Source organism: Mammaliicoccus sciuri, from assembly GCF_025561425.1.
Taxonomy (GTDB): Bacteria; Bacillota; Bacilli; order Staphylococcales; family Staphylococcaceae; genus Mammaliicoccus; species Mammaliicoccus sciuri_A.
Map to the genome: position 1 here is coordinate 692,056 of NZ_CP094824.1, position 57,671 is coordinate 749,726.

Below are 57,671 nucleotides of genomic sequence, written 5' to 3' on the forward strand. Positions count from 1 at the left end.
TTACACATTTCTTATTTGTATTTTAGGTTTTTAGTTGAAATTTCTTGTAAAATAGTATAAATTATAATACTGTACATTAAATATTACAAGAATATTACAACTTTCAATAATATGTAATGAAATAATAATGAAAATTGATATGAGTTGAGATACGGAGGAACAGTATGAAAACTAAAAATAGGAAGATAGGCGTCTTTACTTTCTTCTTGCTAACGATTTTAGCAATTTCACTAAAGACTTATTTTGCCTATTATGTAGATTTGTCACTCGGGGTTAAGGGACTCGTACAGAATTTCATTTTATTAATGAACCCATACAGCTTGATTGCGTTAATATTGAGCGTATTCTTATTCTTTAAGGGAAGAAAGTCGTTCTGGTTTATTTTTATCGCTGGATTTGTATTAACGTTCTTACTATATGCGAACGTCGTGTACTTTAGATTCTTTTCAGATTTCTTAACATTTAGTACTTTGAATCAAGTAAGTAACGTAGAATCAATGTCTGGTGCAGTATATAGTTCATTCTCTTGGTACGATTTTATCTATTTCACAGATACGATTATTTTCTTATTTGTGTTGATCTTTAAGAGAAATAATTTATCAGTTAAAGCATTTCCTAAGAAATTTGTCCCAGTTGTTATGGGTGTAGCTGTCGCACTATTTTTCTTAAACTTAGCGTTTGCTGAGTCAGATAGACCAGAATTATTAACACGTACATTTGACCATAAATATTTAGTTAAATATTTAGGACCTTATAACTTTACGGTTTACGACGGGGTTAAAACGATTCAAAATAATTCACAAAAAGCATTAGCTAGTGAAGATGATTTAACACAAGTTAAAAATTATACAAAACAGAAGTATCAAGAACCTAATAAAGAAACATTCGGTATTGCTAAAGGCAAGAACGTTATTAAAATTCACTTAGAAAGTTTCCAATCTTTCTTAATTAACTTCAAAGTTAATGGTGAAGAAGTAACCCCTTATTTAAACTCTTTAGCTAAAGGTGATAAAGGTTACAAATACTATCCAAACTTCTTCCATCAAACAGGACAAGGTAAAACAGCCGATTCAGAATTAACGATGGATAATAGTATTTTCGGTTTACCACAAGGTTCAGCATTCTCATTAAAAGGTGACAACACTTATCAATCACTACCAGCAATTTTAAGTCAACAAGGCGGCTATGAAACATCAGTTATGCATGGTGATTACAAAACATTCTGGAACAGAGATCAAGTGTACAAGCATTTTGGTGTAGATAAGTTCTATGATGCAACTTATTATGATATGCAACAAAAAAATCTTGAAAACTTAGGCTTAAAAGATGAAGTATTCTTTGATGAATCTATTGCACATCTAAAAGAACAAAAACAACCATTCTATTCTCATTTAATTACGTTGACTAACCATTACCCATTCACATTGAGTGAAGAAGACGCAACGATAGAGAAACCAGATACAGGTAGTGCAACATTAGATGGATACATTCAAACAGCTCGTTATTTAGATGAATCATTAGAAAAATTCATGACAGAACTTAAAAAAGAAGGTTTATATGATGATTCAGTAATCATCATTTACGGAGACCACTATGGTATTTCTGAGAACCATAATAAAGCAATGGCTAATTTACTTGGTGAAGATGAAATCACACCAGCTAAATTCATGGACTTAAACAGAACACCATTCTTTATGAAAGTACCAGGTCTTAAAGGTGGCGTCGATGAAACATACGGTGGCCAAACAGATGTAATGCCTACACTATTAGACGTATTAGGTATTAAATCAAACAACTACATTATGTTTGGTACAGACTTATTAGCTAAAGGACACGATCAAACAGTTGTATTTAGAAATGGTGACTTTATAACGCCAGAATATAAATCAATCGGTAGCACAGTGTACGACAATAAGACTAATAAACCTATGAAGACGAAACCTAAAGATTTAGAAGAGAAGAAAAATAACGTCGAAAAAGAACTCGAATTATCAGACCGGTTATTACATGGAGACTTATTCAGATTCTATGATAACCCTGACTTCAAGAAAGTTAAGCCATCAAACTATGAATACAAATCCGGTAACGGCTATCAAGAAAAATAATTATGAGTAGATGAGTACCACAAAATCATATGATTTTGTGGTACTTTTTTGTGTTGAAATGGGGGTTGTGAGGTGGTTACTATGAGATGTATGTGATATAGGCGAGAAAGTATGATATAGGGTGGAGAAGTATGATTTAGTAGGAGATGTGAGTTAAAGAGGTGGTAAACTCACATCTTTTCAAAAATTATATGATTATTTAGGAATGAACACTTTTGATTAATTAAAAAACATCCAAGTCGTAGCTTAACTTCCTAATAAAGCCAAGAGTGATGTGAACCCAAATATTTGAACTAAACAAATCAAAATATTGGGGTGCATTCTAATGAGGAAAAAATATGAATTTAAATTCAAACTAAAACTTGTAAAAGAATATTTAGAAGGACATCAAAGTTATAGAACAATTGCTTTAAAATATGGTATTTCAAGTTGGTCTGTCCTTCGGATTTGGGTCAATCAATATAAAGAGTTTGGAGAAGAAGGTTTAGAAATAAAAAGTAGAAATACTGTTTATACTAGCGAATTTAAATTATCTGTTTTAAAATTTAGACAAGAAAATATGTTGTCTTATCAAGATACTGCGAATCACTTTAGAATTATTAATCCTATTATCATTGCCAATTGGCAACATCAATTTGATGAAAAGTGTCGTCTTGATATAGATAATAAACAAAAGGGACGATCTCACACTATGACTAAAAAACGATCTGAATCAGATAATAAAAATTTACCTTTAAATGAAAATGAACGTGAAGAACTTGAAAGACTTAGAAATGAAAATGAGACGTTAAAGGCAGGTATAGCTTATCAAAAAAAGTTACAAGCCTTGACCGACATTTACGGAAGCAAAAATCAGAAATAGTAAAGGTCATTAAGGAACTAAATGAAACATATAATATACGATTAAGTATCTTATTTAAAGTCGCTCAAATAGCTAAATCTGTATACTATTATTGGATAAATAAATTTAGTAAAGCTGATAAAGATGAAACATTGATTCAAGTAATAAAAGAAATATGTGAAGAATCAAACCATACCTATGGTTATCGTCGTGTTACACAAGCACTAAGAAATAGAGGTCTTATCGTAAATCATAAAAAAGTACTAAGAATTATGAAAGAACATAATCTAACTTGTACAAAGTTCACACATAGAGGTCGTAAGTATCGTTCCTTTAAAGGTAAAGTTGGTAAAGTAGCTCAAAATATATTAAATCGTAGATTTAAAACAAGTCTCCCATTTCAAAAAGTCGTAACAGATATTACAGAGTTCAAATTAATGAATGGTCAGAAATTATATTTATCACCTTTTATGGACTTATATAGTTCAGAGATTATCAGCTTTAAAATCTCAAGTCGTCCTACATTAGATATAGTCATCAATCCATTAAAAGAAATGATAAAGCGTCGTCCAAACCTAGATCATCGTTTAACGATTCATTCAGATCAAGGCTGGCATTATCAACATTCACAATACACTAGATTATTAAAAGACCATAAAATATTTCAGAGTATGTCTAGAAAAGGTAATTGTCTAGATAATTCAGTTATGGAAAACTTTTTTGGGTTACTTAAACAAGAAATGTATTATGGCCAAGAATTTAAAGATTTTCAGGACCTTGAACAAGCTATTCATCGATATATCGATTTTTATAATAACGAAAGAATCAAATCAAAATTAAAAGGCTTATCTCCCAAAAATTACAGGAGACAAACCTTTGAAATAATATACTAATTAAGGTTTAGATTTTTGGGTTCAGTACAGAGATGGTCCAAGTCGTAGCTTAACTTTCTAATAAAGCCAAGAGATAGCGCAAGTCGTAGCTTAACTCTAACTTAAGCCAAGACATTCCCGACATCGACATCCCCAAAATCTCCCAACATCAATATCCCGAATTCCCACATTCTACACATATCCCTCAACCACCAAATACTAACACATTAAACAATGAAAAAATCCCAATCGTCTGCACGATTGGGATTTTTATTCTATCTAACCTAAGGCGACGTCTAGTATCATCATTATTGTAAAGCCACCCATTAATCCTAATGTTGCTAAGTCAGTGTTGTTACCTGACTGTGATTCGGGGATGAGTTCTTCTACAACGACAAATATCATTGCGCCGGCTGCGAATGCTAATGCATATGGTAAAACTGGTGTCGCGATGACAACTAGTAATGCACCTAACATTGCAAATACAGGTTCAACTAAAGCTGAAGCTTGACCATAGTTAAATGACTTCCATCTTGATAAACCTGATGCACGGATTGGCATCGAGAGTGCTGCGCCTTCTGGAATATTTTGTATACCGATACCGATTGCTAAGCCGAGTGCGCCTAATAATGTTGCGCCTTCATTTCCAGTTGCAACACCACCGAAAGCAACACCGATAGCCATACCTTCAGGAATATTATGCAATGTAATCGCTAAAAATAGCAAAGTGTTTTTGCCTAATTTAGTATCTGGCCCTTCTACTTTTTGACTTTTATCAACTGCGTTTTGGTGTGCATGTGGTATGACAAAGTCTAAAAGTCTGATAAATAATCCACCTAGAAGAAAGCCGATTGCTGCTGGTAACCAAGGCATTGCTAAATGTGAACTTTGTTCTATAGAAGGTTGTAATAAAGACCAAAAACTAGCTGCAATCATGACGCCTGCAGCGAATCCTTGCATTGTATTGATAACTTTTGTGTCTATATTTTTGAACAAGTAAACGAACGATGCACCGAATGCTGTTAGCAGCCATGTGATGATACCTGCGAATAATGCTTGCAAGTATGGTGGAAGTTCTGTAAAAATCTGTTGCATAGTTTTTGCTCCTTCATATCTTTTGTGTGAAAAAAAGTGTATAATATATTAATTGAAAACTGAGAATACTAAAGGATGTTAATTCATGGAATCATATAAAATTGAAAAACTTAATAAGCAATATGGTGACAAAATTATATTTGATGATTTAGATTTATCCATTTCTTACAAAGAACGCATTGGTTTAGTTGGAATCAATGGAACAGGGAAAAGTACTTTGCTTAAAGTTATTGCAAATATTGATGATGATTATGATGCAAAGACATCTTATCCTAACCAATATCAAATTGCATATGCAAGCCAAAAGCCTGAACTTGATGAATCTTTAACAGTAATCGATGAAGTATTAAATAACGAAACTGAAATGACGAAAGTGATTTCTAAATACGAAAATGCTTTAAATCAATATCAACAGACTGGTGAATCTAAAGATTTAGATCTTATGATGAAATATCAATCTGATATGGATCGATTAAATGCATGGGATTACAGTGCAGACGTTAAAACTATTCTATCAAAACTAGGTATAAATGACTATCTTAAAAAAATGGCTACATTAAGCGGTGGACAGAAAAAAAGAGTTGCACTAGCAAAAGAATTAATACGTAAACCAGATTTATTATTATTAGATGAACCGACAAACCATTTAGACATTGAAGGAATTGAATGGCTTGTTAACTATATTAAACAATACCCCCACACAATCATGTTTGCTACACATGATCGTCATTTCTTAAATCAAGTTTCTACAAGAATTGTTGAACTTTCAAATGGTAAACTCACAAGTTATCCAGGTAATTATGAAGCGTATATTGAAGCAAGAGCTGAAAAAGAAGAAATTGAAGCACAACAACATGTTAAAAAGAAAGCGCTGTATAAACAAGAATTGCATTGGATGAGACAAGGTGCTAAAGCTAGATCAACAAAACAACAAGCGAGAATCCAAAGATTTAATACGTTAGAAGAAGATTTATCAAACAGAAAAACACAAGGTGAAGCAAGTTTGAATTTAGCGCATTCACGCCTTGGTAAACAAGTATTTGAGTTAGACGATATTTCTAAATCTGTCGGAGATAGAAAGTTATTTGAACACTTTACAACAATTATTCAAAAAGGCGATAGAATTGGTATTGTTGGAGAAAATGGTGCAGGTAAAACAACATTACTCAATATTATTAGTGGATTAGATCAAACTTTTGAAGGTAATCTCATTACTGGTCAAACTGTAAAAATTGCTTATTTTAAACAGCAAGATGAAAGTTTAACTTCAGATAAGAGAATGATTGATTATCTAAGAGAAGAAAGTGAAGTTGCTAAAGAAAAAGATGGCACAGTTGTATCTGTTACGCAGTTGTTAGAAAGATTTCTATTCCCAAGTCAGACGCATGGCACTCAAATTAATAAATTATCAGGTGGAGAACAAAAACGTTTATATTTATTAAAACTATTAGTTCACGAACCGAATGTATTAATTCTTGATGAGCCTACAAACGATTTAGATACTGAAACTTTAACAATATTAGAAGCTTATATTAATGAGTTCGGTGGAACGGTTATAACGGTAAGTCATGATAGATACTTCTTAAATAAAGTGGCCAATAAATACTGGTATATCCATGATCAACAAATTGAACCTATGTTAGGTACATTTGAAGATTATTTAGAATATAAAAGAGCGCTTGAGAAAAAAGCAACACAACAACATAAAGAAGTTCAAAAAACAGAAACGAAGCCTAAGACTTCTGCAAGATTATCGTTCAAAGAAAAGCGTGAACTAGAACAACTCGAGAAAAATATCGAATATATAGAAACAAGATTAGAAGAAATTGACCAAGAAATGGTTGAACATGCAACAAATTATGAAAAATTAAATGAACTCGCAAATGAAAAGACATCAATTGAAACGCAATATGAAGAAGATTATATGCGTTGGTCATCCTTATCAGACAGATTATAAGCGTATAGAGGTGTATATATAGATGCAAAATATTTTAAAAGAGTATTTCGGATATCAACAATTTAGAGATGGACAGAAAGAAATTATTGATAAAGTTATTGATCATCGTCCCACTTTAGGTGTTATGCCAACAGGTGGCGGTAAATCGATTTGTTATCAAGTACCAGGTCTATATTTAGATGGATTAACGATTGTAATTAGTCCATTGATTTCATTAATGAAAGACCAAGTTGATAGCTTGAGATCGATGGGAATCAAAGCTGAATTTTTAAACAGTACTTTAACAGCCAAAGAGAAAAAAAGAGTAGAGAATGAACTTGTCTCAGGACAGTTGAAATTTCTATATATTGCACCTGAAAGATTTAATCAACCGCAGTTTATACAAATGTTGAACAAATGTAATGTACAGCTCATCGCATTTGATGAAGCACATTGTATTTCGAAGTGGGGACATGATTTTAGACCAAGTTATCAAGAAGTGATTACACATGTTATGAGCTTGCCTCATCATTTTAGATTGGTGGCATTAACAGCAACAGCTACTAAGGAAGTACAAGAAGATATCTCTCAAAAATTAGGAATTGCTGAAAGTGATATTGTTGAAACGTCTATTAAACGTGAAAACTTAACATTTAAAGTGAACAATACATATCAGAGACTTAATTTTGTTAAAGATTATGTGAAGAAAAATATTCATCAATCAGGGATTATTTATTGTTCTACTAGAAAACAAGTCGAACAATTAAGTGAAACATTTGATGATTTAGAAATTAAGAATGTGATGTATCATGCAGGCTTACCAAAAGATGAAAGAGAACGTGCGCAACGTAAATTTATTGAAGATGATATCAAATTAGCAATCGCAACAAATGCTTTTGGTATGGGTATTGATAAATCAAATGTTAGATTCGTGATTCATTATAATATGCCGCAAGATATCGAATCATATTATCAAGAGGCTGGTCGTGCTGGTCGTGATCAGTTAGACAGTGAATGTATCTTATTATTCTCAGACCGTGATATAGACCTTCAAAAATTCTTCATTTCTTCAAGTTCTGCAGATGATGAATATAAAGAAAAGCAAGGCGAAAAGCTTCGACAAATGATTCAATATACGAAGACGACTAAATGTTTAGAAGCGATGATGATTCATTACTTTAATCCTGATGAAAAATTAGAAGAGTGTGGCAGATGCTCTAGTTGTTTACAATCAGAAAAATCCTATAACATGACAACTGAAGCACAAAAAATATTAAGTTGTATCGCAAGGTTAAAACAAAAAGAAAAACGTAATATGATCATACAAGTATTAAGAGGCGAACAAACACCTCAAATAACAGCTTTAGGATATGATGAACTCAGTACTTATGGCATTTTAAAAGATTATACGACGAATGAATGTCATCATTTACTAGATGAATTACGTTATAAAGGCTATTTAAATGAACATAAAGAAATATTAAGTGTTGATCAAGAAGCTATGGATGTATTGCGTGGAAAAGTTGAAATTATGACAACACCATTTAAATCTAAGCCGAAAGAAATCGTTGATATCCAAACAATTACAGATGTTGATAGATCTTTATTTGATCGATTAATAGAAGTTAGAAAAGATTTAAGTAAAGAATTAGAAGTTTCACCACTTTCTATTTTCTCTGACCAAATTTTAGAGCAATTTGCTAAAAGATTACCTGAATCTAAAAAAGAAATGATTTTAATAGATGGTATTGGTAGTTATAAATTGAAACACTATTGTCCGATATTTATTGAAACTATTAAAAATTATAAACAACCCATTTAAGAAGAATAGGCATTTTATTGTGAAATTAGGGTAAATAATATAGAAGAAATTCTAGCACTGATAAAAAAGAGGAATGTGGTGTCTATTAATGATTAAGTTTGAAGCTGTTTCAAAGATATACGGGGATAAGAAAGCAGTAGATAATGTAAGTTTTAATATTAATGAAGGTGAATTTTTTGTACTGATAGGACCTTCTGGATGTGGGAAGACTACAACACTTAAAATGATTAACAGGCTAATACCTTTATCAGAAGGATTTATATATTTTAACGATAAACCAATAAGTGATTATGATGTTGCGGAGATGCGATGGGATATTGGATATGTACTCCAACAAATTGCACTATTCCCGCATATGACGATTAAAGAAAATATCGCGCAAGTACCAGAGATGAAGAAATGGAAAAAGAAAGATATTACTAATAGAGTAGATGAATTGCTCACTATGGTTGGTTTAGATCCTGAAACATATCGAGATAGATATCCAAGTGAGTTATCTGGTGGCCAACAACAACGTATTGGCGTTATTCGAGCACTTGCTTCCGATCCGCCTGTTGTTTTAATGGATGAACCATTTAGTGCACTAGATCCCATTAGTAGAAAGAATCTACAAGATGATTTACTTGAACTTCAATCGCAAATTAAAAAAACAATCGTCTTTGTAACGCATGATATTGAAGAAGCGATGAAAATGGGAGACCGTATTTGTTTATTGAATCAAGGATATGTGGAGCAAATTGGAACGACAGAAGACTTTATTCATCGACCTAAGAATGATTTCGTAAAATCATTTATTGGTAATGTGGATGCGCATGTATTGAAGCAAGTGAAGCTCGGTGATATTGCGCAACCAATTTCAGACGTAAATACACAATCTATTGATCAATATCCTAAAGTATCACCAGATCAAACAATTGACGATATATATGGATTATTAGCAGAACACGAAGCAATTGTGATGGATTCAGAAAATGCAGCACCAAGTCATATTGTGACTAGACAATATGTGTTTAGTTATTTAGCTGAAAAGAATAGAGGTGTTTCTTCATGAATGCCTTAATCGAAACACTTTCAAGCCGTAAAGGGCAACTTTTAGAAACGTTAATTGAACATATTCAATTATCATTTATTGCACTTTTAATCGCAGTCGTTATCGCAGTTCCGTTAGGTATATTACTGACGAAGACTAAAAAGCTAGCCGAAGTTATTATTAACATCACAGCTGTATTGCAAACAATACCATCTCTTGCTTTACTAGGTTTAATGATTCCGCTATTTGGTATAGGGCGTATACCGGCAATTATTGCACTTGTTATATACGCGTTATTACCGATATTAAGGAATACATATACCGGTATTAAAGAAGTAGACCCTTCATTGATTGAAGCGGCACGTGGTATAGGTATGAAGACTGGTAGAAGATTGTCTAAAGTTGAGTTACCACTTGCAATGCCAGTTATGATGGCTGGTATTCGAACAGCTATGGTATTAATTATTGGTACAGCAACATTAGCAGCTTTAATAGGTGCTGGTGGTCTAGGGGATTTAATATTATTAGGTATTGATCGAAATAATACATCTCTTATATTACTAGGTGCGATTCCTGCAGCTATTTTAGCGATTTTCTTTGATGTATTTTTAAGAATTTTAGAAAGAATTTCATACAAAAAATCTTTAATTATTCTTGGAACAATATTAGTTATATTCTTATTATCTGTGACGATTCCTTTATTTGCTCAAAAAGGTGATAAAATGACTTTAGCAGGTAAGTTAGGATCTGAACCAGAAGTTATCACAAATATGTATAAGATTTTAATTGAAGAAGAAACAGACAACACTGTTGAAGTTAAAGCAGGTATGGGTAAGACTTCCTTCCTATTTAATGCATTAAAGTCTGACGAAATAGATGGATATTTAGAATTCACAGGTACAGTCCTTGGTGAATTAACGAAAGAAACACCTAAATCAACAACTGAGAAAGAAGTGTATAATCAAGCTAATAATAGTCTTGATAAAAAGTTTGATATGCAATTGCTCGAACCGATGAAATATAATAATACGTATGCTTTAGCAGTTAAAAAAGAATATGCTGAAAAACATAATATTAAAACTATTTCAGATTTAAGAAAAGTTGAAGATGAGATTCGACCTGGATTCACTTTAGAGTTTAATGACCGCGAAGATGGTTACAAAGGTATTCAAAAGAAATATGATTTAAACTTTAAAGATGTTAAAACAATGGAACCTAAATTAAGATATCAAGCGCTTGAAAGTAATGATATTGATTTAATTGATGCATATTCAACAGATGCTGAGCTTAAAGAATATGACATGGTTGTCTTAGAAGACGACAAAAAATTATTCCCACCATACCAAGGTGCACCACTTATGAAAAAAGAAACAATTAAAAAGCATCCAGATGTGGTGAAAGCTATGAATAAATTAAAAGGCAAAATATCTGATGAAGAAATGCAAGAAATGAATTATAGAGTTACAATCAAGGATGAAGATGCTTATCAAGTCGCGAAAGAATATTTACAGAAGAATGACTTGATTGATTAAATACCATTGATTTATGAAAATGATTAGGTCTATAATACTAATAAATTAACAAACGGTAAATTTCGGTTTACCGTTTTTATATTTCAACTTGGAGGTCTAAAAATGAAGCAACAATTAAGTGAATTACAAGCATACCAACCGGGGTTATCTCCGAGACAATTAAAAGAAAAGTACGGCATAGATGGAGACATGGTCAAACTTGCTTCAAATGAGAATTTATATGGTCCTTCACCAAATGTTAAAGAAGCAATCAAAGCTAATTTAGATGAATTATTCTTCTATCCAGAAGTGAAACAATTTGAAGTGAAAGAAACTTTAAGTACATTTCTCAATGTGAAGAAAGAACAAATATTCTTTGGTTCAGGTTTAGATGAAGTGATTATGATTATTTCAAGAGCAGTTCTTGAAAAAGATGATGAAATCTTAACGAGTGACATGACATTTGGACAGTATAGACATCATGCTATTATTGAAAGTGCCCAAGTTAAAACAACACCAATTAAAGATGGATATTTTGATTTAGATGCAATGTATGAACAAATTACAGATAAAACGAAACTGATTTGGATTTGTAATCCGAATAACCCAACAGGCACATATTTGTCTCATGATGCAATAGAAGCATTTATTCAAAAAGTACCAGATGATATTATCGTTTTAATAGATGAAGCATATATTGAATTTGCTGTTGCTGAAGATATGCCAAATAGCTTAGAATTGCTTTCAAAATATAATCAAGTCGTTGTCTTACGTACACTTTCTAAAGCGTATGGATTAGCAGCACAACGTATTGGTTATGCAATCGCGAATGAATCATTATTAGACCAATTAGATATTGTCAGATTACCATTCAATGTAACGTCACTTTCAGCTGTTGCAGCAGATGCTGCGATTAAAGATCAAGCTTACTTAAAAGACATTACAACAAAGAATCGTCATGAAATCCAAAAATTCTTAAATGCATCATTTAAAGAACATATTTACGATAGCCAAACGAACTTTATATACGTTAATACAGACGAACCTCAAGTATTATATGATTATTTAATTAAAGAAGGCTTTATTACAAGACCATTCCCAAATGGTGTGCGTATTACGATGGGCTTTAGTGAACATAACGATAAGATGATACAAGTATTAGAAGAATTCTTTAAAACACACAGTTCGTAATAAAGGAAAGACAATACGTTCTTTGGTATACTAGTAGACATTGATATATAAAGGAGAAGGTATAATGACGAAGCAAACAATTGGTATCGATATGGATGAAGTGCTAGCTGACACAATAAAAAAACTTTTAAGACGTTACAATGAAGAAACTTCTTCTAATGTTACTATAGAAGAACTTAAAGGTACTAAAATCCGTAATATGATGCCTGAACATCAAGGTATTTTGACAAGTATTTTAAGAGAAGATGGATTTTTTAGAGACTTAGAAGTATTTCCAAACGCTGTAGAAGTTGTACAGAAGTTAAATGAATACTATGACGTTTATATTGTTACAGCAGCGATGGACGTACCAACATCATTTGCTGATAAGTATGCTTGGCTAAGAGAACATATGCCATTCTTAGACCCTCAACACTTTGTATTTTGTGGAGATAAAGGTATCGTCAATACAGATTATTTAATTGATGATAATCCTAAACAACTAGAAAGCTTCAATAATCATTCTATTATGTATGCAGCAGATCATAATATTAATATTGATAAATGGCCAAAAGTTCAAAACTGGAAAGAAGTAGAAGCATATTTCTTAGGTGAAAACGGGGAATATAACAAACAAAAAGAATCTTTATCTGAATCATATAAATAAAGTAAAAGACTGGGACATAATGTAATGTCTCAGTCTTTTTTAATATCTTGGCAGTAGATGACTGAATTGAAATGCGCTTGTACCAAGCTTTTTCAACTCTAGTCATCCTTGCCGGGGCGGGACTACGAAATCTTTTTTTACAAATTAGATTTCTGTCCTGCTCCCTTCTTAATGTATGCCTTGCATAATTTTTTTAATTTTTGGTGTCATTGATAATACAATAAGCGAAACGACAATAGCGATTGCGCCGATTAAACCAAAGTAGTTCTGTTGACCTAATGGCTCAATCAATTTAACTAATTGTCCATTAATACCTTGTGCTGTTGCGTTCGTTAAGAACCAAAGACTAAGCATTTGTGCTGAAAAGGCTTTTGGTGCAAGTTTAACTGAAACACTTGATCCAGTAGGTGATAAACATAATTCCCCTATAACACAAAGGAAGAAGCTAAGTACTAACCAAATTGGATTCATCAGTTCTGCTTGTTGCATCATCATTGCAATCATCATAGCAATAAATGAAATACCAGCAAACGCTAATCCAATTACAAATTTAAGTGGTGTAGAAGGATTGTATTTACCTAATTTTTGCCACAAGAATGAAATAACTGGTGCAAATAGAACGATGAAGATAGGGTTAATAGATTGGAACCAACCTGCTGGTATCACGAAATTAATACCATATGCATTTAAATCTAATTGTGTATGTTCTTGTGCGAATACACCAAGTACGTTTGATCCTTGTTCTTGAATGCTCCAGAATAAAACAGAAGCTAAAAACAATGGTACATACGCAAGTAATCTTGATTTTTCTGTTTGATCTATATCAGGGCTTCTATACATAATTGTCCAGTAAACAAATGGTATAACGATACCGATAATTAAAACAATTAAACTGATTGAATTAAATGTAAGATGACCTGTTAAATATAAAATAGCTAAAAGAATAACAATACCGATTGCACTATATGTAAACATTTTAGCGTATTTAACTTTTTCTTTATGATTGAGTGGGTTAGAAGGATGATTTTCAACTTCCCCAAGACTTCTTTTTTGGAATAGAATGTATGCTACTAAAGCTAAAAGCATACCGAAAGCTGCGATTGAGAATCCTTGGTGGAAACCAACGCTTACACGTACTTTGTCGATAATAAGTGGTGATAATAAAGCACCCATATTAACTGACATATAAAAGATAACAAAACCTGCGTCTAATCTATTATCATTCTTAGGATATAAACCACCCACAACATTTGAAATGTTAGGTTTCATAAGTCCTGAACCTACAATGATTAATATCATAGAAATAAGAAATGCACCTAAACCAAACGGTAATGATAACACTAAATGACCTAGCATAATAAGTACTGCACCATACATTAATGATCTACGAGAGCCGAGTAATCTATCAGCTACCCAACCACCTAATATACCTGTCATAAATATTAATGAACCATACATGGCCATAATTTGTTGTGCTGTAATTTTATCTAAACCTAGTCCGCCTTGGCTGACAGTAAAGTATAAATAATACAGTAAAATTGCACGCATTCCATAATAACTAAAACGTTCCCAGAATTCTACAAAGAACAATATACCTAAGCCGCGAGGATGTCCAAAAAATCCATGTTGAGGGACAGTTTCAACCATTTCCTCTCGCGTCATTTTGCCCATAAAAAATCGCTTCCTTTCTAAACTTCCCCCGATTGTCAGGTAAGTTTAAAGAACATTTTAACCCTATATGTTAGTTAATTCAATAAAATTTTAATAAGTTCTAATATTGCGAATATTCTAAAATAATTAATATATCAATTATAAGTATTTTTACACATATTAGTTAATTGTGTAATAGGTATAGGGAGGGAGAGGATTTTTGTATGGGATCTTGGTGGTGTCGTTAGGGACAGAATTCCGAGAAATGTCTCTAAGCGAGCGCCTACCTAATTACCAGAATTCAGAATAATGGAAGATACAGCGTTCTAACTACCACTTAACTCCCACCAATCAAAACTTTCCTCATACTAAAAAAAGGCAAGGACAACTTTTGTTGTCCTTGCCTCGTAATTGGCTAGGTCTTATTTTACGCCGGCCATTAATGTTTTAATTTTTGGACTTGCTACAAGTAAGATGATTGAAATGATGATTGCGAATATACCTGAGTATAAGAAATAATCATTAGAACTAATACTTGTATAAATTTTTACCATTTGAGCATTCAAACCTTGAGCCATAGCGTTTGATAAGAACCAAACACTCATCATTTGAGCTGTGAATGCTTTTGGTGCTAATTTAGTCGTTGTTGATAATGCGATTGGTGATATACAAAGCTCACCTAATGTTACTAATAAGAAACTTAAGAATAACCAAACTGGGTTAATTAATGTTGATGCGTCTGATAATGGAACGACCATAATAATATATGAAAGTCCTGCTAAGAATACACCTATAGCAAATTTATAAACAGTAGGTGGGTTGAATTTACCTAATTTAACCCATAACACTGAGAACAATGGTGCTAAAATAATAATGAAGAATGGGTTAAGTGATTGGAACCAAGCTGCTGGTATATTAAAATCAATTGCGCCACCTGTTAATTTAGCCATGCTTAATTGTGTCTTAGTATCTGCAAATTGTGCTAATACTGTAGAACCTTGCTCTTGAATCATCCAGAATGCTACTGCTGCAATGAATAATGGTATATATGCATATACACGTGTACGTTCATAATCTTCAGTCTTTTTACTTAATGAAATTTTTACGAAATAGTAAATTGGTAGAGCAACACCAAGTATTGAAATAAAGTTTGCGAAATTAGGCAATGTTAATTGTCCGAATAGACTAAGGATGAAACAAACAATTGCGATAATTACAACAGTGATACCAACAATTTTGACCATTTTTTTCTTTTCAGAAGATGATAATGGATCGGGTACTTCGATACCTGCTAAACCTAAATATTTCTTGTTTGTGATGAAATAAATGATTAAACCTATGAACATACCAACTGCTGCTACTGCAAAACCAGCATGGAAGCCTACGTTTACTTGTAACCAACCGATTAATAATGGTGAAATTAAAGCACCTAAGTTGATTGACATGTAGAAAATAGTAAATGCTGAATCAATTCTTGGGTCATTCTTTTCATATAATAAACCTACTGTAGAAGAAATGTTTGGTTTCAATAATCCTGTACCAATAATTAAGAATAATAGTGCAATTAATAGCAATGTAAAATTATTTGGTAGTGATAATAAGATGTGACCAATCATGATGAGTATTCCACCGTAGAATAATGCATGACGTGTACCAGTAATTCTATCAGCAATCCATCCACCGATAACACCACTCATATAAATAAGTGCACCGTAGATAGAGACGATTTGTAGTGCTAAACCTTGATCAATACCAAAGCCGCCTTTTGCTACTGAATAGTAAATGTAGTAGGCAAGAATAGCCTTCATTCCATAATAACTAAATCTTTCCCAGAATTCGGTAAAGAATAATGTAGCCAAGCCTTTAGGATGACCAAAGAAACCTGTACGTGGTGTACTTTGGATAATTTCCTCGTTAGTATAATGTTTGTTACCCATTTTTTACTTCCCCTCATAATAAACTGTATTCAATTTTAGATATACTTAAAATTGGCACATGTTAAATTGTAAAGCTTTCGCAAAATAAACACAAGGTAAAGATTAACAATATTCATACAATAATGACTATTAAAAATAATAGCGTCAATAGTGGCAAGGCTTAAGATAAATGTGAATAAATTTTTAAAATTGTAAGCGTTTTCTGAATTGGTGAGTAATATGTTTTGAAATGTGAAATTTATGTATATTAAAAGCCGAGTCATGTTGAATATGACTCGGCTAAATACTGTATTCTTATCTGTTGTCGATATTTTCAGGGTATAAATCGTGGTTCATCATACGATACTCTGCCATTTTTTCGTATTTAGAATCTGGTCTTCCGTAATTTGTATAAGGGTCTATAGAAATGCCTCCGCGTGGCGTGAATTTGCCTAAAACTTCTATATAATGGGGGTCCATTAATTCTATTAAATCATTCATAATAACGTTCATACAATCTTCATGAAAATCACCATGGTTTCTAAAACTGAATAAATATAATTTTAATGATTTAGATTCTACCATTTTAACGTTTGGTATATAAGAAATATAAATTGTCGCAAAATCAGGTTGTCCAGTGATTGGACATAAAGAAGTAAATTCTGGACAATTGAATTTTACAAAGTAATCTCTACCTTGATGTTTATTGTCAAACACTTCTAATACTTCAGGTTTGTATTGATCATGATATTGATTGTTTTGATTCCCTAGTAACGTAATATCTTTTAATTCGTCTTTGTTTCTTCCCTCTGACATTATGATTCTCCTTTATTAATTGCTTCTTTAGGTTTAGGATTTCTTTGGGCTTTCTTGAACATATAATAGCCTGCTAAGAATATAATAATGTATCCTAAATAACTGAGTAAATCTGGTACTTCTTTAAATAAGATGAAACCGAGTATTGCACTGAATATGACAGATGCGTATACAAATATTGAAATATCTTTTGCTGCTGCGAAACTATAGGCAATTGTTATACCGAATTGACCAACTGTTGCAAAAACACCTGATAACAATAATATGATGACTTGTGAAAGTGTCATTGGTTCAAATGTAAAGATGACAAATGGAATTAATGCAACCGTAGAAAAGAATGAAAAGTAAAATACTGTTGTATATGATTTTTCACGTTGTCCTAAAGGTCGTAGGGCAGTATAAGCACCTGCAGCAAAAATTCCAGATAATAAACCGATAATTGCTGGCATCATATCTGAATCAAATGTAGGCTTAATTATAAACAATGCACCAAGAATCGCTACAATCATTGCAATTACTTGATATTTGCGTGCTTTTTCATTTAAAAATATCGCACAAAGTAGTATAGTCCAAAATGGGTTTAACTTCATTAACATATCCGCATCACTTAAAACCATGTGATCAATCGCATAAATATTGAGTAATACACCAATAAGTCCAAGTGTAGAGCGTAAAATAAGTAACGGTTGATTTTCTAATTTACCGAAAAATGGTGCTCTATACTTCATGACAAAGTAAATCGGTACAATCATTGCGATGAGGTTTCTGAAAAGTGATTTTTGAAAAACTGGTAAGTCACCAGATAATCTGAAGAATACTGCCATTAAACTAAAACCAATCGAAGAAATGAGTATTGCAATTATTCCTTTTACTGTGGAATTCATGTAAACACCTTCTATTTTTTATCAATGAACATATATTATCATAATTCACTTTAAAAAGTATATGACTTGTTCTGTGATTGTTTTCGACAAATAAATTTTTATGAAAGCAATTTTCAAATGTTGATATAGCAACGCTTAGTCGAAACAAGAAGAAAGTCAACCCTATTTTTTTAAAAAATATAAGGTATTATAAGTGTTATGAATCATTTAAAGTGCTATAATGAATCACATAATATAGTATGTGCTTATAAAACGTAACACTATATCTTGTGTTTTGTGCATTTGAAATAAAAATGAATAAAGTGTTCAATTTTTGTATTTTTTATTTCATTTATACAGTTGAATAAGCATTTACATGTGGTAGGTGAAAGTTTATGAAGATAATTTATTACTCTTTAACTGGTAATGTACGACGGTTCATACAGAGAGCAGGATTGTCTGACACAATGGCTCTCACTGAGGCAAACAAGACAAATGAAATAAATGAACCATTTATAATGGTTACAGGTACAATTGGATTTGGCCAAGTACCTGATACTGTACAAGATTTTTTGAAAGTGAATCATCATAATCTTAAAGCAGTAGCAGGTAGTGGAAATAGAAATTGGGGACAGAATTTCGCGAAAGCTAGTGAAGAAATCGCGAATCAATATCATGTCCCTTTATTGATGAAATTTGAGTTACACGGTAACCAAGCTATAGCAGATGAATTTAAGGAAAAGGTGGTTAATCTCTATGAAAATGATAAACAAGCAAAAGAAAAATCATATTGAATTAAACAATAAAGTAACAAAGAGAAGAGAAGACGGCTTTTTCGATATTGAAAAAGATCAAGAAGCATTAGAAGTATATTTAGAAGAAATTGCAGAAAAAACAATTCAATTCAATGATCCTATTGAACGTTTACACTTTTTAGTTGAACAAGACTTTTATTATGACTTATTTAAAGAATATAGTGAGGCATCATTAAAAGAGATTAACCAGTTTGCAGATTCAATTCCTTTTCAATTTGCAAGTTACATGTCAGCTAGTAAGTTCTTCAAAGATTACGCTTTGAAGACTAATGATAAATCAGAATACCTTGAAACATATAAAGAACACGTTATTATTGTTTCTCTATATTTAGCTAAAGGTAATGTTGAACAAGCTAAACAATTTGTTGAAGGTATGATTGAACAACGTATTCAACCTGCAACACCAACATTCTTAAATGCTGGTAGAGCTAGACGTGGTGAGTTAGTAAGTTGTTTCCTAATAGAAGTAGATGATAGCTTAAATTCAATTAACTTTATTGATTCAACAGCTAAACAATTGAGTAAAATTGGTGGCGGTGTAGCAATCAACTTATCTAAATTGCGTGCACGTGGTGAAGCTATTAAAGGTATTAAAGGTGTTGCTAAAGGGGTATTACCAGTTGCTAAATCACTTGAAGGTGGCTTTAGTTATGCTGATCAACTTGGTCAAAGACCTGGTGCGGGTGCAGTATACTTAAACATCTTCCATTATGATGTATTAGAATTCTTAGATACTAAAAAAGTGAACGCAGATGAAGATATTAGATTATCTACTATTTCTACTGGTTTAATCGTGCCATCTAAATTCTTTGATTTGGCTAAAGAAGGTAAAGATTTCTATATGTTCGCACCACATACTGTTGAACGTGAATATGGTGTGACACTTGATGATATTAATCTTGATGAATACTATGATGAACTTGTAGCAAATCCTAATATCATTAAAAAAGCTAAAGATGCTCGTGATATGTTAAATACAATTGCTCAAACGCAATTACAATCAGGTTATCCTTATTTGATGTTTAAAGATAATGCGAATAAAGTACATCCTAACTCTAATATCGGACAAATCAAAATGAGTAACTTATGTACAGAAATATTCCAATTACAAGAAACGTCAATTATTAACGATTATGGTACTGAAGATGAAATCAAACGTGATATTTCTTGTAACTTAGGTTCATTAAATATTGTAAACGTGATGGAATCTAAGAAATTCCGTGATTCTGTACATATTGGTATGGATGCTTTAACAGTTGTATCTGATGATACAGATATTAAAAATGCACCAGGTGTAAGAAAAGCAAACAATGAGCTACATTCTGTAGGTTTAGGTGTTATGAACTTACACGGTTTCTTAGCTAAAAACAAAATTGGTTATGAATCAGAGCAAGCTAAAGACTTCGCAAATGTTTTCTTCATGATGATGAACTACTATTCTATTGAACGTTCAATGGAAATTGCGAAAGAAAGACAAGAAACATATGTAGATTTCGATAAATCTGATTACGCTTCAGGTAAATACTTTGAAAAATATATCCAACAAGATATTAAACCTGAATACGATAATGTTGCGGCATTATTTGAAGGTTTCGATATTCCAACTGCAGAAGATTGGAAAGCATTAGCAGAAGCTGTTAAAGAACATGGTTTATACCATGCATATAGACTTGCTATTGCACCAACACAAAGTATTTCATATGTACAAAATGCGACAAGTTCTGTTATGCCAATTGTTGACCAAATTGAAAGAAGAACATATGGTAATGCAGAAACGTTTTACCCAATGCCATTCTTATCACCTGAAACAATGTGGTATTACAAATCAGCATTTAATACAGATCAAATGAAATTAATTGATTTAATTGCAACGATTCAAGAGCATGTAGACCAAGGTATTTCTACAATCTTATATGTAAATTCAGAGATTTCAACACGTGAACTTTCAAGATTATACGTATATGCTCACCATAAAGGCTTAAAATCACTTTACTATACACGAAATAAATTATTAAGCGTTGAAGAATGTACAAGTTGCGCAATCTAATCAATTTAATTAAGATAGGAGATCTAACATGAAGGCAGTAAACTGGAATACACAAGAAGATATGACGAATATGTTTTGGCGTCAAAACATCTCACAAATGTGGGTTGAGTCAGAATTTAAAGTATCTAAAGATATAGCAAGTTGGGAAACATTAACAGAACCTGAAAAGAATGCTTTTAAAAAGGCATTAGCTGGTCTTACTGGATTAGATACACATCAAGCTGATGATGGCATGCCTCTAATCATGATGCATACGAAAGACTTACGTAAAAAAGCAGTGTATTCATTTATGGGTATGATGGAACAAATACATGCGAAAAGTTATTCACATATATTTACGACATTATTACCATCTAGTGAAACAAATGAATTATTAGATAAGTGGGTTGTTGAAGAACCACATTTGAAATATAAATCAGAAATGATTGTAGGTAATTATCATAAATTATGGGGTAAAGAAGCTTCAATTTATGATCAATACATGGCTAGAGTATCAAGTGTGTTCTTAGAAACATTCTTATTCTACTCAGGTTTCTACTATCCATTATATTTAGCTGGGCAAGGCCGTATGACAACTTCAGGAGAAATCATCCGTAAAATTTTACTAGATGAATCTATCCACGGTGCATTTACTGGTCTAGATGCACAAAGTTTAAAAAATGAATTGTCACAAGACGAACAAATTAAAGCGGATAGAGAAATGTATCGTATGCTTGATTTACTTTATAAGAATGAATACGAATATACAAAAACATTATATGATGAAATAGGATTGACAAATGATGTTATGAACTACGTAACATATAATGCGAATAAAGCATTAGCTAATTTAGGATTTGAACCATATTACGAAGAAAAAGCGTTCAACCCAATCATTGAGAATGCATTAAATACAAGTACTAAAAACCATGACTTCTTTAGTGTTAAAGGTGACGGTTATGTACTAGCATTAAATGTAGAAGCACTTAAAGATGAAGACTTCATCTTTGATGAAAAGTAAAATAATAAATAGTAGCCTAGGACATGTATTTTGTACTAGGCTATTTTTTTTATGGAAAATAAAAAGTTAACATATTTTTCAATATTTATTGGAATTTATGTGATATTTATTGTTTATAATGAAGATAATAAATTGAAAGGTGGGTTATATTCATGAAAAGAATATTACTAGGGGTATTAACTGTATTAGTTATTTCTGTACTAGCAGCATGTGGAAATGATAAGAAAGAGGATGAGCATCATCATTCAGAACATAAGTCTTCTGATAAACCTCAAGCTTTGGAAGTCGCTTTAGATGTGCCTAAAGAAGCTAAAAGTGGTGAAGAAGTAGAGCTTTCTGCAAAAGTGACACTTGGAGATGAAAAAGTAAAAGATGCAGATGAAGTGATGTTTGAAATCGTTAAAGATGGGGACAAAAAATCTTCAGAAATGAAGAAAGTTAAAGAAAACAAAGATGGCGTGTATACCTTAAAATACAAATTTAAAGAAGCGGGTCAATACAATGTAACAAGTCATGTTACTGCTAGAGATCAACACACAATGCCAAATAAAGATATTAATATAAAATAATTAAAAAAGAGTGTTGGAATTTAATTCCATCACTCTTTTTTATAAATAGCATTGCATTTGGTCATATTCTTCATTACAATAGAGATAATGATAATCGTTATCAACTAAAGAGAAGTAGGGTGTGACATGGGAAAGTTTTTAATGCGTTTAGATGTTTTAATCATATTATTAGTAATTGCAACGTTCTTCTCTATTTTTATAGGTGTTTCAGAAGTAAAACCTTCACATATATTAAATTTAACTGACGAACAGAAGAATATTTTAGTGTCGAGTAGAATTCCGAGAACAGTCAGTATTATTATTTCAGGGAGTTCATTAGCTATTTGTGGACTGATTATGCAACAGTTAACAAGAAATAAATTCGTTTCTCCAACAACTGCAGGGACAATGGATTGGGCGAGATTAGGTATATTAATTTCTCTTATCGTGTTTCCAGAAGCCAATATACTACTTAAATTATTATTTGCTACATTATTAAGCTTATTTGGAACAATTCTATTTATGCAAATTCTCCGGAGAATTCAATTTAAAGATGTTATTTTTATACCGTTAGTTGGTATCATGCTTGGAAACATTGTGTCGAGTTTTTCTTCTTTTGTTGCATTACGTACAAATGCTGTACAAAGTATTGGTAATTTTATGCAAGGTAATTTCTCAATTATTACAAGTGGTAGATATGAAATTCTTTACATTAGTATTCCGTTATTGATTTTAGCGTTTATATTTGCGAATCAATTTACGATTGCTGGTATGGGTAAAGATTTCAGTGTGAATTTAGGACTTAATTATCAAAAAGTCGTCAATATCGGGCTTATCATTGCATCAATTATTACAGCACTTGTTGTTGTAACAGTTGGTATGATGCCATTCTTAGGATTAATTATTCCTAACTTAGTTTCAATATTTAGAGGAGATCATTTGAAAAATGCATTGCCGCATACAGCAGTATTTGGTGCATTGTTTGTGATGATTTGTGATGTCATTGGAAGATTAATTATATTCCCTTATGAAATTACTATTGGTTTAACAATTGGTGTAATTGGTAGTTTCATATTTATAGTATTGCTGATGAAAGGACGTTCTAGAAATGCTCAATAAATTAACCCCCCTACATAAATTAATCCTTTTATCTGTGTTAACGCTATTAATTGCAGCACTTTATTTACTTTATAACATTAATCCTAATATATTGGAGTACCAATTAACCGGACGTGTTAGAAAAGTTATCGCAATGTTATTAGTAGGTGGCAGTATTGCAGTTTCAACAGTAATTTTCCAAACAATCACGAATAATAGAATTTTAACACCATCCATAATTGGTTTAGATGCAGTCTATATGTTTATTAAAACGTCTTTAATATTTTTATTTGGTTCAACATCGACTGTCGTACTCAACAATCATCTTAACTTTTTAATTACATTGGTAGGTATGATTCTATTTAGTTTATTATTATTCCAAATATTGTTTAGGTCTAAAGACCAAAATGTATTCTTCATATTATTACTAGGTATTGTTTTTGGAACATTCTTCTCTAGTTTATCTAGTTTTATTGAAATGATGATAGATCCTGAAGAATTCTTATCAATACAAAGTGCAATGTTCGCAAGCTTTAGTGCAATAAATGAAGGTTTACTTACGATATCAGGCATTGTTTTATTAATTATGATAGTCATTGCTTTTAAGATAAAGAACTACTTAGATGTATTGTCATTAGGGCGAGATCAAGCTATTAACCTTGGTGTTAATTATACAAATGTGACGAGATGGTTGATGGTTATGGTTGCACTACTTGTTACTATTTCAACAGCACTCGTTGGACCCATTACATTTTTAGGTCTACTTGTCGTGAATTTAGCACATGAATTCATCAAAGAATTCGAACATAAATACATATTACCGGCTTCAATACTCATTAGTTGGATCAGCTTATTCTTAGGTCAATGGGTCGTGGAGCACTTGTTTGAAGGTAATACAGAAATTAGCATCATGATTAACTTTATAGGTGGCTTTTACTTTATATTCTTAATTTTAAAGGAGCGTAATGTAGCATGATTAAAGTCGAAGGATTAACAAAAGCTTATCATCAGCATAAAGTTGTTGATGAAGTAGATATAGAAATTGAAAAAGGGAAAATCACATCATTCATTGGACCAAACGGGGCAGGTAAAAGTACGGTCTTAGCGATTGTCAGCCGCTTAATTGATAAAGATAACGGTAAAATTACGATAGATGATCAAGATATCGCTTCAATGAAAAGTAATGAACTTGCTAAGAAACTAGCAATTTTAAAACAAGCTAATCATACAGAACTTAAGATTTCAGTAAGACAACTTGTGAGTTTCGGAAGATTTCCATATTCAAAAGGTAAATTAAAAAAAGAAGATCAAGCTATGATTGATAAAGCGCTAGATTATTTAGGACTCACTGAAATTCAAGATAAATATTTAAGTGAACTATCTGGCGGTCAAAGACAAAGAGCTTACATCGCGATGACGATAGCTCAAGATACAGAATACATTCTATTAGATGAACCATTAAACAACTTAGATATGAAACATTCTGTACAAATTATGAAAATCTTAAGAAGACTTGTGAAAGAAATGAACAAGACAATCGTAATTGTTATACATGATATTAATTTTGCTTCATGCTATTCAGATAGAATTATCGCGATCAAAGAGGGGAAAGTTGAAATCGCTGGTATTAAAAACGATGTTATTTGTGAAGATGTCTTACGTGACATTTATGACTTAGAAATTAAAATTCAAGAAATTAATGGTCAACGTATTTGTGTCTATTTTGATGATGAATACATCGAAGAAAAAGAAATTAAAACATTAGCTATGTAGCAAAATGAAAACACATTGAAAGGAGTGATGTTCGTAGTTTGTTGGGCAATAGGGTTTTGGACGCATAACTTATCATAATATTTGAAGGAGAGACATCGATAATGAAAAAAGTTTTCAGTTTTATTTTAATTGCAGTATTATCAGTTGTACTTGTAGCATGTGGAAGTAATTCAAGTAGTAAAGAAAAATCATCAAAAGGTGATACGAAGAGTGAGTCTAAAACAGTAGAAATCCAATCGAAATATCAAATTCGTGGTGAAAAGAAAGATGGTAGTGATTCAAAAACTGTAGAAGATAAAGTTAAAGTACCTGTTAATCCTAAAAAAGTTGTAGTATTAGACTACGGTGCTTTAGATACTATTGAAGCTTTAGGTGCTAAAGACGCAGTTAAAGGTGTACCTAAAGGTGAAGGTGGCGCATCATTACCAAAATTCTTAGATGCATTTAAAGGTGACGACATTGTAAACACAGGTTCAGTTAAAGAAGTAAACTATGACAAAGTAGCAGAAATTCAACCAGACTTAATCTTATTCTCTGGTCGTACAGCTGGAACTGAAGTACAAGATGAATTGAAAAAAGCAGCACCAGATGCAGCACGTTTATACATTGGCGCAGATGATAGCAATTACTTAGAATCAGTAGAAGAAAACACAACTAACTTAGGTAAAATCTTCGACAAAGAAAGTAAAGCAAAAGAATTAAATGCTGATTTAGATAAAAAAGTAAAATCTGCTAAAGATAAAGCTAAAAAATCAGACGACAAAGCAATGTACTTATTAGTGAACGAAGGTGAATTATCTACATACGGTCCAGGAGCTAGATTTGGTAGCTTAATCTTTGATGTATTAGGTGTTACACCAGTAGATAAAGATATTAAAGCAAGCGGTCACGGACAACCAGTAAGCTATGAATATATCACTGAGAAAAACCCTGGAATCATTTATGCTATGGACAGAGGTCAAGCAATCGGTGGTAAATCAACTGCTAAGAAAGCATTATCAAACGACGTAATTAAAGATGTAGACGCAGTTAAGAACAATAAAGTTGTTAACGTAGATGCACAATTATGGTACTTAGCATCAGGTGGCGTAAGAACAACTGAAAAACAAGTAGACGAAGTTATTAAAGGTTTAGAATAATAACATAAGAAAAGCATGGGACGCGTTGTCCCATGCTCTTTTACTTATTCTAAAGGTTCTCCGATGATTCGAACTTCTCTTTTAAGTTCTACACCAAATTTTTCTTTAACGACTTTTTGAACGTGTTTAATGATGTTCTCATAGTCTGTAGCAGTTCCGTTATCAACATTAACGATAAATCCAGCATGTTTGGTAGAAACTTCTACACCACCTATTCTATGGCCTTGTAAGTCAGCGTCTTGAATAAGTTTTCCTGCAAAGTGGTTTGGTGGTCTTTGGAACACGCTTCCGCATGAAGGGTATTCTAAAGGCTGTTTATCTTCACGACGTTGTGTAAGATCATCCATAGTCGCTTGAATGGAATGAATATCACCATCTTGCAATTTAAAAGTTGCTTCTAGTACGACTAGGTGTTTACGTTGAACAATACTTGTACGATAGTCCAATTCTAAGTCTTCATCTTTAATGATATGCAACTGACCAGTATCATCTACTGCTTTAATATGGTCGATACAATCTTTGACTTCACCGCCATATGCACCAGCGTTCATATATACTGCGCCACCGACAGATCCAGGTATACCACAGGCAAATTCTAAACCAGTTAAATGGTGATCTCTAGCACGTCTTGAAACATCAATAATTGCGGCACCGCTTCCACATGTAATAGATTGATTTTTCACCGTTATTTGATCGAATTGTAATAAGCTTATAACAATTCCTCTTATACCACCATCACGGATGATAATATTAGAACCATTCCCCAAAAATGTAAGTGGAATTTGATTGTTATAAGCAAATTCTATTATCTTTTGTACTTCTGTATAAGAAGTAGGTGATAAGTAGAAATCTGCATTGCCACCAGTTTTTGTGAAAGTATATTTTTTAAGTGGCTCATTTACTTTTATAAGGGATTTTGGGAGAAATTTAGAAAGCTCCTCCAAAATTGTATGATTCTCCAACGCACGACGTCCTTTCTGTATTATGCTCTCACATTATTATATCAAGATTTATCATCTTAAGCGAATGGGTTATTTTTTATGTTTTTGAACAAGTTGTTGAAACCATTTTTGTTTTTGAGCTTCGTAATCTTTTATACTATTTGCTTCAAGTAAAGCAGCTTTCTTAAATGATTCAAATGTTTGTATGACATCTGTATCATTTGTTAAAAGTGACTCTACAGTTAAATAATCATATAACATTTGATTGTTTTGTTCAACAATATGTAAACGTGCTGTTTGCTTCAAGCTTATCATGTCTTGGAATTAAGCCATCATGACTTTTTTATTGTAACCATTATGTAATCGATATATGCGGTGATAATTGAGTCTTTTTTCATCAAGGCTTGTTATATCATGAAGAGACTTAACTGTAACAAGTACATCTACAATAGGTTCTGTAACATATTGTGTTTGTTTCGTACCACCGATATGGAATACATCTATCACTGGCGTATCTAGTAAATGTATTAATAATTGTTGAATACTTTCAAAATTTAGTTTAAAATCATCTGATGATTGTAGTTGAATAAAGGGTTGTGGAAGTTTAAGCATAATAGCTCCTTTCTAAAATCCGTGCATGAATATACTATATAACATTTTGGTGGATTTTATAATCAACTTAGCCACCTTTAGACAAAAAAACGCCACGTGAATTTCATGTTATTATTGAGGCTACCAGACCAAATCAATAAAGGAATGAATTCACATGACGCATACTTATTCTAACATGACAAACCATAAAGGAACACACTTAAGTTATGAAGAACGTGTTCAAATAGAAACACTTAAAAATTTAGGTTTTTCAAATCGTGCAATCGCGCGTGAATTAGGACGTGCACCTCAAACAATCAATAACAAAATTCATCGAGGAACAACACGTCAAATTAAACGACAAAAACAACAACAAAAACAACAACAAAAACAACAACATAAAGTCTATGAATATGAGACGCAAATTTATTTTTCTTCACTAGGTCAACAACGTTATCGACAAAACAGACAACAATGTGGTGCTCAGCCCTTATGGAAGAAGAACCCATTATTTATTCCATGGGCAGATTACCTCATGAAAAAGAAACGCTGGTCACCTGAAGCAGTCGTGGCATATGCTCACAAGGAACAATGTTTTGAAAGAAAAAAATCCCTTCAACAACGACAATATATGCTTGGATAGATCAACAAATCATGGAAACTAAGAATATTGATCTACTAGAAAAATTAAAAAGACGTCACTCTACTCAGAATAGCTACCATAATCATCCACACAGTCGAGTGCTCGGTCCAAGTATTGAGACACGTCCTAGTGAAATTGAATCACGTCAGTCTTTTGGTCACTGGGAAATAGATACCGTAATAGGAACTAAAGACAAGTCAAAGCCAGTTATCTTAACACTTGTTGAGAGACAAACGCGTTTTGAAATACTAGAAATAATAGAGAGTAAAAGTGCTGATGCGGTGTCTCACGCATTGAAAAACTTATTTGACTCCTTAGGCGAAAAAGCACCAAAAATCTTCAAATCTATCACATCTGACAATGGTTCAGAATTTGCATCGCTGTATGAAGAATTTGGCCATATGATAGAAATATACTTCACACATCCATTCTCATCATATGAACGTGGGACAAGTGAAAACCAACATAAAATGATTCGTCGTTTTATTCCAAAAGCACATGATTTATCCAATGTTCAAAAACGCTTCATAAAAGCCATACAACAATATATGAATCTTTCCAAAGCTAAAGTCTTAGCTTTGGTTACCTGTTGAGTATTAATTGATTAAAACCAATCAATCCTCAACAGGTTCGAATACGGTTAACCCTTGTGTACACCTCAGTCATTATAGGTGGCTAACTTAAACTTGAAATCCTCGATATAATCATATTTATAAAATGATAAAAGAAATATTGAAAGATTCAAAAGTAACATTAATATTGAATGATTACGATAAATACTTAGCTAATCGAATGACACATATATTAGATGGAAATAAACAAATTGCATGCAAAGTTTACCATGAATTAGTCTCCGATAAAGAAATAACTACTATATTAAAGAATAATTCTTCGTTAAATATCTTATATCAACCGACAACCCCTAACCGAATCGAATCACTTATTGAAACATTTAAATGGTGTTTAGAGTATAAGCAAAGAATTTCAATTATTATAGATGATACTTGGATTGATAGTATGATACCTTCACAGAGCAGTCACCTTATGATTAAAGAATTACAATTAAATAAAGAAAGTCAGTATCAGTTATTTGAATTAATATTAACTTTAAAAAGATTAAGAGGAAATATCGTGTTCTTTAATGGCAATATTCTAATCACGCATTATTTAAATGAATATCAACTATTAATCTTTCCAAATAATAAACTGTTTAATAAGCTGCATCAAAAACTAAATATTACTGGATTGAACATTGAGGAAATAGAGTATAGAATTCACGATATTTGTATTAAACGTAATAAGCCAATTAATCAGCAATTTAATGAAGAAACTGGTAATAAGATAAATACAATTGATTTTGAGAAAGAAACAGGAAAATTAAAAATAGATCATGATTTTTCAGCGGAAGTCATTAAGCATATCTATATAAAACAAAAAATTAAATAAGGTGGTATTGAACTATGACTGAATATAAGAACGAATTATTGAAATTAAATTATTTAAACTTTCAAGTGAAGAAAATACTAAAGAATAATTACGCATTAAATATTTATCATTTAAAAATTTTGAAATTTATTAACGATAATCAAAAGAGAAAGAAATTTACAGCTTTAGATTTTAAAGAAGTACTTCGTATTAATCAAACGATGTTAACACATGTCATATCCTATTTATGATGTGAACCCAAATATTTGAACTAAACAAATCAAAATATTGGGGTGCATTCTAATGAGGAAAAAATATGAATTTAAATTCAAACTAAAACTTGTAAAAGAATATTTAGAAGGACATCAAAGTTATAGAACAATTGCTTTAAAATATGGTATTTCAAGTTGGTCTGTCCTTCGGATTTGGGTCAATCAATATAAAGAGTTTGGAGAAGAAGGTTTAGAAATAAAAAGTAGAAATACTGTTTATACTAGCGAATTTAAATTATCTGTTTTAAAATTTAGACAAGAAAATATGTTGTCTTATCAAGATACTGCGAATCACTTTAGAATTATTAATCCTATTATCATTGCCAATTGGCAACATCAATTTGATGAAAAGTGTCGTCTTGATATAGATAATAAACAAAAGGGACGATCTCACACTATGACTAAAAAACGATCTAAATCAGATAATAAAAATTTACCTTTAAATGAAAATGAACGTGAAGAACTTGAAAGACTTAGAAATGAAAATGAGACGTTAAAGGCAGGTATAGCTTATCAAAAAAAGTTACAAGCCTTGACCGACATTTACGGAAGCAAAAATCAGAAATAGTAAAGGTCATTAAGGAACTAAATGAAACATATAATATACGATTAAGTATCTTATTTAAAGTCGCTCAAATAGCTAAATCTGTATACTATTATTGGATAAATAAATTTAGTAAAGCTGATAAAGATGAAACATTGATTCAAGTAATAAAAGAAATATGTGAAGAATCAAACCATACCTATGGTTATCGTCGTGTTACACAAGCACTAAGAAATAGATAGAGGTCTTATCGTAAATCATAAAAAAGTACTAAGAATTATGAAAGAACATAATCTAACTTGTACAAAGTTCACACATAGAGGTCGTAAGTATCGTTCCTTTAAAGGTAAAGTTGGTAAAGTAGCTCAAAATATATTAAATCGTAGATTTAAAACAAGTCTCCCATTTCAAAAAGTCGTAACAGATATTACAGAGTTCAAATTAATGAATGGTCAGAAATTATATTTATCACCTTTTATGGACTTATATAGTTCAGAGATTATCAGCTTTAAAATCTCAAGTCGTCCTACATTAGATATAGTCATCAATCCATTAAAAGAAATGATAAAGCGTCGTCCAAACCTAGATCATCGTTTAACGATTCATTCAGATCAAGGCTGGCATTATCAACATTCACAATACACTAGATTATTAAAAGACCATAAAATATTTCAGAGTATGTCTAGAAAAGGTAATTGTCTAGATAATTCAGTTATGGAAAACTTTTTTGGGTTACTTAAACAAGAAATGTATTATGGCCAAGAATTTAAAGATTTTCAGGACCTTGAACAAGCTATTCATCGATATATCGATTTTTATAATAACGAAAGAATCAAATCAAAATTAAAAGGCTTATCTCCCAAAAATTACAGGAGACAAACCTTTGAAATAATATACTAATTAAGGTTTAGATTTTTGGGTTCAGTACATTTACATGATTTAAATTATTATAAAAAAGAACGATTAAAGCAAGATGAGAGAAAAATCATTATAATTGTAGATACTCGTCACAAAAATAAAATTTCACAATTAATTAATCAAATAGAAATGGATCTTCAACATAATTTAAATGAGATTTATCCAGACTTAAATATGGATTGTTTCGTTGATTATGCTATAGAAGTTAATCGTGTGATGAGTGATATACATTTTAATATCAATCATCAATATAAAATAAACATCGATTAATTTATGATTTTATTATTTATAGAGATGTCACATAAAGGATGTCGAACACTAAAAGATATTAAAGATCAGTTTGGATGGGATTTAGTAAAAATCAATAAATCCATAAAGGCACTTGTAAAGTTAAACTATCTTGATAAAGAAAGATCTAACACCGATGAAAGAATTGTATTAGTTTCTATTAAGAAGGATAAAGAAAAGTTGATTAAATTAATGATAAGAAATGTACTGAAATTACAAAATATTAAAGATGGTGAACAAAATTTGAATATGTCCATATAATTGTGTAATAAAAAAAGAGCCACATATAGCTCACTTTGGTATAATGTAATCGACTAAGAAAAAATTGTAGAGGTGACTATATATGACTCAATTAAATGTTAACTTAGATTATGAAGAATTGGCAAGTGCTATTTTTGGAAGTGATATGAATGCGTCTATGAAAACAATAGCTATGACTGTCATAAATGCATACATGGAAATGGAAAGAGACAAGTATGTTAATGCTGGATATAAACAAAAGAATTCAGGAAGAAACGCACAACTTAATGGCTATTATGAGCGTGATTTCCTGATGCCTATTGGCAATCTGACATTAAAAGTTCCAAGAACACGTGACGGTGAATTTACAACTGAAGTATTTAATCAATATTCGCGTTCTGACCAATCGCTTATTTTAGCGATGACAGAAGCATACATTAATGGTGTTTCAACTAGAAATGTTAATAAAATTGTGGAATCCCTAACGGGAAAATCTGTGTCTAAATCAACTGTTTCAGGCGTAATAAAAAACCTAGATCCTGAAATTAAAGAATGGGCTGGTAGACCTATTGTTAGTCATCAGTATAAGTATGTATTTGTTGATGCTATGCACATTAAGGTAAGAGAGAATAATAAAATTGTTTCTAAAGGTGTTTATATCGCTATGGGTATCAACGAAAATAGAAAACGCGACATTATTGGCTTTAAAATTTCTAATCAAGAGTCAGAATTAGCTTGGTCAGAGTTTTTTGAAGACTTAAGAATGCGTGGTTTAACAACACCTGAACTTATTATCTCTGATGCGCATTCTGGACTTATTAAATCTATTAAGTCACAGTTTATTGATTCATCTTGGCAACGTTGTACATTCCATTTTCTTAAAAATATTGTAGAGAGATTTCCTAAAAAGAACTCTAAAGAAGCTAGAATGTTACTTAAATCAATATTCCAAGCACCAACATATCGTCACGCTGTTCAGCTCAAAGATGAATTCATTGCACAATATGAAAGTAATCCTAAGTATGTGGAAGCTATTAAAATATTGGATGAAGGCTTCGAAGATGCCTCACAATTCTATAGATTTCCTGCTCAACATCATAAAAATCTAAGAACTACTAATTCAGTTGAAAATATTAATATGCAACTCAGAAAACGAGAAAAAATAGTTAAAACATTCCCTAATCTAGATTCAGCTTTTAGATTAATTGGCGCAGTACTTATGGATATTCAAGAAAGATTTGATAAGTCTAACAGACCATTTATCGCTTAATTAAGCTACTTATTTTTTAAAAAATAAGTAGTGATCAAACAACTATATCTGTTTAAACTTCAAAACATATATAGTTGTTCGATTCATTAAAAAACCAAAGGTTGATTACATTCTAAAGATATTACACAAACATATGGACTTGACTCAAAATTTAGCTATGGTAGAATGAGCATAATAACAGCTCATTCAGGAGGTTAATATGTCACATTATCATTTCAAAGAAAATTTTTTCGGTGCATCAACAAAACCAATCGAAGTCTATGATGAACACAATAATCCTGCATTTATACTAAGCTTATATTATACATCCACTAGACAAGAAACATTTGCGTTATTAGGGAGAAAAAAACATAATTTTATAATCGAATTTGAAGGTGGATCTTTTAAAGTGATACAAGAAAGATCGATAGAAGGAAAGTTAAAGACACCTTTTAAAACTGTTTGGGAAGTATTTAAGAACGATACTAAAATAGGCACATTCGAAACAAAAATTGGATTCAAACCAAGAATAATATTTAATGGTGAAAAAAACGATACTTTATTATTTGAATCCGGATTTATCTCTAGATCTGTTAAAGTCACAGACGAATCAAATAACTTAGTCATGGAGACAAAGTCTGAAAGATTTAAAATTGCATCCAATCATGATATTGAAATTATTAATTCACAATATCATCCTGCAATGTTAATCATGTTATTCCAAGTATTTTTTGAGTATCAGGAATATCAAAGAAGTAAATCTAATTAAAATGATAAATGAAGGGGTTCGTTTACGTTGTTTAAATTTTTTAAGAGAGAACAACTGAATCAAGATATTACACATGAAATATCTCAAATAGATGGTATGACTATCGTTGATGCGTATTATATACAAGATGATCAAGTTGAATTATATAAACAAGACCGCGAAAGATATAGTGATGCATTAATTTATATTTTGAGTCAATATTTTTCAGATGTTGATAGAATGTTTGAAGGTAGTGAAGATGGAGAAGCAATTGTTGCATTTGAAAATGGCGAACCTAAAAAGTGTATTTATTTAAATCCAGAAACAATCGATCAGTTAAGGATTTATGAACAAGAAATGCCATTAAAACAGTCTATTTTGAAAATATGTGATTTACATAATAATCATTAAAAAGAAAAGTAGCGCATAAACTTAAGCATAAGTTTATGCGCTACTTTTTATTTTGATTAATATGATTGACAAATGACGATTTAGTACTATAATTATATCTAGTATAATAATTATATCGAGGTGAGAACATGAAATTTGAATTAGGATTATCATCATTTGCTGAAATCTCTCCAATTAATGGTGTGGATAAACCTTTCCCTGCACACGAAAGAATTAATCAAATCGTTGAAGAAATTAAGTTAGTTGATCAAGTAGGATTAGATGTTTATGGTTTAGGGGAACACCATAGAGAAGATTATGCAGTATCAGATCCAGTTACAGTATTAGCAGCTGCGGCTAGTCAAACTCAAAATATTAGATTGTCATCAGCTGTAACAGTATTATCATCTGATGACCCTGTTAGAGTATATCAAAGATTTGCTACATTAGATGCGATTAGTAACGGTAGAGCAGAAATTATGGCAGGTAGAGGATCATTTATTGAGTCGTTTCCACTTTTCGGATATGACTTAAAAGATTACGACTTACTATATAAAGAGAAATTAGATTTATTAATGCAAATTAATGAAAATGAAACTGTAACTTGGCAAGGACAAACAAGAGCTGCAATTGATCATTTAAAAGTATTTCCAAGAGCAGTTCAAGATAAATTACCTATTTGGTTAGCAACTGGAGGTAATCCAGAATCTTCTATGAGAGCAGGAAAATTGGGATTACCTATCACTTATGCTATTATAGGAGGGGCGCCAAGTCGTTTTAAACGTAATGTAGCAATGTACAAAGCTGTTGCTGAATCAAATGGTTTTGATACATCTAAATTACCTGTAGCGACACACTCATGGTGTTACATTGCTGAAACTGATGAAAAAGCTGTGGAAGAATATTATCCATCAAGTGCATATGTTATAAATCAATTAGGCCGAGAACGTGGATGGCCACCGTATTCGATGGAAAAATTCGAACAAGAAATAGTTCATGGTGCATTGTTTGTTGGAAGTCCTGAAACAGTTGCAGCTAAAATTATTAAACTGCATGAAGATTTAGGTATTAATCGATTTATGTTACATTTACCAGTGGGCTCTATGCCACATGAAAAAGTATTAAAATCTATTCAACTATTAGGTGAACGAGTTAAACCGATTGTAGATGAATATATGAAAAATAAGGAGGAAATTAAGTAATGTTAAGATATTTATTAAATGTATATGTAGGTAAACAAATTTTTGATTCAAGTCAACCAAAAGTGAAAGACGACGACGGTATGGCTCAACAATTCGAAGAAGGATTCGGACTTTCAAGAAATGCTATGAAATTAGCTGGTGGACTTGAATTAGTAGGTTCTATCTTCCTATTCTTAAGTGCTTGCAACAAATCTTTATCAAGATTAGGTTCAGTACTTGTAGCTTCAGTTATGACAGTTGCAGCATATAAACATTATGAAGCTGGACATGGCTTTAAAGGTGCTAAACATGCTTTAACACTTTTAGGTTTATCTGCATTAAGTTTCGTTGATACATTAGGTAAGAAAAAATAATATATAATCTTTAAATCTGGTACATTATGATGTGCCAGATTTTTTTGTCTATTATAAAATGATAAAAATCAAAAGAAAAATCATAATCTTTAATATTATATATTATTCAATTTATGACAGGAAATCTTTATATTTAAAAAGTAATAAACTTTTAAAAAATCTTAAATACAAACTATCTACACGGGTGATTTTTTTGTAAATTGAACGCTGTAAAGCTTGATATAAAAGGCTTTATATGAAAAAACAAAAATGTTGAAAAGTCAATATTTGAAAATTTATTGAATGTTTTTAAAAGTCATTATAAAATAATAAATATTATTAAATCATTGTGTTGAAAGGGAAAATGCTATAGATACTAAAGATTGCACAATATACCAATTCAACAATTTATTAAATTATTTTGAGGAGTTGATTTGCAATGGAATCAGTATCGGTACCAATCAGAAATATCGTTGAATTAGTTGTTACAACTAAGAAATCTAAAGATTATGTCGCAAATATCAAAAGTCAATTTGCACTCTCGTTCGAAGAAATATATATTTTAGTTTATATATAGAGAGGCGAGAAAGATTGTTACAACGTTAAAGATATCATTAAACAATCTAAATTTAAGCCGTACTATATTTCAAAAGCCGTACAAAACTTAAAAGAAAAAGGGCTTATTTCTAAGAAAAGAAATGATCAGGATGAGAGAACTGTCGCTATTCAAGTATCTAAAATCCAACATAAAAAGATAAAAAAATTATTAATGGAAATTGAAGCTGAAATACTATAATAATGTCGAGAAGCAGGATAAAGAAATCTTTTTAGTAAAAGATGCTCTGTCCCGCTTTCTTATACTATGTAGTTAAATGTTAAATGATATATTATATATAAACAATCGTTTTAAATTATAGTAGATATTGTAAAAGGAGAACCTTTATGGGCGAATTATTAAATGTTAAACCTAAAAGTCAATTATTTCCTATCCCAATGGTTATGGGGTGTGAGGGTACAGCAAGTTCAATGTTGCTTAATTTCTATAATAAAGATATTAATGCAACGACTATTATGAGTAAGTGGCCAACACATTCAGATAACCCAGAAAAGGGATATGTAGGCAATCATTTTCTAATCAAATTTGGCCATCATCAAACTATTTTTCCAAATGTACTTGCAGAATTTCTAAATAGATATGATTCTGAAATTATTGATGGTACTGGTACTGAACTTGAAGATCTAGAGAAGATAATCGATAAAGGTCATCCGGTTGTAATATATCATACGACATTAGGAGCTAAATCGATTCGTAAAATTTTTAAAATCGGTGATAAAGGTAAATCCTATGTTACAAACATCCATGTAACTTTATTAATTGGATATGATGAGGAGTATTACTATTATATAGATCCTTTATGGAAGCAAATACTAGGATATGCATATATTCCAGCTTTATGGCCATCCAAATCACAAATTATCAAAATGAAAAAAAATAAAATGAAGATGAGTTATAATACGCCAGGAAAAATGTGTATTTATAAAAAACTATAATTATTTTTAAAATATTATGTCATAATGTTGTAACATTTGTTATGATATGGTTATAAATTTTAAAAAGAGGTGTTTATATGTCTACTAAATTAAAGTTACTAATTATAGGAATTGTAGTAGCCTTTCTTGCAATAGTAGGAATTGGTGGCGCAGCAACATATTATTTTCTAACAAATACACCAAAGAATACATATTTATTAAGTGAACAAGAATCAGCAAAATCTTGGAAAGAGTACTTTAACGACAGATTTGAAAATGAAACTGAATTCCAAGATAAAATGAAAGATGAATCTTATGAAACTTCATTGAAATTTGGAGCAGAAGTATCAGATTCATTAGTTTCTCAATTAGGCATTCCAAAGTCAGTTATTGACTCAACGAATATTGTATTCAATGTTGGGCATGATCCTAAAGCGAAAAACTCTAAACTAGGTATTGAACCTACAATTGCAGACAACAAGATTGGTAACTTCCAATGGAGCGCAGACAAAAATAATCAATATTTAGAAACACCATTATTTAAAGACATATATAAAGTAAAAAATAATGAAATTAAAAAAGGAATCGAAAAAGCTACTGGTGAATCATTAGATTCAGCAGATGGACAAGAAATCACAAATGATTCTTTAAATTTAAATACGATCTTATCTAGCTCTCAAATCTCTCAAGATCAAATCGACAAGATCTCAAAAAGATATAGTGACTTATTTGTTGATCAATTAGATGATGATAACTTTGAAAAAGACAAAGAAAAAGTTAAGATTTTTGATGATGAAAAAGAATTGAAAAAAGTAACAATGAACTTAAGTGAAAAAGATACTAAGAAAATCGTTGTAGCAATTCTTGAAGAAGCTAAAAAAGATGAAGATATTAAAAACATCGTAGAAAAACAAGGTAATGTAAAAGAGTATGATAAAGAAATTAAAGATTTATTGAAAAAAGCTAAAGACGAAGATGTAAAGAATTATCCTAAAGTTAAATCAATCATTTATGTAGATGGTAAAGAAATCTTGAAACGTGACTTAACAATTACAAATAAAGATAATGAAAAAGTTAGAATTCAAGGTACAAATGTGATTGATGATGGCGTTCAAGTAGATTATAAAGTATCAGCACCTGGTGAAGATGGTGGACTTACACTTAAAGGTAAATCAACTGGTAAAGATGAAATTAGCGATAAATATGATTTAGAAATCAAAGAAAATTCATACTCTACAACAACGCTAAAATTAGATAATAAATCTAAAGTTGATGGAGACAAACGTACAGATAAAGGTAAAGTGACGATTGCACCATCTAGCGGTCAAAGCCTCGATTTAAATTACGACCATAATTTAACAACAGACACTAAAAACAATCAACAAAAACAAAAATTAAATGTTGATTTTGATGTGAATGGTGAAAATATTAAATTAATTATGGATGGTAAAACTGAACTGAAAAAAGACATTAAATTCAAGAAAGATGGCGCGATTGACTTTAATACATTATCAGACTCAGAAGTTGATGATTTAACTAAAGAAATAGAAGATAAGCTACAAGATTTAGGAGAAGATCTTGCGAAAGATATTCAATAATTAGAGAGGAGTGGTTATATGTCGACAATAAAATTGTTCAACATATACCACTCTTTTTTAATTAAAAAGTGGTATTTGATTGCATATATTTTATTATTATTTTTAGCTGTGTTGGCTATTATGATTGGGGTTAACCAAGTAAACGAAAAAGATCAGGCGTTTACAATTGGAATTGTAGATAAAGACCAATCTAAAGAAACAAAGTTAATTTTAAATGCGATAGGTGATGGGCAATCACTCGGAAATGATTTGTCTATTAAACATTATAATGAAGAGAAAGCACGACAACTATTAGCAAAAAAGAAAATAGATGGCTACTTTGTCTTTAAAGATGGTATGACAAAAGCATTTTATAAAAATGGTGAGTTGCCAATAGTTGTGAATACATATGATAAACAATCAGTTGAAAGTATTATTATTTTACAGTTAACAGATTCGGTCTATAGCCGGTTAATGTTGTCGATGGGTGGGGCGATGTCATATACATCTCTTTATCCTAGTGCATCCGAAAATGAATTGTTAACGATGATGACGGATATGTTATTTACTGGGTTAAATAGAAGTGGATCCTTTGATGATGAGCCTATCAAAGTATTTGATACGTTCAGCTATTATACAATTTCAACTTATTTTGTATCTATCTTTTTCTTTTTCTTTTCAATTTTTAGCATTTTAAAAATGAATCAAAAAGATGCATTAAAAGAACGATTAAGTATGTATCATTTCTCTTATGAAAAGTTAACAATTGTAAGAGGTGTGTTTAGTCTTTTCTATACAACACTTTGGAGCATACTTGGTTTATGGGTCATCATACATTTTCTTAAACCAGAATTCGAAATGTATAATATTGGGCAACTTAGCTTAGATATTGCTTATTATTTAGTCGTGATATTTTTAGTATTTCTGTTTATAGATATTGCGTTTAGAAATATATTAAATTATTTGTTCAAAGTTTTATTAACGTTAGTAATATTATTGTTATCTGGTGCTGTGATTCCAATCATTTATTTGAAAAGTTTGAGTGCAGGAATGATTGAGGCATTACCGTTTTCAATTGTGTTTAATCAGCTAGTAGAATTGCTTTTAAATAATTACATCATCGACACACATCCAATGTATTATTGGCATTTAGGTATTATGCTTGTATTAGTAATTTCTGCTTTGTATTGGAGGTATCGCCGATGAAATCAATCTTTCATTTAGTTGTTAAAAAGCAATGGAAACAATATTTAACTTTAGTGGCGTTACTGTTAATAACTATAATGATCATTGTAGGTGTTCAAGCATCCAGCAATCAATTATTTAAAATGCCAATAGCAGTTCAAGATTTGGATGAATCCCAATCTTCAAAAGAGCTAGTGCATACTTTAGAGCAAACTAAATATTTAGAAGTTATACATTTACCAAAGAATGAGGCATATATTGAAGATGTTATTCAAAAAAAGCAAGCAATCATAAGCTTACAAATACCTGATGATTTTAGTGAACGATTAAAAGAAAATCGTTTGCGTGATAGCATTCCGTTATATTACAAAGATGATTTCATTGGAGAAATTGCTTTAGAAGTGACGAGTAAAGATTTATTCAAACAACAAATACCCGTCATTATTGAAGATCATTTAAAGAAATCTAAATAAGATGTATCGATGCAAAAAATTAAAAAAGCGTATATTAAAAATACACCTCATTCTAAAATGGAACACCATGCAGTTCAAAAACATTCAGATGTTTCAATTGGTGCAGCAGTATATGTTGCATTTCTATTAATCGTAAGTTGTAGTCAAATTGTATTGCATCAAAGACTGAAACAAAATGCTGCACTAGAACGACTCATGATGTTTAATGGCACAAAATTAAAATTATATACGCATTATATATTGACTCATGTCATCTTATTATTCGCGATTGTAGTTATCACGAGCTTACTATTATCATGGTCATTAAGCATCGTATTTTATTTAGTCTTATTGATGACATTGTTTATATATGAAAGTGTCTTAAGTATATTCTTATTTAAAATAGATACGCTTAGTCATAAATTATTTATGTCTATCATATGGTCTATCGCAATAAGTTGTCTTTATTTGTATTTTCAAGTTTAGGAGGTGTACATATGGTTACAATAGAGCATTTATCAAAGAAGTATAAAGATAAAGAAATTTTCCATGACTTTAATACAACATTTAAAGATAAAACACTTACTGTATTGTTAGGGGAAAATGGTGCAGGTAAGTCGACATTACTAAGAATGATTACAGCATTAGAAAATCCAGATAGTGGAGATATCCGTTATTTTGGAAAAAAGTTAAACAATAAAAAAATCAAAGAAATCATAGGTTATATACCTCAAGATATTGCATTATTTGAACATATGACAGTAAATGAAAATATAGAATTTTTTAAAGCATTAAATAAACAACCTATATCTTCAGAACTTATAGAAGATTATTGTAATCAGTTAAATTTATATGAAAGAAAAGCAAAAATTTCTTCGCTTTCTGGAGGAACAAAACGTAAAGTTAATTTATTAATCGGACTGCTCGGAAATCCAAGTATATTAATTTTAGATGAACCAACAGTAGGTATTGATTTGAAATCCAGATTTGATATTCATAAATTATTAAACCATTTAAAAACAACAAGACTCATTATATTAACAACTCACCATTTAGATGAAGTCGAAAGCTTAGCAGATGAAATTAAGTTAATCGGTAAAGATCCATTCTATAGAAATATATTAACCGATAAATCTTGGACATTTGAAGACAGTCTTGTATTGTGAATAATGAAATCGTTAGTAACAAAAGTCGGCGGAATTGTAACTAAGGAAGCCCATAGTAACAAAAGTCGATGGAATTGTAACTAAGCCAACCGTAATTCAAAAAAATCATCACAATTTAAAAACATACTAAGGTTATTCAAACAATGATCTTAGTATGTTTTTTTGATTATATTTATCTGAAATTTTAGAATAAGAAAAACGTATTGCAAAACATATTTTTAAAGTGTATTCTTATTTGTTGTAGTCATCAGTTCATTTGGTGTAGCTGGTGTTGGTGGCGGTGCAACATTTGCTGCTATACTCGTACTTTCAACGTTGAATTTACCTATTGCTTTAGCAGGGGTATTAATTTCAGTTGAACCATTAATCGATATGGGTAGAACAGCATTGAATGTTAATGATTCAATGTTAGCTGGTACAGCTACTGCTAAAATTACAGGACAGTTAGATGAAGAAAAATACAATGACAAAGACTTCAATGAACTTGGAGAATCATATTAATCATTAATTTTATACAGGCACATACTGATACCAATCGTGAATTTCAGTATTGCCTGTTTTTTTATAAAAACTTATTGGTATGCTCGGATATATATTGAAAGCAAATAAATACAATGATAAAGTGATATTAAGGAGTGTGGACACGAGGAGTAGAGATTTATTAAGAATGAATTCCAACAAAAATGGGTTAATAAAATAGAAAATCATAAAGCGTCATTACAAAAACACGCTGAAAAAATGATTTAAATTCAGAATTTCCATATGAAAATATTAATTGGTTAATTGATGAAGGTTATACGAAAATTGTACTTCCAAAATCATATGGTGGCGAAGGTGCAACACCAGAAGATATCATTTTATTCCAAGAAACATTAGGTAGAATTGATGGTGCAACTGCATTAGCCATTGGTTGGCATATGGGTGTAGTTGGTCAAATTAATCAAGAAAAATTATGGACACAAGATTTATTAGATGAATTTGCTGAAGAAGTATTAAATGGTGCGATTGTTAATAGAGCTGTAAGTGAAGCGGAAACAGGCAGCCCAACTCGAGGCGCACGTCCAAGTACACATGCTGATCGTGACGGAGATCATTACATTATAAATGGTGTTAAGACATTTACAACAATGAGTCAAAGGTTAACGCATTTTCTTGTTGGTGCATATGTACCTGAAAAAGAAGCACTCGGTTTCTTTTTAATACCAAGAGAATCTGAAGGTTTATCAATAGCAGAGAACTGGAATATGGTAGGTATGCGTGCTACTGAAAGTCATGATTTAGTGTTAGATGATGTTAAAGTACATGAGAAATACTTAGTAGAAGTTGCAAATGGCCCAAGAGGCAATAATATCAACCCGTGGAATTTACATATTCCAGCAGTATACCTAGGTATTGGGCAAGCAGCACGAGATTATGCTGTTGATTTTGCGAATGAATATAGTCCAGGAAGTATCGATGGCGTCATTGCTGATATTCCAGCTGTTCAACAAAACATTGGTCAGATGGAATTAGAATTAACAACTGCAAGACATTATATATAGTGTAATCAATAAGTATTTAAATCCTTCTATAACAGATGCAGTTATAGATGTTGAATTAGGTGCAGCTAAACATGTTGTTGTGAATCACTCTATTAAAATTATTGATATCGCCATGAGAATTGTTGGTGCGAAAAGCTTACAAATGGAAAGACCGTTACAACGCTATTATAGAGATATAAGAGCTGGCTTACACAATCCACCGATGGATGATGTAACCATTACAAAATTAGCTAAAAAAGCTAGAGAAGAAAGAAGTAAACATCAATAAAAAGATTGGGTTGGGACATAACATCATGTCTCAACCCAATTTTTATTATAATTGATCTGTTTGTATGACTTTTTTACGTCTTGGTTTCATGCCTACTGACATATATAGTACGACAACCAAGATGACAATCATGCCAATAAGTTGCCACAATCCAAATGGTACTTTTAACCATAGAACTGAAGATATAACTGCTGTTACGGGTTCAAGTACACCAAATAATGCAGTTGTTTGTGGGCTAATATACTTCACGCTTTCTAAATACATCCAAAAAGCAAACATCGTTCCGAAAGTGATCACAAAGATGAAATAAATCACACCTTGAACATCTAATAAATGCCAAGGAAATGAAAAGTCTAAGTTAATAATTGAAAGTGCAATACCGCCTATAAACATTGACCAACCGATAACAACAAGAGATGGCCAATTTAAAAATAATTTAACAGCATATACAGTATAAAAAGCAGCTGCACAAGCTGTTAATAATCCCCAAACGATAGCATTTGGAGGGACTGATAATGTGGCATAATCACCATTTGTTAATAATAAGCTCGTTCCAAATAGTGAACACGCAATAATGATAATATCTGTTATTCTAAACTTACTTTTTCTAGTAATTAATAAATAAAGTAATATGACGACTGGTGCTAAAAATTGTAACAAAGTAGCGATCGCAACATTACCTTTATCAATGGTCGCCATAAATGTGTATTGCACACCTAACATGCCGAATAAAGCATAAATAATCAATTGAAATAATGAATGTTTGACTCTAAATATATTTGTTAAAGGATGTTTCTGAATTAATTTTGCAATGAGCAAAAGGAAAAATCCACTTAATATTAATCTTTCAGCTACAAATAATGAAACAGGTAAATGATATTCTGTAAATAACTTTTCAGTAACTGTTCCACCTAATCCCCAAAAAGTAGCGCCAAGCATCACTAATAAAGTACCTTTTAGTTGTTTGTTTTGCACTTATAAGCCCCTCGATTCTAAAAGATGTTAATTAATTAATTTTAGCATTTGATAAATTATTAAACAATAAGTTGAAATGTTTTACTTGCAATTTAATAATATGCGTTCTTATAATGAACATAATGAGTTAAAAGTGAGGTTTCCGCATGAAATTTGTATTCATATCAGTTGGTATACTTGCTACTATATTAGGATTTGCTGGCGCTGTATTGCCGTTATTACCTACAACACCTTTTATATTATTAGCAGTATTTTGTTTTGCTAAAAGTTCAGATAAATTCCATAGTTGGTTAGTAAGCACAAAAGTTTATAAAGAATATGTAGAAGATTTTCAAAAATATAGAGGGTACACATTAAAAAAAAAATTCGAACTGCTTATAAGTGTATATATCGTAGTAGGTTTTTCAATTTGGATGGTCGATCATCTTTATATTCGCATAGGTCTTTGCGTCATGTTATTCTTCCAAACTGTTGTATTATTCACTTTTGTTAAAACTTTACCAAGTAAAAATAAATCATAATATTAAAATATCGATAAAATGACGTAACGTCTTTTATCGGTATTTTTTTGTTGTATTTGCATACATCATTATTATTGTAAAATAGAATAAAAAAGTTATATAAATTTAAAAATTCTATTGCTATATACATTGAAGAGTTATATAATAGACGAAGATGAAAATGAGAGTCATTATCAATTGGGAGGATAATTATGAAGAAACTTTTAGTGCTCATTATGGCTTTAGCATTAGTTGTTGCTGCTTGTGGCAATAAATCTGATGAGAAAGAGAGCAACAGTAAAACAAAATCAAGTAAAGATACAGTAAGTTATAAATTAGACGACGGTAAAAAAATAGATATCCCGAAAAACCCTAAACGTATTGTTGTATTAGCACCATCATACGTTGGTGGCTTATTACACTTAGGTGTTAAACCTGTGGGTGTACCAGCTTCTACAGATCAAACACCAATACTTAAAGATAGAATTAAAGGTATTGAAAAAGTAAGTGAAGACAATGTTGAACAAGTAGCTAAATTAAAACCAGACTTAATCATTACATATAACGCAGATAAAAACTTAAAGAAATATAATAAAATCGCTCCAACAATTCCTTACGACTATGCAAAACACAATTACTTAGACATGCAAGTAGAATTAGGTAAATTAGTTGGTAAAGAAGATAAAGCAAAAGAATGGGTAGCAAAATGGAAAAAAGAAACTTCTAAAGACGGGAAAGAAATTAGAGATAAAATCGGCGAAGATACTACAGTATCAGTTATTGAAGCATTCCAAAAAGACATATATACTTATGGTGAAAACTGGGGTAGAGGAACAGAAGTATTATACCAAGCATTCGGTTTAGCAATGCCAGAAAGCATTGAAAAAGATGTTAAAAAAGATGGATGGAAAAAAATCTCTCAAGAAGAAATTGAAAAATATTCAGGGGATTACTTATTCTTACCAGTAACAAAAGGACAAGCAAAACCAGAATTCACAAAAACTGAATCATGGAAATCAATTCCAGCAGTTAAAAATGATAAAGTCATCGAAATTGATGCACAAACATTCTGGTATAACGATCCATATTCATTAGAAATGCAACGTAAATACTTAAAAGATGAAATTCTTAAAAAAGCTGAATAATCAATAGCAAATGCTATAACACCGATTCTCATTATCAGAATATAAAAAGCAGGGACGTCAGTCTCTGCTTTTTTATTGTTCAGGACATACCGCACGAAGACTGAGAGTGAACATAACCCTGTCAAGTAGACACTAAAAAAAGTAATCAATATGTTGGCTGTGCTTTTATAAGCGCAGCCATTTTTAATGAAATTCTTTTAGAATTATAAAATTTTATATATTCATTTATTTGCTTTGTGGCGTGTTTTATATCATTGAATGTTTGAGATTTGTCTTTGAATACCTCTGATTTGAGTAACCCCCAAAAGCCTTCCATAGGACCATTATCAATACATCTACCTACACGAGACATGCTTTGCTTCATAGAAGCATTTTTAATCATCTCTCTAAATAGAACACTCGTATATTGGAATCCTCTGTCGCTATGAAATATAATGCCTTCGGTATTTCTTTTAATTATGGCTTTGTTAAAGGTATCGTATACAAGCTTATTATTGTTTTGAGATGAGACTACATGGCTGATGACTTTCTTAGCACCTAAATCATAAATAGCGCTTAAATACACTTTAGATCCATTTTTCAATTTAAATTCTGTCACATCTGTTAACCAGACCTTATTAACTTTACTTGTTGTAAATTTTCTGTTTAGGATATTTTGAGAAGTGATTTCTGGCTTACTAAGTTTATATTGCCTTCTCTTTTTTCTAATGACAGCTTTTAATCCATACTTCTTCATAATTCTATATACGCGTTTATGATTAACCTGGAATTTAGTATATAATCTCAGATAAATATAAATTCTTCGATATCCATATATGCCATCATGTTCATGATAAATCCTGAAAATCTCATCTTTTAATTCGTTATTGAATCTTTCAGATTCTGAAACCTCTCTGTTTTTCCATTTATAATAACTTGCTCTCGATATTTCAAGTGCGGCGCATATCCATTTGATTGGATACTTATCTTTTAATGCTTCGATTGTCTTGTATGCTGCTATTTGCTTGATTTTCGATTCATCAACTGCCTCTCTATTTCTTCCTGCTTTTTTAATACCTCATTCTCCATTTGGAGAAATTTATTTCTTTGTTCAAGTGCTTTTATTTTTAATTCAAGTTCTTCTTCTCTAGTTAAAGCTTCAACTGGTTTTCCTTTACCTCTACCATCTACTAAACCAATATCACCATGTTTTTCATACTTTTTTACCCAATTATAGACTTGTGAATAGTTAACTTGGTACTTTTCAGCTGTCTTATTAAAGTCTCTATTATTTTCAATACAATATTTAGCTATTTCAATTCTCTCTTCAAATGTTGTTTTTCTAGTATTCATAGTGTCTACCTCCAGATATGGAAAATAAGATTTATTTTCTTTTCCTTCAGTATACTTTACCACCCAATTTTTTAAAGTAGCATGATGTGAAATATTGTAATAGGCTGCTAGATCTGAATACGTCTTATTAGTCTCTAGATATTCTTTAACAACTTTTTCTTTAAATTCGCGTGTATAGATTTTATTTCGATTCTTATTTATAAGTGCTGTTATACCATGTTGCTTATACACTTTATATTTAAATCGAATCACACTATCACTAATATCTAAATTTAACTTATCAATTATATTTTGAAAGGAATAACCCTTTTCATGCAAATCGAAGATTTCCTGATACAGTTTAACAGGTAGTCTAGTTTTATACATAAAAATACCCCCTATAGAGTTTTAGTTTTTTTAATGTCTACTCTATAGGGAATAATACACTGAAAGATATCGTGCGCTAGAGTACAAAATCAAGATGTAACGCACGAAGACTCTCGAATATTATGCAACAAAAATAAAAAGCAGGGACATCGGCGTCCCTGCTTTTTATATAGTTCATTATTTTGTTTCTTTCACGTATTGATCGTTAATTGTATGAATGGTTAAGCCTACGATATTCTTGTTATGTTTCGCGAATGGTAAGCTTGCTAAGTAACCTACAATAAATGCGATAATGAAACCGATAACGGATACTGTAAATGGTGTGATATCTGTTTTTCCTACAAAGTAAGAAACGATTGCTGCGACGATTAGTCCGATGATAACACCATAAGAATTGGCTTTTTTAGTAAATATACCTACTGCAAACACACCGGCAATTGGTACACCGAATAGTCCTGTTACAAGTAAGAATAAATCCCATGTTTCGTTTGTTTTTTGATTAATTAAGTATAATGATGCCAATGTACCAAAGATACCTGCAAGAATAATGATGATTCTTGCTAATAATACATCATTTTTCGTGTTATTAGTTTTAGAAAATCTTTGTTTTAAATCGACAACCACACATGCTGAAATTGAGTTCAAGCTTGAAGAAATTGTTGATTGTGCTGCAGCAAATATAGCTGCAATTAATAATCCTCCAACAAATGGTGGAATTTGTGTCAGTATGAAATAAGGTACGATAGCTGATGTATTAAATCCTTCTGGTAAAGATGTTACATTATTATAGAAGGAATACAACACAGTTCCCATTCCGTAGAAGATAGGGATTGTAATAAATGCTAATAACCCGTTAGTCCATAATGATTTGTTTGTTGATGATACTGAACCAGTTGTTTGATAACGTTGAACGATATCTTGGCTGGCAGTGTATTGATGTAAGTTATTAAAGATAGAACCAATAAATATGATTGGAATAGCAGCGGCAGCAGTTCCGAATTTCCAGTTATCCATTGAGACAAACTTCTTATCTTGTACAGCTTCATTTAAGACTGTACCGAAGTTCCCATCAATTTGGAAAGCACCTAAGAAAATAACGGCAACAGCACCACCTAATAAGATAATACCTTGAATAACGTCGCTCCAAATAACCCCTTCTATACCGCCCATAAACGTATAGATAACACATAATAATCCAACTAATGCTGCGATTAAATATGGGTTAATATCTGAAACGGAAGTGATTGCTAATGTTGGTAAATAAATAACAATCGCGACACGACCAATATGGAATAATGTAAATGCTAGAGATCCAATAACACGCAATGTGATACCAAATCGTTCTTCCAAATATTCATAAGCAGTTGTTACATCAAGCTTTCTGAAGAATGGAATATAGAAATAAATCAGTAATGGAATAATCGCGATAATGGCGATATTTCCGGCTGCATAAGACCAGTCTGTATTAAATGCTCTTTCTGGTGTTCCCATATAAGTAATCGCACTTAAAGTTGTCGCATAGATTGAGAATCCAACCGCCCATGCAGGGACTCTACCTTTCGCTTTAAAGAACGCGTCTGTATCTTGACCAGCTCTTTTTGTAAAATATACACCTACTAATAACGTTGCAATTAAATATAAAATTAATGCGATCCAGTTTCCTGTACCAAAACCTACTTCATTCATAATATGACATCCCCTTTGTACATCAAATAATTATAAATTGTATTTAGAAACAAGTTCTTTAACTTTTTGGAGTGATGCTTCATCTAATGGCGCGAGTGGTCGTTTAGTCGTACCAGCTTCAATGCCATTTTCATTAAGAACAGCTTTTAAAGTAGGATAAATACCTAAAGCTAATACTTGCTCAATAATATCGTTTGTTTCATGTTGAATTTCATATGCTTGTTCAATTTTGCCTTCTTTAGCTAAATTAAAGATTTGTCTAGCACGTTGTCCATTGATGTTATAAGTTGAACCAATCGCACCATCTACACCTGACACGGCAGCTTGGATAAGCATTTCATCAAAACCAGAAAGTATTAATTTGTCTGGGAATGCTTTTCTAATTCTTTCTAATAAGTAGAAGTCAGCAGCAGTATATTTTATACCGATGATTTTTTCATTTTCGAAAAGTTCTTCAAATTGTTGTATAGATAAGTTAACACCAGTTAATGCTGGAATTGAATAAATGATCATTTCATTTCCAGTAGCTTCAATGATGGCATTGTAATAATACTTGATCTCTTCAAATTTGAATGGGTAATAAAATGGTGTTACAGCTGATAATGCATCATAACCTAATTCTGTAGCAAATTTACCTAATTCGATTGATTCGTTTAAATCTAATGCACCAACTTGTGCGATTAATTTAGCGTCTGAACCTACTTCGTCTTTAACGATTTCAAAGACTTTCTTCTTTTGTTCAGTATTCATTAAGAAATTTTCACCAGAACTACCATTTACATATAAACCATCTACTTGTTGTTTATCGATATTTTGGCGAATGATTTGTCTTAAACCAGATTCTAAAATATTGCCTTCCTCATCAAATGATACGAGTAATGCAGAATATAATCCTTTCATTTAAAAAACTCCTTTATATTTATTAATTGATAATATTGTCGGACTAATTTATAATCATATTGTAAGCGAATACATATTCTTCTGTCAATCGTTTTATTATTTGATACATCACTTATGATAAAATAAATAATTAAGAGGAGGTAGGTAAAATGATGAAACGAACATCGCTCGTTGATGTAGCTGTTGAAAAATTAAAAGAATATATAGCTGAACATCAATTTGGTAATGGAGATAAACTACCTTCAGAGAAAATGCTTGTCGAACAATTAGGGGTGAGTCGCACTGTTGTGAGAGAAGCGATTAGTCGCTTGCAACAAAGTGGTCTTATTCAAGTTAAATCAGGTAGCGGTATGTTTATAACAGAGAAGAATAAACATTTATCAATGCTTTTTGAGTCACATATGAAAGTGCATGGTTTTAAAATTAAAGAATTACTTGAAGTGCGTAAAATATTAGAACTTGGTGCGATACGACTTTTAATAGAAAATAAAATCGTGATCGATGCAAATAAATTAAGAGATTTGAATGATATTTATTATGAGTCTTTCGACAAATCTCAAAAATTTGCGCACTATGATTCAGCCTTTCATGAAACGATTATTATCTTTACTGAAAATCAAACATTAATCACGATGAGTAAAGTTATTAAAGAGTACTTCGATAAGAACCAATTTAATCAAATCGTTGATAAAGAAGACATAGAAAAATCTTACAAAGAACATGCTGATTTAATAGAAGTAATTGAGAAACAAAATTTAACTTTAGCACATGACATTATTAATAAACATCTGTCTAGAGTCGTTGAGTGGATAGAAGAATTGGAGCAAAAATGATGGGTAAATTAGATAAGATTGAAGTCCAAAGTTTGAAGTCGCAAGTATTACAAGAAATTAAACAATATATTTTGGATAAAGGCATGACAGAAGGGGATCGCTTACCGACAGAACGTGCGTTTACTGAAATGTATGGCGTGAGTCGTTCAGTTGTAAGAGAAGCTTTGAGTTATCTCGAACATACAGGTGTCATCGAAACGGTTCAAGGAAGAGGAACGGTCATCAAAGCACCAGATATCTCTAGTTTAGTTGAAGGATTTCTATTTAGTTTTCAAGTTGCAAATGGTTCGAAAAATGATTTACTTTCATTGAGAATTATTTTTGAATGTGCAGCTATTGAAGAAATCGTTAAACTAGATAAAGATATCACTGATTTAAAAGCAATGGTAAATGAAGATGTTATCAATCATTATGAGAATGATAAAGCATTTCATCAAACGTTATTAAGTGCTACAGGAAATGTATTATTCGAACAATTAAGTTCTGTTATTCAGTCCTACTTCTATCATATTGAAGAAGAAGGGAAAGAAATTAATTATATTCAAACGAATGAAATGCATAAGAAAATTATCGACGCAATTGCCAATAAAGATGTTCAATTAGCTAAAGAACTTATGACGACACATTTGTCTATTTAGGAGGATATTATGAAAATTGCAATTGATATAGGTGGCACATTTATTAAAGCTGGCGTAATTGATGACCACCACACATTACATAGTTATCAAAAAATTGAAACACCACATAATAAAGATGGTGGTATTGTTGAAGCGGTTAAGGGAATCGTAGAATCATATACAAAAGAATTTAACTTAAATAAACCTGAAGTTGGTATTTCTACTGCAGGTGTAGTTGATTCACATAAAGGTGAAATTACATATGCTGGCCCTACGATACCATATTACAATGGTACAAATTTTAAACAATCATTAGCACATATTGCTGGTAAAGTAGCTGTTAATAACGATGTATCATGCGCGTTACTTGGTGAATTGTTAACGCTTGATAGAGAAGTTCAATCGATATTTTTAATGACGATTGGTACGGGTATAGGTGGAGCATATTATGAAAATCAATTATTAGAAGGTAAAAAGTATAGAGCATGTGAAATAGGCTATTTACTTTATGACAAAGAAACGAATACAACATATGAAGATAGAGGTTCTACGACAGCTTTAAAAAAATTAATCAGTGCCAATTATAAAGAAGATGTACAAGTCGAGAAATTATTTGATTTGGCGTATCAAAATGATGAAAAAGCTCAAGACATCCTTAATCAATGGGCTAATCATGTTGCAGAAGGTATTGCGCAAGTTCAAATTATGTTTGATCCAGAAATAATACTTATTGGTGGAGGTATTTCTAAACAAGAAGAAAGACTACTTTCATTGATTGAACCATTTATCGATGATTATTTACCAACCGATTATGGTCATGCCAAAATTGAAGTTACTTCAAAGGGAAATGATTCAGCGCTATATGGTGCTATTTCATGTTTATAAAATAATTGTTAACCTATAATTTACAATGGTTAACAATGTGGTATAATATCGTTATCTTATATTAGGAGTGAAAAATTTGAAAACTAAAGATATCGTTATTATAGCAATGTTTACTGCTTTTATTTCTGTATTAGCATTTATACCACCAATTCCATTACCGTTTATGCCGGTACCAATCGTTCTACAAAATATTGGTATCATATTAGCGGGATGTTTATTAGGTTATAAAAGAGGTACATTAAGTGTTATTATCTTCTTATTACTTGTAGCAACGGGACTACCATTATTATCAGGTGGTAGAGGCGGATTAGGTGTATTCTTTGGTCCATCTGCTGGTTATTTATTTGGCTACCCAGTAGTTGCATTTTTAATTGGATTCTTTATAGATAGAAAGTGGAAAGATCTCTCGTTTACATATGCGTTAACAATTAATATTGTCATTGGGGTTCTATTACTCAATTTAATTGGTGGATTTGTGATGGGTGAGTTTATGAATATTTCAATCGCTAAAAGATACATATTAGCAGCTACGTTTTTACCAGGTGATATTGTTAAAGCAATATTAGCAACTATGTTATTATTTAGCTTAAAGAACGTACCCGAAATAAAACGATTAAGAAATACTTAATGAGGTGAATAACGATGGTTTCATTTAAAGATATAGAAACAGATGGAAAGGTTTTGACTGAAACAAATAGGTTTATACATTATCAAACATTGGATAAACCTATTCAGTATGATTCTAACAAAATTGTATATAGAGAAATGCCAGACTTACATACGTTTAAAGCAGATGAAGCAATGTTGAAAGAAATCCATGAAAAAAATAATCAGCCATTTCTTAAATTTGTTTTTCCTGAAAATGAAACAATCGATATTGAATTAAGAGAATATTTAAAATTTCAAGGTTATGAAACAGGTTGGCTAGAATTATATATCAATGCTGAGAAGAACTTTGAAAGTGATGACAATCAAGATATAGAAGTTGTTCGAACGAATGAGGATAACATTGTTGATTTCTTGAACGTATCATATGAACAAGATGAAGCATATGGCAAAGATTATGCAGACCTTAAAGTTGAATTAAATAAAGAACAATTACATCGTGATAATCCAATTCAAGTATTATCTTATTATAAAGGTAAGCCTGCAGGTATGTTGCTTATATGGATGAATGATAAATATGTAGAATTAGATAGCTTTGGTGTTCGAGAAATATATAGAAGATTAGGTATAGGAACGAAAATGCAAGCTTTCGTAGCAGAAATCGCTAAAGATAAACCGATAATTCTTGTAGCAGACGGAGAAGATACAGCTAAAGATATGTATAAAAGACAAGGTTATATTTATAGCGGATTCCAATTTGAAACTTTAAAAGAATACAAATAAAACAGGTTGAGACATTCATGTTGTCTCAACCTGTTTTTATTTATTGTTAGGATTGATTTTGTATTCTAAAAGCGTGGCTATATACATTAAAGCTACCATCTCTTATAAATCCAACTGCCGTTATATTTAAATCGTGAGCTAAGCCAATTGCTAAGTTAGTTGGTGCTGATTTAGACAAGATGATGCCTACACCAATTTTAGATGCTTTGATTAATATTTCCGAGGAAATTCTTCCACTAAAGATAAGTACTTTATTTCTGATTGGAATGTCATGTTCTATACAATAGCCATATAATTTATCTAATGCGTTATGTCTACCTATATCGGAACGATGTAAATAGAAGCCATCTCCATCACTTATGGCAGCATTATGCAAACCGCCTGTTTCTTTGAAAATTTTACTTTCTTCATGTAGTTTATCCATCATAGTTATGATTTGTTGAGGTGTAATGTTTATTCTAGATTGTGACACTTTGGCTGTTACGGCATCGTTATTAAAATAGAACGCTCTACTTTTACCACAACACGAAGAAATCATGCGTTGTGTATTCTTTTTGAAATTGACATCGATCTCTTTAGTGAGTTCTACATGTGCAAAACCTTTAGAATCATCTATTGAAATAGATTTAATTTCAGATTTCTTCTTAATAACCCCTTCAGATGCAATAAATCCGAGCACGAGTTCTTCTAAATCTTTAGGTGAACAAACGATTGTTGCAAACTCTTCTCCGTTTATAATAATCGTAATAGGAAATTCTGTTACGTAACTATCCGTTGTCTCAATAAATTGATCATTTTTGTATTTTAATATTGGCAGATTGTAAGTCATATTTTGCTTCATAATGAGTCCCCATTTAAATAATTGTTTAATAGGTTTATTTTACTTTGTAACCTATGAATAATAAAGTGAAAGCACTTTCAAAATATATTGTGATTTCATATAATAAATGTAAGTGAAATCATGGAGGGGTAAATATGGGTAAGACGAAACATCAAGGTCCTATGAAGAAAGATTTAAAGCCAGCACCAGAATTTTGGGTGAGTCCAATACCTTTTGGACTAGGTAAAGTAAACCCTAAACATATAAGAGATACAATGAAAATAGTTTGGGATAATAAAGATAATTTAAATTACGCTAAAAATATTATCACTAAAGGTGTCTGTGATGGTTGTGCATTAGGTGTATCTGGATTAAGTGATCAAACTTTAACCGGTCCTCACATGTGTACAACACGATTTAATGTTTTAAGACTCAATACAATGCCAGAAATTAAACCAGAAATTTTGCATCAAGATATAGATGAATTGAGAAAATATAATAGCACAGAATTAAGACAATTAGGTCGCATTCCTTATCCAATGATGAGACGAAAAGGTGACCGTAAGTTTATACGTATTTCATGGGAAGAAGCGATGCAAACAATAGCTCAAAAAATGAAATCATTAAATCCGAGAAATTATGCATTTTATTTAACTTCAAGAGGGATTACGAATGAATCATATTATGTTGCAAGTAAAGTCGCGAGATATTTAGGTGCTAACAATATCGACAATGCTTCTAGAATATGTCATTCACCTAGTAAAACAGCGATGAAACGTTCAGTAGGTGTAGGTGCTTCAACAGCGAATTACCAAGACTGGATAGGTACGGACGTGTTACTGTTTTGGGGAAGTGTAGCTTCTAATGCTTCGCCTGTTTCAACAAAATATATGCTTGAAGCAAAGAAAAAAGGAACAAAAATCATCGTTATCAATCCATATAAAGAACCAGCAATGGATAAATATTGGATTCCATCTGTGGCAGAATCAGCATTATTTGGTACAAATGTTGCAGACGAATTCTACCAAGTCAATATCGGTGGTGACATTGCATTTATGCATGGTATTATGAAACACTGGTTTGAAATGGAAGAACAAGCATATGGGTCTGCAATTAACCATAAGTTTGTTGAAGAACATGTTACAAATTATGAAGAACTTAAAGAAACAGTCGAAAAGCAGTCATGGGAAGAGATTGAACAATCAAGCGGTATTTCTAAAGATCAAATATACAAATTAGCGCTTGAACTTGCCAATGCTCAAAATGCAGTATTTGCTTGGGCGCTTGGATTAACGATGCATGAGTTTGCGACGGATAATATATCTCAAGTATGTAATTTAGCTTTATTAAGAGGTTTCTTAGGTAGAAAGCATAGCGGTCTAATGCCGTTTAGAGGACATTCTAGTGTACAAGGTACTGGAGAAATGGGCTGCGATCCATTTGTATTGCCAGGCGGTGCTTTTGATGGAGAAAATAAAAAGCGTATTGAGAAATTATGGGGATTTGATATTGCAGATTGGCAAGGTGATACGGTCGGTGTAACGTTAGAAAATATTATGTTACCAGATGATCATGAACGTAAAATTAAATGCTATTACATGTCAGGTGGTAATTTCTTAGAAACGATGCCTGACCCAACATTTATACAAAAAGCTTTAGAGAATTTAGAACTTAGAGTACATCAAGATATTATTTTGAATACGTCTACTTTAGTTGATGCGAAAGAAACCGTTATTGTATTACCTGCAAAGACGCGATATGAGCAAGATGGTGGTGGCACGTCTACTTCGACAGAACGCATGGTTTACTACTCACCAGTAATTGAAGGGAATCAAAATAGAATAAAAGAAGCAAGATCAGAGTGGCAAATATATATTGATTTAGCTAAGCGTGTTAAACCTGAACAAGCACATTTAATTGATTTTAAAGATGGCCAAGCTATTAGAGAAGAGATTGCTAAAGCAAATCCAGATTATGATGGTATCCAACATTTAAGAAATCAAGGAG

General features: G+C 31.4%; 56 protein-coding genes and 4 pseudogenes (1 of these 60 running past the window's edge). 48 read left to right on the forward strand and 12 right to left on the reverse strand.

Annotated elements, in window-relative coordinates; genetic code table 11:
* Nucleotides 1–164 precede the first annotated feature (164 nt).
* The 3 genes from ltaS (at nt 165) to MUA60_RS03405 (ending at nt 3,839) form a co-directional block, all read left to right on the forward strand.
* Nucleotides 165–2,105, forward strand: a complete 1,941-nt coding sequence (gene ltaS, locus MUA60_RS03395) for a polyglycerol-phosphate lipoteichoic acid synthase LtaS (protein WP_262649732.1) — start codon at nt 165–167, stop codon at nt 2,103–2,105.
* A 325-nt stretch (nt 2,106–2,430) separates the two neighbouring features.
* A complete protein-coding gene (locus tag MUA60_RS03400) occupies nt 2,431–2,967 on the forward strand; it encodes a transposase (RefSeq protein ID WP_262647822.1) in 537 nt (178 codons plus the stop codon).
* Nucleotides 2,968–2,975: 8 nt separating this feature from the next.
* Nucleotides 2,976–3,839: an IS3 family transposase gene (locus MUA60_RS03405; protein ID WP_262650532.1), complete on the forward strand. Its 864-nt coding sequence runs from the start codon at nt 2,976–2,978 to the stop codon at nt 3,837–3,839.
* 258 nt (nt 3,840–4,097) lie between these two features.
* Here the strand turns inward: MUA60_RS03405 and MUA60_RS03410 are convergent, their stop codons facing one another.
* Nucleotides 4,098–4,913 (reverse strand): ZIP family metal transporter, encoded by an 816-nt coding sequence (locus MUA60_RS03410; RefSeq protein WP_262649734.1) that lies wholly within the window; start codon nt 4,911–4,913, stop codon nt 4,098–4,100.
* An 85-nt stretch (nt 4,914–4,998) separates the two neighbouring features.
* Here MUA60_RS03410 and MUA60_RS03415 point away from each other — a divergent pair, with 85 nt between their 5' ends.
* The 6 genes from MUA60_RS03415 (at nt 4,999) to MUA60_RS03440 (ending at nt 13,049) form a co-directional block, all read left to right on the forward strand.
* Complete coding sequence (locus MUA60_RS03415; protein WP_262649735.1) at nt 4,999–6,870, forward strand: ABC-F family ATP-binding cassette domain-containing protein; 1,872 nt, start codon at nt 4,999–5,001, stop codon at nt 6,868–6,870.
* 22 nt (nt 6,871–6,892) lie between these two features.
* Nucleotides 6,893–8,671 carry a DNA helicase RecQ gene (gene recQ / locus MUA60_RS03420; RefSeq protein WP_262649736.1) on the forward strand — a complete coding sequence of 593 codons (1,779 nt, stop codon included), beginning with the start codon at nt 6,893–6,895 and terminating at the stop codon, nt 8,669–8,671.
* Between the two features lie 88 nt (nt 8,672–8,759).
* The gene (locus tag MUA60_RS03425; protein ID WP_262649737.1) at nt 8,760–9,722 is read left to right on the forward strand and encodes an ABC transporter ATP-binding protein; all 963 of its coding nucleotides are present in this window, start codon (nt 8,760–8,762) and stop codon (nt 9,720–9,722) included.
* Nucleotides 9,719–11,233, forward strand: coding sequence for an ABC transporter permease/substrate-binding protein (locus MUA60_RS03430; RefSeq protein WP_262649738.1), 1,515 nt, complete (start codon nt 9,719–9,721; stop codon nt 11,231–11,233). The genes MUA60_RS03425 and MUA60_RS03430 overlap by 4 nt, the downstream gene beginning before the upstream one ends.
* 102 nt (nt 11,234–11,335) lie before the next feature.
* Nucleotides 11,336–12,403 (forward strand): histidinol-phosphate transaminase, encoded by a 1,068-nt coding sequence (gene hisC / locus MUA60_RS03435; protein ID WP_262649739.1) that lies wholly within the window; start codon nt 11,336–11,338, stop codon nt 12,401–12,403.
* A gap of 64 nt (nt 12,404–12,467) precedes the next feature.
* Nucleotides 12,468–13,049: a 5' nucleotidase, NT5C type gene (locus tag MUA60_RS03440; RefSeq protein ID WP_262649740.1), complete on the forward strand. Its 582-nt coding sequence runs from the start codon at nt 12,468–12,470 to the stop codon at nt 13,047–13,049.
* A 168-nt stretch (nt 13,050–13,217) separates the two neighbouring features.
* Here MUA60_RS03440 and MUA60_RS03445 read toward each other — a convergent pair whose 3' ends face one another.
* The 4 genes from MUA60_RS03445 to MUA60_RS03460 all read right to left on the reverse strand — a co-directional run bounded on the left by MUA60_RS03445 (nt 13,218) and on the right by MUA60_RS03460 (nt 18,315).
* On the reverse strand, nt 13,218–14,720 hold the full coding sequence (locus MUA60_RS03445) for a peptide MFS transporter (protein WP_262649741.1): 1,503 nt from the start codon (nt 14,718–14,720) through the stop codon (nt 13,218–13,220).
* Between the two features lie 401 nt (nt 14,721–15,121).
* On the reverse strand, nt 15,122–16,636 hold the full coding sequence (locus MUA60_RS03450; protein WP_262649742.1) for a peptide MFS transporter: 1,515 nt from the start codon (nt 16,634–16,636) through the stop codon (nt 15,122–15,124).
* Nucleotides 16,637–16,930: 294 nt separating this feature from the next.
* Nucleotides 16,931–17,431 (reverse strand): preQ(1) synthase, encoded by a 501-nt coding sequence (queF, locus tag MUA60_RS03455; RefSeq protein WP_107576948.1) that lies wholly within the window; start codon nt 17,429–17,431, stop codon nt 16,931–16,933.
* Nucleotides 17,431–18,315 carry a DMT family transporter gene (locus MUA60_RS03460; RefSeq protein ID WP_107576949.1) on the reverse strand — a complete coding sequence of 295 codons (885 nt, stop codon included), beginning with the start codon at nt 18,313–18,315 and terminating at the stop codon, nt 17,431–17,433. The genes queF and MUA60_RS03460 overlap by 1 nt, the downstream gene beginning before the upstream one ends.
* Nucleotides 18,316–18,689: 374 nt before the next feature.
* On the opposite strand from MUA60_RS03460, the gene nrdI reads away from it, so the two are divergent.
* The 8 genes from nrdI to MUA60_RS03500 all read left to right on the forward strand — a co-directional run bounded on the left by nrdI (nt 18,690) and on the right by MUA60_RS03500 (nt 26,714).
* On the forward strand, nt 18,690–19,088 hold the full coding sequence (nrdI, locus tag MUA60_RS03465) for a class Ib ribonucleoside-diphosphate reductase assembly flavoprotein NrdI (protein WP_037588716.1): 399 nt from the start codon (nt 18,690–18,692) through the stop codon (nt 19,086–19,088).
* Entirely contained in the window at nt 19,051–21,156 is a 2,106-nt protein-coding gene (nrdE, locus tag MUA60_RS03470; protein ID WP_262649743.1) for a class 1b ribonucleoside-diphosphate reductase subunit alpha, read from the forward strand. Before nrdI ends, nrdE begins: the two co-directional genes overlap by 38 nt.
* A 28-nt stretch (nt 21,157–21,184) precedes the next feature.
* A complete protein-coding gene (gene nrdF / locus MUA60_RS03475; protein WP_262649745.1) occupies nt 21,185–22,156 on the forward strand; it encodes a class 1b ribonucleoside-diphosphate reductase subunit beta in 972 nt (323 codons plus the stop codon).
* Between the two features lie 152 nt (nt 22,157–22,308).
* Nucleotides 22,309–22,725 carry a FixH family protein gene (locus tag MUA60_RS03480; protein WP_025905416.1) on the forward strand — a complete coding sequence of 139 codons (417 nt, stop codon included), beginning with the start codon at nt 22,309–22,311 and terminating at the stop codon, nt 22,723–22,725.
* Between the two features lie 126 nt (nt 22,726–22,851).
* Nucleotides 22,852–23,823 (forward strand): ABC transporter permease, encoded by a 972-nt coding sequence (locus tag MUA60_RS03485; protein WP_316964769.1) that lies wholly within the window; start codon nt 22,852–22,854, stop codon nt 23,821–23,823.
* The gene (locus MUA60_RS03490; protein ID WP_262649746.1) at nt 23,813–24,778 is read left to right on the forward strand and encodes an iron chelate uptake ABC transporter family permease subunit; all 966 of its coding nucleotides are present in this window, start codon (nt 23,813–23,815) and stop codon (nt 24,776–24,778) included. Before MUA60_RS03485 ends, MUA60_RS03490 begins: the two co-directional genes overlap by 11 nt.
* Nucleotides 24,775–25,575 carry an iron ABC transporter ATP-binding protein gene (locus MUA60_RS03495; protein ID WP_262649748.1) on the forward strand — a complete coding sequence of 267 codons (801 nt, stop codon included), beginning with the start codon at nt 24,775–24,777 and terminating at the stop codon, nt 25,573–25,575. Before MUA60_RS03490 ends, MUA60_RS03495 begins: the two co-directional genes overlap by 4 nt.
* A gap of 101 nt (nt 25,576–25,676) precedes the next feature.
* Nucleotides 25,677–26,714 (forward strand): ferrated catecholamine ABC transporter substrate-binding lipoprotein SstD, encoded by a 1,038-nt coding sequence (locus tag MUA60_RS03500; protein WP_262649750.1) that lies wholly within the window; start codon nt 25,677–25,679, stop codon nt 26,712–26,714.
* A gap of 44 nt (nt 26,715–26,758) precedes the next feature.
* Here the strand turns inward: MUA60_RS03500 and murB are convergent, their stop codons facing one another.
* A complete protein-coding gene (murB, locus tag MUA60_RS03505; RefSeq protein ID WP_262649751.1) occupies nt 26,759–27,676 on the reverse strand; it encodes a UDP-N-acetylmuramate dehydrogenase in 918 nt (305 codons plus the stop codon).
* Nucleotides 27,677–27,745: 69 nt separating this feature from the next.
* Nucleotides 27,746–28,267, reverse strand: a pseudogene (locus MUA60_RS03510) (GrpB family protein).
* A gap of 154 nt (nt 28,268–28,421) precedes the next feature.
* Here MUA60_RS03510 and MUA60_RS15595 point away from each other — a divergent pair.
* From MUA60_RS15595 to MUA60_RS03625, 23 genes and pseudogenes are all read left to right on the forward strand, one after another.
* Nucleotides 28,422–29,482, forward strand: a pseudogene (locus MUA60_RS15595) (IS30 family transposase).
* 139 nt (nt 29,483–29,621) lie between these two features.
* Complete coding sequence (locus MUA60_RS03525) at nt 29,622–30,335, forward strand: hypothetical protein (protein ID WP_262649756.1); 714 nt, start codon at nt 29,622–29,624, stop codon at nt 30,333–30,335.
* A gap of 14 nt (nt 30,336–30,349) precedes the next feature.
* Complete coding sequence (locus MUA60_RS03530) at nt 30,350–30,565, forward strand: hypothetical protein (protein WP_262649757.1); 216 nt, start codon at nt 30,350–30,352, stop codon at nt 30,563–30,565.
* A gap of 52 nt (nt 30,566–30,617) precedes the next feature.
* A complete protein-coding gene (locus MUA60_RS03535; protein ID WP_262648361.1) occupies nt 30,618–31,154 on the forward strand; it encodes a transposase in 537 nt (178 codons plus the stop codon).
* A gap of 131 nt (nt 31,155–31,285) precedes the next feature.
* A complete protein-coding gene (locus MUA60_RS15525) occupies nt 31,286–31,372 on the forward strand; it encodes an IS3 family transposase (protein ID WP_394812739.1) in 87 nt (28 codons plus the stop codon).
* 37 nt (nt 31,373–31,409) lie between these two features.
* Entirely contained in the window at nt 31,410–32,030 is a 621-nt protein-coding gene (locus MUA60_RS03540; protein ID WP_262649759.1) for an IS3 family transposase, read from the forward strand.
* 15 nt (nt 32,031–32,045) lie between these two features.
* Nucleotides 32,046–32,318 (forward strand): helix-turn-helix domain-containing protein, encoded by a 273-nt coding sequence (locus MUA60_RS03545; protein ID WP_262649761.1) that lies wholly within the window; start codon nt 32,046–32,048, stop codon nt 32,316–32,318.
* 3 nt (nt 32,319–32,321) lie between these two features.
* On the forward strand, nt 32,322–32,597 hold the full coding sequence (locus MUA60_RS03550; protein WP_262649763.1) for a transcriptional regulator, SarA/Rot family: 276 nt from the start codon (nt 32,322–32,324) through the stop codon (nt 32,595–32,597).
* Between the two features lie 82 nt (nt 32,598–32,679).
* Nucleotides 32,680–33,846 (forward strand): IS256 family transposase, encoded by a 1,167-nt coding sequence (locus MUA60_RS03555; RefSeq protein ID WP_262648348.1) that lies wholly within the window; start codon nt 32,680–32,682, stop codon nt 33,844–33,846.
* Between the two features lie 199 nt (nt 33,847–34,045).
* Nucleotides 34,046–34,594, forward strand: a complete 549-nt coding sequence (locus MUA60_RS03560) for a tubby C-terminal domain-like protein (RefSeq protein WP_262649764.1) — start codon at nt 34,046–34,048, stop codon at nt 34,592–34,594.
* Nucleotides 34,595–34,621: 27 nt separating this feature from the next.
* The gene (locus tag MUA60_RS03565) at nt 34,622–34,984 is read left to right on the forward strand and encodes a hypothetical protein (protein WP_262649766.1); all 363 of its coding nucleotides are present in this window, start codon (nt 34,622–34,624) and stop codon (nt 34,982–34,984) included.
* 128 nt (nt 34,985–35,112) lie between these two features.
* Complete coding sequence (locus MUA60_RS03570) at nt 35,113–36,165, forward strand: LLM class flavin-dependent oxidoreductase (RefSeq protein ID WP_262649768.1); 1,053 nt, start codon at nt 35,113–35,115, stop codon at nt 36,163–36,165.
* Complete coding sequence (locus MUA60_RS03575) at nt 36,165–36,518, forward strand: DoxX family protein (protein ID WP_262649770.1); 354 nt, start codon at nt 36,165–36,167, stop codon at nt 36,516–36,518. The genes MUA60_RS03570 and MUA60_RS03575 overlap by 1 nt, the downstream gene beginning before the upstream one ends.
* Nucleotides 36,519–36,936: 418 nt before the next feature.
* The gene (locus tag MUA60_RS03580; protein WP_232151781.1) at nt 36,937–37,074 is read left to right on the forward strand and encodes a hypothetical protein; all 138 of its coding nucleotides are present in this window, start codon (nt 36,937–36,939) and stop codon (nt 37,072–37,074) included.
* 66 nt (nt 37,075–37,140) lie between these two features.
* On the forward strand, nt 37,141–37,293 hold the full coding sequence (locus MUA60_RS03585) for a transcriptional regulator, SarA/Rot family (RefSeq protein ID WP_232151826.1): 153 nt from the start codon (nt 37,141–37,143) through the stop codon (nt 37,291–37,293).
* Nucleotides 37,294–37,439: 146 nt separating this feature from the next.
* Nucleotides 37,440–38,048, forward strand: a complete 609-nt coding sequence (locus MUA60_RS03590; protein ID WP_262649772.1) for a C39 family peptidase — start codon at nt 37,440–37,442, stop codon at nt 38,046–38,048.
* Between the two features lie 77 nt (nt 38,049–38,125).
* The gene (locus MUA60_RS03595) at nt 38,126–39,625 is read left to right on the forward strand and encodes a DUF6583 family protein (RefSeq protein ID WP_262649774.1); all 1,500 of its coding nucleotides are present in this window, start codon (nt 38,126–38,128) and stop codon (nt 39,623–39,625) included.
* 18 nt (nt 39,626–39,643) lie between these two features.
* Nucleotides 39,644–40,810: an ABC transporter permease gene (locus MUA60_RS03600; protein ID WP_262649776.1), complete on the forward strand. Its 1,167-nt coding sequence runs from the start codon at nt 39,644–39,646 to the stop codon at nt 40,808–40,810.
* Nucleotides 40,807–41,262, forward strand: coding sequence for an ABC transporter permease (locus MUA60_RS03605; RefSeq protein ID WP_262649778.1), 456 nt, complete (start codon nt 40,807–40,809; stop codon nt 41,260–41,262). Before MUA60_RS03600 ends, MUA60_RS03605 begins: the two co-directional genes overlap by 4 nt.
* Before the next feature lie 9 nt (nt 41,263–41,271).
* Nucleotides 41,272–41,727, forward strand: a complete 456-nt coding sequence (locus MUA60_RS03610; protein WP_262649780.1) for a hypothetical protein — start codon at nt 41,272–41,274, stop codon at nt 41,725–41,727.
* Between the two features lie 11 nt (nt 41,728–41,738).
* Nucleotides 41,739–42,407 carry an ABC transporter ATP-binding protein gene (locus MUA60_RS03615; protein WP_262649781.1) on the forward strand — a complete coding sequence of 223 codons (669 nt, stop codon included), beginning with the start codon at nt 41,739–41,741 and terminating at the stop codon, nt 42,405–42,407.
* Nucleotides 42,408–42,644: 237 nt separating this feature from the next.
* Nucleotides 42,645–42,908 (forward strand): annotated as a pseudogene (locus tag MUA60_RS03620) (cation:dicarboxylate symporter family transporter); the annotation flags it as partial.
* A 159-nt stretch (nt 42,909–43,067) separates the two neighbouring features.
* A pseudogene (locus MUA60_RS03625) lies at nt 43,068–44,216 on the forward strand (acyl-CoA dehydrogenase family protein).
* A 45-nt stretch (nt 44,217–44,261) separates the two neighbouring features.
* Here the strand turns inward: MUA60_RS03625 and MUA60_RS03630 are convergent.
* Nucleotides 44,262–45,191 carry a DMT family transporter gene (locus MUA60_RS03630; RefSeq protein ID WP_262649783.1) on the reverse strand — a complete coding sequence of 310 codons (930 nt, stop codon included), beginning with the start codon at nt 45,189–45,191 and terminating at the stop codon, nt 44,262–44,264.
* Between the two features lie 146 nt (nt 45,192–45,337).
* Here MUA60_RS03630 and MUA60_RS03635 point away from each other — a divergent pair, with 146 nt between their 5' ends.
* Both MUA60_RS03635 and MUA60_RS03640 read left to right on the forward strand, forming a co-directional pair.
* The gene (locus MUA60_RS03635; RefSeq protein ID WP_262649786.1) at nt 45,338–45,712 is read left to right on the forward strand and encodes a YbaN family protein; all 375 of its coding nucleotides are present in this window, start codon (nt 45,338–45,340) and stop codon (nt 45,710–45,712) included.
* A 191-nt stretch (nt 45,713–45,903) separates the two neighbouring features.
* Nucleotides 45,904–46,836 (forward strand): ABC transporter substrate-binding protein, encoded by a 933-nt coding sequence (locus tag MUA60_RS03640; protein ID WP_204196878.1) that lies wholly within the window; start codon nt 45,904–45,906, stop codon nt 46,834–46,836.
* 145 nt (nt 46,837–46,981) lie between these two features.
* Here MUA60_RS03640 and MUA60_RS03645 read toward each other — a convergent pair.
* The 3 genes from MUA60_RS03645 to MUA60_RS03655 form a co-directional block, all read right to left on the reverse strand.
* Nucleotides 46,982–48,534, reverse strand: a protein-coding gene (locus MUA60_RS03645; RefSeq protein ID WP_262648726.1) for an IS3 family transposase whose coding sequence is annotated in 2 segments (ribosomal slippage) — nt 46,982–47,857 and nt 47,860–48,534 — 1,551 coding nt in all. Because the reading frame shifts where the segments join, the coding sequence is not laid out codon by codon here.
* Between the two features lie 177 nt (nt 48,535–48,711).
* The gene (locus MUA60_RS03650; protein ID WP_262649788.1) at nt 48,712–50,220 is read right to left on the reverse strand and encodes a sodium:solute symporter family protein; all 1,509 of its coding nucleotides are present in this window, start codon (nt 50,218–50,220) and stop codon (nt 48,712–48,714) included.
* 30 nt (nt 50,221–50,250) lie between these two features.
* A complete protein-coding gene (locus MUA60_RS03655; RefSeq protein WP_262649789.1) occupies nt 50,251–51,120 on the reverse strand; it encodes an N-acetylneuraminate lyase in 870 nt (289 codons plus the stop codon).
* A 149-nt stretch (nt 51,121–51,269) separates the two neighbouring features.
* Here MUA60_RS03655 and MUA60_RS03660 point away from each other — a divergent pair, with 149 nt between their 5' ends.
* The 5 genes from MUA60_RS03660 (at nt 51,270) to MUA60_RS03680 (ending at nt 54,844) form a co-directional block, all read left to right on the forward strand.
* Entirely contained in the window at nt 51,270–51,953 is a 684-nt protein-coding gene (locus MUA60_RS03660) for a FadR/GntR family transcriptional regulator (RefSeq protein ID WP_262649791.1), read from the forward strand.
* Nucleotides 51,953–52,591, forward strand: coding sequence for a FadR/GntR family transcriptional regulator (locus MUA60_RS03665; protein WP_262649793.1), 639 nt, complete (start codon nt 51,953–51,955; stop codon nt 52,589–52,591). The genes MUA60_RS03660 and MUA60_RS03665 overlap by 1 nt, the downstream gene beginning before the upstream one ends.
* Nucleotides 52,592–52,597: 6 nt before the next feature.
* Entirely contained in the window at nt 52,598–53,455 is an 858-nt protein-coding gene (locus MUA60_RS03670; RefSeq protein WP_262650578.1) for an ROK family protein, read from the forward strand.
* Nucleotides 53,456–53,531: 76 nt separating this feature from the next.
* On the forward strand, nt 53,532–54,083 hold the full coding sequence (locus MUA60_RS03675) for a biotin transporter BioY (protein WP_196307854.1): 552 nt from the start codon (nt 53,532–53,534) through the stop codon (nt 54,081–54,083).
* Between the two features lie 14 nt (nt 54,084–54,097).
* Complete coding sequence (locus MUA60_RS03680; protein WP_262649796.1) at nt 54,098–54,844, forward strand: GNAT family N-acetyltransferase; 747 nt, start codon at nt 54,098–54,100, stop codon at nt 54,842–54,844.
* A gap of 46 nt (nt 54,845–54,890) precedes the next feature.
* On the opposite strand, the gene fdhD is transcribed toward MUA60_RS03680, so the two are convergent.
* Complete coding sequence (gene fdhD / locus MUA60_RS03685) at nt 54,891–55,685, reverse strand: formate dehydrogenase accessory sulfurtransferase FdhD (protein WP_262649798.1); 795 nt, start codon at nt 55,683–55,685, stop codon at nt 54,891–54,893.
* Nucleotides 55,686–55,819: 134 nt separating this feature from the next.
* On the opposite strand from fdhD, the gene MUA60_RS03690 reads away from it, so the two are divergent.
* Nucleotides 55,820–57,671, forward strand: partial view of an FdhF/YdeP family oxidoreductase gene (locus MUA60_RS03690; protein WP_262649800.1) — the 5' portion only. It continues 509 nt past the right edge of the window; the window shows 1,852 of its 2,361 coding nt (coding positions 1–1,852); its start codon is at nt 55,820–55,822; its stop codon lies off the right edge, out of view.

Bases quoted from the DNA above. Each gene is read 5' to 3' on its own strand.
- MUA60_RS03550 (WP_262649763.1), top strand. From the start codon at position 32,322: ATGATTTTATTATTTATAGAGATGTCACATAAAGGATGTCGAACACTA.
- MUA60_RS03400 (WP_262647822.1), top strand. From the start codon at position 2,431: ATGAGGAAAAAATATGAATTTAAATTCAAACTAAAACTTGTAAAAGAA.
- hisC (WP_262649739.1), top strand. From the start codon at position 11,336: ATGAAGCAACAATTAAGTGAATTACAAGCATACCAACCGGGGTTATCT.
- MUA60_RS03590 (WP_262649772.1), top strand. From the start codon at position 37,440: ATGGGCGAATTATTAAATGTTAAACCTAAAAGTCAATTATTTCCTATC.
- MUA60_RS03600 (WP_262649776.1), top strand. From the start codon at position 39,644: ATGTCGACAATAAAATTGTTCAACATATACCACTCTTTTTTAATTAAA.
- nrdI (WP_037588716.1), top strand. From the start codon at position 18,690: ATGAAGATAATTTATTACTCTTTAACTGGTAATGTACGACGGTTCATA.
- queF (WP_107576948.1), bottom strand. From the start codon at position 17,431: ATGTCAGAGGGAAGAAACAAAGACGAATTAAAAGATATTACGTTACTA.
- MUA60_RS03410 (WP_262649734.1), bottom strand. From the start codon at position 4,913: ATGCAACAGATTTTTACAGAACTTCCACCATACTTGCAAGCATTATTC.
- MUA60_RS03415 (WP_262649735.1), top strand. From the start codon at position 4,999: ATGGAATCATATAAAATTGAAAAACTTAATAAGCAATATGGTGACAAA.
- MUA60_RS03680 (WP_262649796.1), top strand. From the start codon at position 54,098: ATGGTTTCATTTAAAGATATAGAAACAGATGGAAAGGTTTTGACTGAA.
- MUA60_RS03460 (WP_107576949.1), bottom strand. From the start codon at position 18,315: ATGAATTCCACAGTAAAAGGAATAATTGCAATACTCATTTCTTCGATT.
- MUA60_RS03655 (WP_262649789.1), bottom strand. From the start codon at position 51,120: ATGAAAGGATTATATTCTGCATTACTCGTATCATTTGATGAGGAAGGC.
- MUA60_RS03665 (WP_262649793.1), top strand. From the start codon at position 51,953: ATGGGTAAATTAGATAAGATTGAAGTCCAAAGTTTGAAGTCGCAAGTA.
- MUA60_RS03560 (WP_262649764.1), top strand. From the start codon at position 34,046: ATGTCACATTATCATTTCAAAGAAAATTTTTTCGGTGCATCAACAAAA.
- MUA60_RS03445 (WP_262649741.1), bottom strand. From the start codon at position 14,720: ATGGGCAAAATGACGCGAGAGGAAATGGTTGAAACTGTCCCTCAACAT.
- MUA60_RS03535 (WP_262648361.1), top strand. From the start codon at position 30,618: ATGAGGAAAAAATATGAATTTAAATTCAAACTAAAACTTGTAAAAGAA.
- MUA60_RS03635 (WP_262649786.1), top strand. From the start codon at position 45,338: ATGAAATTTGTATTCATATCAGTTGGTATACTTGCTACTATATTAGGA.
- MUA60_RS03530 (WP_262649757.1), top strand. From the start codon at position 30,350: ATGACTGAATATAAGAACGAATTATTGAAATTAAATTATTTAAACTTT.
- nrdE (WP_262649743.1), top strand. From the start codon at position 19,051: ATGAAAATGATAAACAAGCAAAAGAAAAATCATATTGAATTAAACAAT.
- MUA60_RS03540 (WP_262649759.1), top strand. From the start codon at position 31,410: ATGAAAGAACATAATCTAACTTGTACAAAGTTCACACATAGAGGTCGT.
- MUA60_RS03485 (WP_316964769.1), top strand. From the start codon at position 22,852: ATGGGAAAGTTTTTAATGCGTTTAGATGTTTTAATCATATTATTAGTA.
- MUA60_RS03500 (WP_262649750.1), top strand. From the start codon at position 25,677: ATGAAAAAAGTTTTCAGTTTTATTTTAATTGCAGTATTATCAGTTGTA.
- MUA60_RS03650 (WP_262649788.1), bottom strand. From the start codon at position 50,220: ATGAATGAAGTAGGTTTTGGTACAGGAAACTGGATCGCATTAATTTTA.
- MUA60_RS03430 (WP_262649738.1), top strand. From the start codon at position 9,719: ATGAATGCCTTAATCGAAACACTTTCAAGCCGTAAAGGGCAACTTTTA.
- MUA60_RS03555 (WP_262648348.1), top strand. From the start codon at position 32,680: ATGACTCAATTAAATGTTAACTTAGATTATGAAGAATTGGCAAGTGCT.
- MUA60_RS03610 (WP_262649780.1), top strand. From the start codon at position 41,272: ATGCAAAAAATTAAAAAAGCGTATATTAAAAATACACCTCATTCTAAA.
- nrdF (WP_262649745.1), top strand. From the start codon at position 21,185: ATGAAGGCAGTAAACTGGAATACACAAGAAGATATGACGAATATGTTT.
- fdhD (WP_262649798.1), bottom strand. From the start codon at position 55,685: ATGAAGCAAAATATGACTTACAATCTGCCAATATTAAAATACAAAAAT.
- MUA60_RS03580 (WP_232151781.1), top strand. From the start codon at position 36,937: ATGGAATCAGTATCGGTACCAATCAGAAATATCGTTGAATTAGTTGTT.
- MUA60_RS03595 (WP_262649774.1), top strand. From the start codon at position 38,126: ATGTCTACTAAATTAAAGTTACTAATTATAGGAATTGTAGTAGCCTTT.
- MUA60_RS03575 (WP_262649770.1), top strand. From the start codon at position 36,165: ATGTTAAGATATTTATTAAATGTATATGTAGGTAAACAAATTTTTGAT.
- MUA60_RS03490 (WP_262649746.1), top strand. From the start codon at position 23,813: ATGCTCAATAAATTAACCCCCCTACATAAATTAATCCTTTTATCTGTG.
- MUA60_RS03480 (WP_025905416.1), top strand. From the start codon at position 22,309: ATGAAAAGAATATTACTAGGGGTATTAACTGTATTAGTTATTTCTGTA.
- MUA60_RS03450 (WP_262649742.1), bottom strand. From the start codon at position 16,636: ATGGGTAACAAACATTATACTAACGAGGAAATTATCCAAAGTACACCA.
- MUA60_RS03570 (WP_262649768.1), top strand. From the start codon at position 35,113: ATGAAATTTGAATTAGGATTATCATCATTTGCTGAAATCTCTCCAATT.
- MUA60_RS03640 (WP_204196878.1), top strand. From the start codon at position 45,904: ATGAAGAAACTTTTAGTGCTCATTATGGCTTTAGCATTAGTTGTTGCT.
- MUA60_RS03615 (WP_262649781.1), top strand. From the start codon at position 41,739: ATGGTTACAATAGAGCATTTATCAAAGAAGTATAAAGATAAAGAAATT.
- ltaS (WP_262649732.1), top strand. From the start codon at position 165: ATGAAAACTAAAAATAGGAAGATAGGCGTCTTTACTTTCTTCTTGCTA.
- MUA60_RS03425 (WP_262649737.1), top strand. From the start codon at position 8,760: ATGATTAAGTTTGAAGCTGTTTCAAAGATATACGGGGATAAGAAAGCA.
- MUA60_RS03495 (WP_262649748.1), top strand. From the start codon at position 24,775: ATGATTAAAGTCGAAGGATTAACAAAAGCTTATCATCAGCATAAAGTT.
- MUA60_RS03440 (WP_262649740.1), top strand. From the start codon at position 12,468: ATGACGAAGCAAACAATTGGTATCGATATGGATGAAGTGCTAGCTGAC.
- recQ (WP_262649736.1), top strand. From the start codon at position 6,893: ATGCAAAATATTTTAAAAGAGTATTTCGGATATCAACAATTTAGAGAT.
- MUA60_RS03660 (WP_262649791.1), top strand. From the start codon at position 51,270: ATGATGAAACGAACATCGCTCGTTGATGTAGCTGTTGAAAAATTAAAA.
- MUA60_RS03605 (WP_262649778.1), top strand. From the start codon at position 40,807: ATGAAATCAATCTTTCATTTAGTTGTTAAAAAGCAATGGAAACAATAT.